Genomic DNA, 57,671 nt, shown 5'->3' on the forward strand with positions numbered 1-57,671 from the left:
AAGAGAAGCTGTCTGAAGCATTAGAAAAGTGGACTCAGGATAGAAATGAAAACAAATGCACGATAGAGTGGAAATTCACCCGGCAGCATGCTGATAAAAAATTATCAAAACATTATGTTGCATAATTAAATTGTCATTACAGTAGGTTCCGTTCAACAACCTTTCATTGTTCGTCCTTCGGACGCAACGAAAGCTTAGTTATTATATGCCGTACTATATCCTGTTATTCTCTGCAAGTTTTCTATAATGTTCTCCTAAAGCTGTCAACTTACAAGACTTACTTTCCATAGCGGCATTCCACATATGTAGTGCATTTATTGGTTTTAGCAAGTTGAGTCTATTAAACTTTTGAAGAATTGCAAAAGTCTTCGTGTTGTCGACAATTGGGTCTGGCATTCCTTCATCCCGTCCCTTCATTTCGGGTTCGTAAGTCGGGTCAAGTTTAAATTCAAAACCCGCAGTTGGAAATAAGTCTTTAATAAGTATTAGGTCATCCAATTCAATTGATGGCGCAGCTTTGCGCAATGGGATAAAGTTTCTAACGTTTGTCTTGAATATTGGCCTTTGCTCCCAAGCACCCAGTGATTGGTCAATGTGGGCATAAACGCTTCCAGGTGTAACGTCGCCCAAAATATTTGAAGCACTTCCACTCAAAGCGTCTACCAGTAGTGTTGTAAAGACTCCGCTGCCGTTCTTTTCAGATGCATATTGGTCAGCGGTAGAAGCTGTTAAAATTGTAATGCCTTCAGTAATCAATGCACTATCTTTAATATTAGGAACATTTCCTGCAATGCCTGAATGACAACTGTCTAAAATAATTACCTTGTTAGTAGCTTTAGATGCGTTTGCTAAAACTAAAATGTCATTTAAAGAAATCCCATCATCACCTCTTTTTGCATCACTACCAAGTAAGTAGCCACCAGTAATTTCAATGTGTCCGTGTCCAGCAAAATACAAAAGAGCAATTTCAGCTTTCGTTGCGAATAACTGTACGATGGCATCTTTCAGCTCTCCTCGGTCAAGTGATTCTTTTGCATTTGATGACGTCAATAATTTACAATCAAAATTTACGGAACCGTCAAAATTTCGTTCCAAAATCCCTTTTACTGAATATGCATCATTTACACAACCATAAAGGTCTCCGCCGTATGGATAGTGATTTATTCCGATTATCAATGCAATTTTCATAACAACGTATTACAGGCTATCTATAAAATTTGAAATATTGGTGTCCGACCATACCACAGTATTCACACCAACAATGTTAGTTCGGTCGTCAGTGTATGCCCATATTCCTAAAATCCTTTTTTTCTCTTCTTTTGCACACTCTATTTCCCATTTTTGTCCGATAGAATTAAGGGAATTTTTGCTTACTAAAACAATAACGCCATCAGAACGTCTAATTCTAGTTCGTACCTTCTCTTTCCATTCTGAGCTATATGGCTCTTTTACAGACATATCAATAAATTCATAGGGTGCTCTTGGATGCAATGATTGTCCTTTAAAGAAATCTCTTTGTCTTTCATCTTCAATCGCAAATGCAATAAATAAAACTTTTTCGTCTGCCATGCTATTTAGTTTTTACTTGGTTAATTTATAAATCATTTATGAATTTTTCTAAGTTATCCCAATTCCATAATATCACTCTTTTTCCCTGTAACTCTGCTGGGATTGCACCTTTTTCATTTTTCTTTATGTGCATACCTATTATTTTCACTTTCTCTTCTCTTGCACATTTCATTTCCCATTTTGCACCACCTGCTTTATGAGTGTTTTTGCTTAGTAAAGCGATTACACCGTCACACTTTTTAATTTTTGTTCTGCATTTCTTTTTCCATTCGTTTTGGTTCCACTCCTTTTTTACCGACATGTCAATAAAGTCAAATGGAGAATGTTTTTTTCTTGCTTGGTCTACTAAGTAATCACGATACTCAACGTCTTCTATTGCAAAGCTAATAAACACTCTTTTCCGGGTTTCCTTTTTTGTTTCTTCGTTGCCAAATAGCCAGTCTAAAAGTCCCATTTTATTCGTGTTTTATCTACGAATGGTTGCATGATCTTCATAGCATGACGCCTAAAGGTGTGGCGCTTGGCGAAGAAGCGGATTTCGAAGCACAAAACTGTGTGCCAGCACTGAACTTGATACGAAGCACAAAGCATCATTTAGCACTAAACCGATTTTTTGCCAAGCGTGTTACCAGCAGTTTAGATTTTAAATTCAAAACTGTGAGGTATTGTTGTTTCTGTAAAAGATATTTCTTGGTCTATGTTCGTCAAAGACTTACTAATTTTTATTTTACAAACAAATCTTTTATCCTCTTCAATCTTTAGGTCTATTACTTCAATTATTTGGCTGAGTAGTTTATAATCTATTTTAGCATCTGTTTTTAGAGCATCAATGTCTGTTACATCACCTTTTGAAATTGCTCTTTGAACAGTTTGCAGCCATTCAACTACTTGAAATTTTAAATGCTTGCTTAAATCAACTTTAATTTGAGGAATGGAAGACTTTAATACAGGAATAAGTTCATTATAACTGGTTTCCAATTCTGTTACATCATTACAAGCTAAAATATAATCTCGCTCAGTATGGAACGAATTATTTTTTTCTTTATCGGTGATATTCAAATAATCAATAGTGGTCTGAGTGTAATAATGTTCGATTTCACCATTTGGAAAAATAAAAATATTCGCAGCTTTAAAAGCTTCCAGTAAGTGTTTGGCTCTTGATAGGATATAATTTACCTCCCCATGATGTGATAAAGATAATTCAACAAATACTCTGTCCTTAAACTTTATAAGGGCAATTAGCATAGAAGTAATTACTGAATTTCTTTTGTCTGCAATTCCAATAATTGGTTTTAAGTATTCAATAATATGATTGACTTCAATATCGGTTGTAGTTTTAGTTATTAGTTCATCTGCAACGGATTTTAATTTTCTGTCTAATTCACCAATAAGATTTCCAAAGTCTGTTCCTAATCCATTTTCTTGAATGTACTTAACGCAGTTTTCGTCTTCTTGTGCAACCTCTCTTAATTTGCCTTTGAAGAAAGCATCTAAATCTGCAATAATTCTTGCTTTAATATTTAGCTTTTTACAAAGCCTGAAAAATACAGCTAATTCGTCTTTCCCACCAACATCAATTATGCTTGAACCTGATGCACTAATGTTGTAATTAAGTTTGTCAAAGAGCAAAGTAATTATTTGTTGGTCGGTATATCCTTCAACAAAAACTGGGTTTGGTGAAAAGAAAAATTGCTTATGATGCGTATTGAAACGAGGTAAAAATTTCTTTAAAATATATTCATCTTGAACATCTAAAGTATCAACAAAATTAGGTGGCTCATTATAATGACAAACAAGAATGCTTTTTAAATCGTTAATACTTCTTAAATCTAAAAAGTATGGCGAATGAGTAATAATAAAAAAAAGTTTTTTGGTTGGATTTACTTTTGGATCTCCTGCAAATTTCCTTATTTCGCTAAGTAAAAAAGATTGAAATTGTGGATGTAAATGTAGCTCTGGTTCATCAAGAATTACACAGTTTTTACTTTCGTCATATAAAAAAGTTAAGAGTGTTAATAATTCTTTCAATCCGTGGCATTCTTTTTCTTTAAGTCCATATTCTCCACCACCCGAATTGTTTTGAATTTTAGGTTTGAGATAGCCTCCTTCTTCTACTAAACGAATTGTTTTACTAAAGATATCTGATAAAAGTGCTTCAACTCTAACCCTAATATCAAGTCTTTCTTTTAAGATTACAAAAGCATCGGATGATAGCCCAAATAGTTCTCCGCTAGATTTTAATGAACTGAATTTTGATAAATCAAAACCTTTATCAAAACTACCAGCAATTGGAACTAACCCAGTAAAATTTTGATAATTTGTTTTTTCCAAACCTGACAAACGCTCGGCGTTTAATAATCTGACTTTGTAATCATTACGTACGAGTTGTTTTTTTAATTCATCAGAAAATAACGATTTTCCTGTCCCATTCGGACCCACTATTAAATTGATTTCTCCCCATTCGTTTTTTCTAAAAGTTTTTGTCTGCCAAAGTTCTGGAATTGTAATGTTTATTGGAATGCTTATCATTAGTTGTCGTGTCTATTAAATTGCTGGTAACACATTGCTTTACACAATACGCTTCATTTTTAAAATATTTATAAGTATTTATAAACGCTTAAACCGCTTCTAAGCGTCCACAAACGTTTAAACAGGATTACTCCTTCATTATTGCACTGGTCCAAAAATTCTAAAAATGGAATGATACGGGTTGATTGCCGGGTTATAGTAGTGCGGATTGAAACTGTTTCAAACCTATTCATTTTTTATTAAAAACAGGCATTTTTTTAGTATTTGGCAGGTATTGCCATGCGGATGGCGGATTTATTGCGTTCGCGGTTGAAACCAGGTTTTGATAGATTTGCTGCATGCATTGTTAGCGCGGGCTGATCCGCCGCGGCGGATACCGGCCGCATCGGGCAACTTCGGATCAGCACAAAAGTTTAATAGTTTTATAGCGTCAGGGTCTCGCCGCCACACAGTTGCCCGGCTGTGAAGACCCCGGCGCGACAACTCCTTCATCGGATGCCGACCGCACCAGACAGATTTATGCTTCCACCAAAAAACAATGATCTACTTCTTTCCCGTCTTTCTAAAGTTATATGCTTCCTGTATGAGCGGCTTCAGGTCGGCAATGCCGGTATTTTTTAAATCTGCTTTTAGTCCTACAAAATACTTTCTGTTTCTGCGAACCAGCTCAAATTTTTCAGGTTCGCTGTTTGATAAGGACTCAGCCAAAAGCTCCGGCAAGGCCATAATGGCCGCGTCTTTCTGAACCGTTATAAATCCCCTGTCTCCCACTTTAAAAGTAGGTAGCCTGAAATGTAAACTTTCAGTAACCGCCGGCAATGCCAAAGCGATTGCCCTTATTTGTTCTAATGTAACCATGACTGCCTGGGTTTCAAAATCATCAGGATAAGAACAGCAAAAACAAAAGTCAAAACAGCAAATGATTGCTCAAAGTTTGTCTTTGCGAAAAGATTACCAACCGTATTCAGAACAAATAAAGCAAGAAAAATCCATAGTATTACGTCTATTGCTTTTTTCTTAAACCGGAATTTTATATAGCTGGCTTTCATGAGCAGCACAAGTCCCAGAAATAAGTTGATCAAAATGGAGATGGCTTCAAAAACATACATTTCCTGATCATTTTCAAGTCGCCCGCCCCAGGCGATCTTATAAGGAATTGCTTTAGCGATCACAGCGATATGAAACAGAATTACCGCAACAAGCAATCCCAGCAAAATATGTATTGATGTTTTAAACTGCATTTTATTTTTTAAGCAAGTATTAGGTTTGGAGCTTGTCAGACGATTAAGGATGAGCGATGAGCCGGTTGAAGAACAAAAGATGAAGTAACAACAAAAAGATGAAAAAAGTGTGTCTGCCGGATAAATTATTTAGCGGCAAATACAGAGATTATTCGCCGAAAGTTCAAAGTGTCAGACTATGTAAATCCCATTCGCGCGTTTTCTTTACTCAATTTCCAAAAGGTGCGAAACGTTAACGATGGGCTCCAGATTGGAGGGCGCCGTTATGCTACTTTGGAACTGAATGTTTTGATAGATTGAATCGAAGAAGCTTTATTGGAAAGCTCTTCTTCTATATCAAAATCGGCTTGCATACCAAGCCAGAATTTTGCAGAATTTCCAAAATATTTACTGAATCTCAGCGCAGTACCGGCAGTAATCCGCCGGTTACCTTTTATGATTTCAGAAATACGGGTCTGAGGTACTTCAACATCTTTTGCAAGTCTGTATGCAGAAATATTCAATGGTAAAAGGAACTCTTTAAGAAGTACTTCACCCGGATGTATATTTTTAAGTTTTGCCATTTTACTTTGTTTAATGATAGTCAATTATTTCAGCTTCAAAAGCATTGCCTGAATTCCATTTAAAAATTATTCTCCACTGATCATTTACCCTAATGCTATAAAAATCTTTAAGCTTTCCGGATAATTTTTCAAGTCTGTTGGAAGGAGGAATTCTTAAGTCTGCAAGATCAGCGGAGTTATTAAGCATTCTCAATTTTCTTCTTCCCATCTGCAAAAATATTCTTTTACTATTGCACTGATCCTAAAATTTCTAAAAATGGTAATGAAACGGGCTGATGCCGGGTGTTAAAAGCTGAGGATCTTCTCCAGCAGTTCAATGGAAAGTTCATGCGTGGGATTGAATTTTTCTCCTGCCGCATATTGCAGTAAACTGGCTTTCAGTTGCCGCGCCGCAGGACGCTTACCGGTATCCGTATCCAGGTCAAGCGCGCAGATCAGGAGCTTACCCTTTCCCACACGGGTTTCAAAAATGATCCCCAGTTTATAATTCCTTTCGTAATTATCAATCACCTGCACAATAGGACGGTAATCCGCCGGTGTTTCATTCAGTACAACCGACTTCGACCGGTTAAACCGGTCGTCCCATTCATGCATTGCTGCATCGCCTGCAATACCGTACGATGCCTGCGCCGTATATCGGCCCAGCAGGTCGGCCCATTGCCAGTCGCTGTGTGCTTCCGTAGGAAAGCCGGCCAGCGCCGGGTGTTGCGGATTGCAGAGCACGCTGAGTGTGCCTGCCTGGTTAAAAAGCCGCATGTTCCAGAAAGCGGGCATATAAGTGCCGGCTATTGCGCTCCTGCCTTTGGATACAGGAGGAAACTGCCGCACACTATCGGGCCCCATAAACGCAGTTTTAATTTCATATAACCCTTCAGCGGGGGAAGAAAACAATAGCACACGCTCTCCGTTTGCCAGGTCTTTGCGGGCCGCATCATCAAAAGCATAATGCACACGCACATCAGGCGTTGCAGCAACCTGCTTTGCAGGATATACCCATATATTCCAACTGTTGGATGTGCCGCCTGCACTAACGGTAACCAGTAAGCGGGAAGGGGAATGCGCCTTCTTTAAGGAGGCCTTAATATCCCCGATGGAAGTCACTTTTCCCTGCTGCATTGTGCTGCCGGCGAAACTTCCGGAGGCTATTGCATTATTTTGTTCATCGGTTATCTTCCATTCGGCAGCAGATCGCAGCGCCGCAGGTCCGTAATTGGAAAGCATGGCTTTTGCGGTAAACAGCTCATCGCTGGTATAGATCCGCTGCGGCATGCTTAAAAGACATACTACCGGCCCGCAAAAACGACGGAACTCAGCCGGCGTTATCAATCCTTTTGAATCCCAGAATGCATCCAGCCAGCCAATGATGGCACATCCTTCGCCCGGAAAATCACGTGCTTCCACAACCTGGAAACCACCATAAGGATAGGAACGCAAACAGCCTTCTATCTCATCTTTATACAGCGACACGGCGAACTTTCCGCTTGCCTGTGCAAACGCTTTGTTCTGATCGGCCATATTATTTTTTGCGAGTGAATGCCGGAACCCTTCGTAATTATATGGTTTGAGCGTTCCCGTAAACTTTTCCAGTTGGTCAAAATCAGGATAACTGGCCCATTGACCTACTTCGTGTGCAAAGGTTGGCAATGACGACAACCTGTATTTTTCCGTCTCCGCAGTTTTGATCAGCGACCACCTGTCCCAGTCGGTACGCGGACCTTTAACGCCACGCTGCCCGATCTCCGTTCCCCTTTCCGCGAAATCGCCATTGGTAATGGTATCTCCGTTCTGACAGCGGTACAACATACGGGTGTCTGTATTCCTGCCTTTGTTAACCAATACTTCAAAGGGTCCGGGCGATTCATTGCCCATTGCCATAAACGCAAAGGAAGGATGGTTGCCATAGGTTTGAAGAATGCGCTGCAGTTCATCTGCCAGGAACTGGTCTCGGAGCGGGTGTTCGCCAAACACAGGAGCATCTATTGACCAGAAAGGAAGTTCCACCTGGAGGTAAAAACCAAGTTCATCCGCTGCCTCAAAAGCAGCTTCGGGCGGGCACCAGGAATTGAAACGCATAAAATTAAAGCCGTATGATTTACAAATGCCCAGCACACGCACCCACGAAGCTCTATCCATGGGCGGGTATCCTGTTAAAGGATAAATACATTCGTTCACCGGGCCACGCATGAGCACAGGCCGCCCATTAACAACAAACTGGCCTTTGGCAGTTGTTAACTTTCGTATGCCGTACTTCATGCTCTTTTTATCTTTGAATCTCCCCGAACTAAGGGTAACCGTCACCGTATGAAGGGCAGGTGAAAATTCATCCCATACAGGTGCAGCGGGTTTGAAGGGCAGGTCTATGATAGCTCCTGCAGCAGGTACGGTTACCTGTCTGTTCTGCAAAACAGCCTGGTGACTCTTCCCTGTGATATTTCCCAGCTTCACCTGCAGGCGGTCTGCATATACCTGTATATCGCTGATCCATATTGGGTCGGTAGCCCGCAATTCCATCCGCCCGGTAATGCCGTTCCAGTTTCCCTGTGTGTCATCTGTAATGGCAAAGCCCCAGGTGCCAATAGGAATGCTGCCGTAAGTATTGTCTATACAGATTGCTATAGTATGTGTGCCGGGGTTCAGCAGGCCGAGATCATACACATGCGGGGCGGAAAGACTGTTCCGCAAACCATAGGGAACGCCGTCTATCCACAATGATGATTCCCAATGGCATCTTTCTAAAAAAAGTGCTGTTCTTTTTCCTTTCCATGATGCGGGTACTGTTATTGTGCGGCGGTACCAGGCTTTGCCTTCGTATTTTATTGCTCTCGTTAAACGGTGCGGATCTTTCACTGTGTTTTTAATACCAAAGCCCCGCTCTTCGCAGGAGCCCGGCAATTCAATGCTGTCGGGCAGTTGCGCATCAAACCACCTTTCTTCCAAACCTTTATTATCAGCATCAAGCCTAAACTTCCATTGTCCTGCAAGGTTTTGAACCTGGCTGTGTAATGCTCCCGTCATCATTGTAACAACAATAACAAGAAAAGCGCATTTTACTTTTGTCATATAAAAGAAAAAGATTGGGAAATAAAAATCACGGGGCTCAGGTCAGTGCTATACTTTCTATTGCCTCAAAAATCCTTGATTTGGGATCTTTCATAATTTTACCTTCCACCTGGTTCCATAGTTTTCTTAATGCATTCTGCATTTGTTCCGCCTCCTGTACAGTATCAAACTCAAGCGATACCATTACGTAATTGGTATTGCCGATGGGGTGTAACACCTGGTAACGGCGAACGCCCGACTGTTTGCGGTTTAACGGATCGCTGTCGAAGGCCTTTTTCCATTGCTTAAAATCAGGCACCGGGTGTTCAATTTGAAGGATGATCATAACAAACTATTTTAAGTTTTAACCAATTCTGTATTTACTGCTTTAAAAGCATTTTGCCTTGCCTGTTCAATGGTAAGACCGATGCTGTCAGGTAGCTGGTTGTATTTATTTGAAGCTGGCTTCATGTTTTTTATTGACCTGTAATTTTTTTTGTACTTTCCCCCTAAACTTAAAGTTTATTAAACTGCATCCGCGGTTATGCAGCAAAAACTTAGCCGTTGTTCCGGTTTTCGTTATCACTTTCGGGAACCGGAGCGCCGCTTGCTGCCTGAACGGTGTTGCACCAAGCAGATTTCGCTCCTCTTATTAAAGCATTGTCATACTCCGCATTTGTATTCATAGTATAAATGGCTTTGGGAAGATCATCGAGCAGCTCACTGATCTGCGATATATCCTTTTTATTCAGTGTCTCTAACAAACAAAGTGATTTTTGCGCCCACATGCCGCTTTCATACGCTTCAACAGAATATAAAGTGTACCCGAGCATTAGTGCTATCGTTCGCCAATCCTGTATTTCTTTCAGCGGTTTTTTTGATTTTTTTTCAAGCAGCATGATCCAACTGGCCAGCGCAAAAGAAGTTGTACTGCACAAAAAATCCTCCAGCTTTTCCTTATCGCCCGAAATGCCGGCGATTGTGCGCTTGGAAGCATTGCTGAAGAGTTTATCCTCATTTATAATTTGTGCTTTAATTACAAAAACTCGTAAAGTAGCGATCAATGCTGCAATGTCTGATTTTACTTTTTGAGTAGCCTGGAAATCACTGCTGGCTAATGTACGGGACAGTGTATCCTGCTTTTTGAGCGTATACAAACTAACGCATATGGCAATGGCGGCGATAACAGCAGCAATAAAATTGGAATTGTTTATAAGCCAGTTAAGAATATCCATCATTTTAATGGTTTAAAACCCATTGAAAATATTATTCATAAACCATTGCATAGGATATAAAATGAAAGAACAAAATATTGGGGTGGTTTGCAACGGGCTACAGGATGGTTACCAAACCTGGATGCCGGCATGGTATCATTTCGAAGGTTTTACCCCTACTCCTTTCATCACCTGCTTTACAGCGCCCTGTATCCTTTCTTCCACATTGTCGGCAAAAGGACCCGGCAGTACATAGTAGATCATGCTGCTGTTGGCTTCGTATCCGCCTTCATCCAATATTCTTTTGGTGGGAATATAACACATCACTTCATTGCTGTACCCGCCTACAAATAAATTTTCATTTTTAAAGGTCTGCTTGGCCCATAAGCCGTAATCCACCACCACTTCTCCCGCCATGGCCAAAATAGTAAGGTCTTTGCCGAAACGTATACACTGAACCGGATAATTGTACTTGCTTACATCCCATCCTTTGTTATAAGCCTGCAGCATCAGCTTCGCTCTCCTTTGCACATATTCATCACCGGTTACCATATCATTTTGATACAGTTGCAAATCAAAAGGAAGGAATTCCAATTCCACGGTTTCATAACGGGTAGTGATAGGCGCACGAACCGGCTTCAATGTTCCTGTGAGCACTTTTTGTACCGATTCGGCCAGTGATTTTCCATGCTGCATAGCGTGTTCTACTGTACCCCGCGGATTGGGATTGATATCGCCGCAACAACCCTGGAAAAACAAAGCCGTAGTACCGGGATACATTTTTTCCAGTTCAATTTGCGCATAACCTGCATAATCGCCGTTCACTTCGGTGTAGTCGCCGGGTAACGTTGTATTGTGACAGGCATAACCAAACAATACAGCTTTCAGCTCACCGCCGGGTGTAGCAATTTTAAGTACGGGCACATCGTGATCCACGGGCCGGATTGTTAATTTAGGGTCGCGCCTGTTGAAGGCAAAGTCTGCTTCCCCGTGCCCGCTCCATACCTGCATGGGCGCAAGATCGGTCATCGCCATATCTACGGCCGCTATAATATCTTCCACCAGTTGCCGGGTATATTTGTATACCGTTTGCATATCATCGGGCTTGTAATAAAACATACCGGCTGCCGGCCAAACCATGGGAGCCGAATGGGTATGCGATGAATTCAATAATAATTGTGAACGCTGGATGCCGTATTTATCGCTCAGTCTTTGGGCGATATCTGCCGATATTTCGTGCGATAAGCCGAGCAGATCCGTTGTAACGATCACCACCCTGCTGGTGGGCGATTCCTCAAAAACAAGCGCCTTGGCCCAAAGATCATGCGCAATGCCGGTGGCTGGTTTTAACCTGGCGGGATTGGCGTAACCATTTAACCAGGCATCTCCCTGCGGCGTAATGGCTTTGCGGCCAATACCCACTTTCATGTCTCCGGCCCACGACCCTGCCGTTATTAATACAAGGGCCATGGTAAGTATGGGGATGAGTATTTTTTTCATGCGCGCATTTTTTATTAAATCTAATCAAAATTCCTTTTACTGTCGTTTGTCATTCCAACGAAGCTGGACTACCGGCCGGCAGGCTGGTAATGATAACAGTAGTAGAAATGTTGAGCATTTAAAACAAAGCCAAAGCAACAACCCACTGCCTGTCACCCTGACGCAGCTTGCCTACCGACAAGCAGGGAAGGGTCTGGATCGGTTCAACCATCGCAGATGGTTCGTTCCTCACCATGACAATACAGAGAGGTACAGATGTTTCGTTGCCCGCCACGGCGGGCGGGCTCACCATGACAAGCAGTGAATACGGGTCCCGCTTTTGCACTAACGTTCAACCTCGTACTATTGCCTGTCATGCTGATGCAGCTTGCCTAAAGGGCAGGCAGGGAAGCATCCACCTTCACTCCAGTCATATTACTACGATTATCATTTACGATTCAGATGGTTCGTTCCTCACCATGACAATACAGAGAGGTACAGATGCTTCCTGCGTCAGCATGATAAAACAGCAGTAAAGCCGTTGAGCATTTAAAACAAAGCCAAAGCAACAACCCACTGCCTGTCACCCTGACGCAGCTTGCCTACCGACAAGCAGGGAAGGGTCTGGATCGGTTCAACCATCGCAGATGGCTCGTTCCTCACCATGACGATACAGAGAGGTACAGATGCTTCCTGCGTCAGCATGATAAAACAGCAGTAAAGCCGTTGAGCATTTAAAACAAAGCCAAAGCAACAACCCACTGCCTGTCACCCTGACGAAGGAAGGGTCTGTAATGACTACCGACCATTCACTTTTCACCACTCACAACCCTCACCCCTTACCCAACGCCGTTGCGTTCTTTTGTATTTTACGGATAGCCGCGGCAATCTGATCCATATCCGTTTTACTGCCCAGCAACATGTTCTGGAAAAACCATACCGCCTGTTCGGTGGTCAGTATATCGTTTTGCGGGCATTGATTGCGCGCTAACCATTCCTGCATGGTTTTTTCACCGTATATTTTAAGATAGTGTTTGTTTTTGGCGAGACCGGTAACATAGCTGTCTTTGTTGATCATGCCATAACCTCCGGAGCAGGGAATACCTTCCGCGCTCAATGCTTCGAGGAATTTTGCACGGCTTAAGCCCGCGAAATGCTCTTTATTATAGCGGAACATATACAGGTGATAAGCACTTGCGGTAGTGCCTTCATACAATTTAGCCGGGGTAATGCCCGGAATATCATTCAATAATTTGCTGAGGTAATCAGCGTTTTCCGTTCTGCGTTTCGACTGATCTGCAAGACGGGTCATCTGCGCCAGCAAAATACTGCCCTGGAATTCGGTAAGCCGCATATTGGTGCCACGGGTACCCACACCGGGATTGTAGGCGGCGTGCTGACCTCCCTGCCCCTGGTTGTGAAAGGAGTAGCAGGTTTTGGCAAAGGATTCATCATTGGTAACAATAGCCCCGCCTTCGGCACAGTTTAAATTTTTCGACGACTGAAAGCTAAAACCTCCGGCTAACCCATAGGTGCCCACTTTTTTTCCGCGCCATTCTGCCAAATGTGCCTGGCAGGCATCTTCTATTACAGGAATTTTTTTGCGACCGGCAATCTCCATGATGATATCTAAATTGGCAGGCGAGCCGCCGATATGCACCGGCATGATGATCTTAGTTTGAGCGGTGATGGCGGCTTCAATTTTACCGGCATCCACCTGGAAGCTTTCTATATCGGTATCCACAAATACGGGCAGGGCGTAATTGAGCACCACCACGTTGTAGGTGGCAATAAATGTATACACGGGAATGATCACTTCATCGCCGGGACCAATATCCAGGGCGCCCAGCATGGTGTACAGGGCACTGGTGCCACTGGAAACGCCAAGGCAGTGTTTAGTTCCTAACTGTTTCGCGTATGCGCTTTCAAAGGCAGCCATCACATTGCCGTTTAACCGGCCCCATTTTTTGCTTTTCAGTACATCCATCAATCCCTTTTCCTCCGGTTGCCCGTATACCGGCCAGCCCGGGAATGTTGGAGCAAATGCTTTGGTACCGCCCAAAAGCGCGGGCTTTGCATTACCTGCATTTGCCGTTACGATATGCGGTGCTCCTATAGCCAGCCCCGCTCCTGCCATGGAAATGGTATTGATAAATTTCCGGCGGTTAAAGTTGCTTTGCATGCGTATAGATTTAAAATGTATTATTTAATAAACTGGGGGGTTGAAGCCTCACCCCAACCCCTCTCCGCCCGGAGAGGGGCTAATAGATTTACACTAGTCAGCATATCCCTATTTACCCGCCAGTAAATACCCTGCTACATCTGCCAACTCCTGCTCTGATATGCCGGCAACAGCGGGTTCCGGCATGAGGCTTTTGTTTTGCTTTTGCCTTGAGCTGATCTTATCCGTTGCAATGGTATGTTGCTGCCCGGCTACATCTTTTACAATTACGGCCTGTTTATTTTCACTGATCAAAAAGCCAAAAAAGGAACCCCCATCTTTTGTATTGATGAGCCAGGGTTCATAACCCAATAGTATAGCCGCACTGGGGTGAATGATGGCATCGAGCAAACTGGTCTTATCAAACTTTTTTCCAATGCTGGTTAATTCCGGCCCAATGCTGCTACCGGTTTGCCCAACCTTATGACAGGAAGCACAATGGCTGGCGAAAACGGATCTTCCATTTTTTTCATCGCCCTTTATGCCGGCAATATCAGTTATGGAATAATTTTTTTGCACGCCGGCCTGCTTAAAATACTTTCCTGCCTGCACCCTTACTGTTAGGTCGGGGTTTTTGAAAATGCTTTCTTCCATAGCAGGGACCAGTTCTTTTGGAAATTTATTTTCCGAAGCAAGACCAATCAATAGTTGGCCGCCTAATGAATCTTTTGCCATTTGCTCCAGCCGCCCTTTTCTTGCGCCTAATGAAAGGTGTTCATCCTGCACAGCCAGCAATCTTGCTTTCATGGCAGCCAATTTCCGTTCATAACCGGTATTGATGTTCAATTTCTTCCAGTCTAACAACGCATACCAATCGTTGCCCTGGCGGAAGGAAAGCCAGTAGGAAGCCTGTTCGGCCACATCGGGTAACTTATTTTTGCTTAGCGCCAGCATGGTTTCAGCCGCCCCTTTATCTTTTATAAACGCAATGGCGGTAACAGCAGCCCTTCTTTCCTTAGCATCAAGCGCTGCATCACCGGCACGCAGCAAAAGATCGGGCAAAGCCACTGCCGGGTGTAAACGCCAGGCAAACATGCTCATTTTTTTATCCCACTCAGCAGGCGTTTTATCATTTGCCAGCAATTGTTTTATTTCGGGATATATTTCTGCTTCATGCCCGGCCATTGCTGCGGCCACAGCATTCAGGTACCACCGGTCTTCGCCGTCAAACTGCCCGGCCAGCTCCATTAATACGGGTTTGGTTTTTTCAAAAGGCAGATCCCGCAGCGCAATGGCAATTTCCCTGCGCACAAATGCCGAAGGATCTTTTTGCAATTGCACGGCATAGGGCATTATATCGGGAACGGCTACACGCAAAGCACGGAAAGCCGTAGTCCTGGTCATTTCATTATCGCTTTTTAATAGTGCTGCGGTTGCCGCTACGCCTTTTTGTCCCAATTGTGCCAACAACCATATCGCCCTTGCCTGTATATATGGATTTTCATCTTTTAATAATTGACTAACAGGTTCAACAACCCCTTCGCCCTGCTGCTTCAATTGCTGAAACCCAAGGTGGCGGACATTGATAGCCGGATTGCGGAGTGCTGCTATTTGTCCTTCGGTTGTACCAAGATCAATTTTCGGGGAACGGAGTGTTTTGTTTTTAGGCGTTACGCGATAAATTCTTCCGAAACCTTTTTTATCCTGCATCTGGTGTCCGCCCACAACCGGGTCGTACCAATCCGCTATATATATCGCACCATCTGTTCCTATAGCCACATCGCTGGGACGAAACCATTTTTCTTTATGCGTATTGGCGGCACTGTCGTTCCATACATACAATGCATTATCCCCGCTTAAAGAGGTGATGAAGTTCTTTCTTTCGCCGGGCACCAGCCCCGATTTTTCCTGGTGCGGATGATAACCGAATATGACATTCCTTCCTGCATCGGCGCTTAATAACAGTCCGCGGTATTTTTCTCCCAGCGCATCGCCTTCATTTAATACCACACCTGTAGGCGCTCCTGCCCCGCTCCGGTCGCCCACGGGCATTACGCCGGGATCTTCCTGGTGCCAGTGTGCTGTAAATATCTCCTGGTCGGGCCGCTGATCGGCCTGCCAGGTTCTTGTTCCGTCTGTACTGAAGTAGCCGGCATTTCCGCCTTCTGCCAGCCACGATACACGGCAGGCCGCCACTTCATCATCATTATCGTTCTGCCAGAAATTGCCATACGAATCGGCAGTGAGTTCATACGCATTCCTGAAATTATGCCCCATTACTTTTAATCCTGTACCATCCGGATGAATACGCAGGGCCAATCCCCCAACCCATACTTTTCCGTCATCACTTTTTAAATTGCCTTCATTTTTGGTATTATACGGCGTTCCGCCTGTATATATACTGCCCGAACGCAGGCTCCACCCACTTTTATCGGTTACCATATGCGGACCTGCATTGCCTGTATTAAAATACCAGTTGCCATCGGCGCCGGCCAATACCGCATGCAGCGAATGATCGTGATCCTTTCCGCCAAAACCAGTCAGAAAAATTTCTTTTTTATCGGGCTTGTCATCACCATCTTCATCGGTATATATAATAATACTGGGAGCACATGAAACGACCACCTTGTTTCCCATTACGGCTATGCCTAAGGGTGATACAAGGCTGGTATCCTGCACAAATAATTTTGAAGAATCGGCAACACCATCGTTATCGGTATCTTCCAGTATCATTACCCTGTCGCCTTTAGGATGATGAAAGAATGCAGTGGAATCGTTATTGAAATTGCGGTAGTTCACTGCTTCGGTTACCCACACTCTGCCCCGCGCATCTATATCCATATTGGTGGGATTATAGAACATGGGCGTTTCAGCCCATAACGTAACTTCCAGGTCATCGGGAAGATAAAAAGGCAGATCAGTTCTGGCTTTTGGGTTTGATGGCTGGCAGGCTGCAAAAAAAAGGATACAAAAAGCAATGCCTGTAAAAGCGCCGGTTGATTTCATCCGTATATTTTAAGTATTAAACAATTGGCGCAGGTAGGCAAGATTGTGACGGTAACTTTCAACTGTATCGCCGCCTTTGGGTATAGCGCCTTCTATCTGCATCCACCTGCTACCCTTATATCCTGTTTGATAAATGGCTTCGCTTACGCCTTTCCAGTTTACCGTTCCTTTATCTAATAAAAATCCGTTTTCTTTCATATGCAGTTCGCATACCCTGTCTTTTCCCAGCTTTTTAAATTCAGCAATCGGGTCATGACCTGCATCAGCCGTATTGCGAAAGTCGAAATACACTTTTAAATTTTTTGATCCTACCGCATCAATGATCTCCATATGCTCCTTTGCATCCAGGTAAGATTCAATACCCAGCACAATACCGTTGGCTTCCGCATAGGGCATTAAGTCCCGTAGATGTTTAATGGCCGCTGCTTTCCTGGCGTCATCATTGCGCAGGTCGCTGGCATTAAAAAAGGCCAGCAGCAAAACCTTTACCTTAAGATTTTTGGCCGCATCAATGGAACCCTTTACCCATTCCTGTACCCGGTCATCGGAATGAAATGGCACCCGGTTATATATACCCATTGCCAAACTCGAAATAGCAATTCCGGTTTGAGCCGAAGTTTTAAGATAAGCATCCTGAATTTCTTTTTGCCTGATGTGCAGGTTGTTTTCCACACTGCCCATATCTACCATAATGCCATCCAATCCAATAGTTTTAGCTACCTCAAAAGCGCCAATGTCGCTCCCTTTGCCTATAGACCAGTCGCAGGCTCCGATTTTAAAACGGCCCGCACCATCAGCCGCCATCAACGCTTTAAAAACACCCGTTTGCAGCAATGAAGTAAGCACCAAAGATTTTTTTAACAGCAATCGCCTTGTTATCATACCTGTTTTTTAGAAAACTAAATATATCGAATTTTTAGACGTTTTGTAAACTTGCATAAATTTAGATAATGGCTACTGAAATAAAATGTCCCAATTGCGGTCATCAATTTCCCATGGAAGATGCGGTTTCTGAAGATTATAAAAGGGAATTACGTGAAAAGATGGCTACTTATATAAAACAAAAAGATGAAGAACTGCTTAAAAAGCAGGAAGCCTTTTTGCGCAAAGAACAAATGCTGTTGCAACAGGTGCAGCAGAAAGAAGCGGAATATGCCGGTAAGTTAGCCGATGAAAAAGTGAAGATGCAAAAATCGCTTGAGGAGAACATACGGAAAAGCATAAGCGCAGATTTTGAGAACCAATTACAAATGCTGCAACAAAACAACAGGGATAATGAAACAAAGCTGCAGGAAGCCCGCAATAAAGAACTGGAATACCTTAAAAAAGAACAGGCCCTGAAAACGAGAGAGCAGGAAATGGAGATTAGTATTCAACAAACACTATTGACGGAAAGAGAAAAAATTTCAGCAGAAGTAAGAAAACTGGAAGAACAAAAGGGAAGCGCCAAAGAAACCGAATACCAGCTAAGGATGAAGGAGATGGAGAAACAATTAGAAGACCAGAAAAAGCTGGTGGATGAAATGAAACGCAAAGCGGAACAGGGCTCCATGCAAATGCAGGGTGAAGTACAGGAACTGTTGCTGGAAAACCTGCTGAGAGGCAGCTTTCCATTTGATGTTATAATGGAGGTTGGTAAGGGCGCGAGGGGTGCAGATTGCATTCAAACCATACGCAACCAGTTTGGACAGGAATGCGGTAAGATCATTTATGAAAGCAAAAGAGCACAGCACTTTGCAAACGACTGGATTGAAAAGCTGAAAGCGGAAATGCGCACACAGGGCGCCGAGGTAGCCGTAATTGTTACCCAGGCCATGCCAAAGGATATGGAACAGTTTGGAGAAAAAAATGGTGTGTGGATCTGCAGTTTTGCTGAAGTGAGGGCTCTGGCTCATATTTTGCGGGATGGTATCATTAAAATATATAACGCCACACGGTCGCAGGAAAACAAGGGCGATAAAATGCATTTGCTCTATGATTATTTGACCGGGCAGGAATTCGCTGAACAATGGAAAGCCATAAGGGAAGGATTTCTCTCTATGCGGATGTCCATTCAAAAAGAAAGAGATGCCATGGAGAAATTATGGAAGGCCAGGGAGAAACACCTGGAGAAAGTATTATTAAATGCCGCACATATACGCGGCTCTATTGAAGGTATTGCGGGACAGGACTCCATTGACCTCAATTTGCTGGAAGAGGAGGAAAAGGATAATTTATTGGGGGGCTAAGACGTTATATATTGTCCCCAAGCAAATGGAATGATTACCTGGATAGTAACAATCATATTAGTTATTGCAGTAATCTGGCGACTCACACGGTCTGCCAGGCATACCCTTACCGATTCAACCGATCAGCAGGGGCATGATAAAATTGCACAGGAGGAAGCGCATATTAAATGCCCTTTGGTATATAATGGCAACGAACTTGAATTTCCGGATGAAGTATTGAATGCCGTACTTACCAAACATTTTTCCTATTATAACCGCCTTTTAGACATTGACCGCGAAAAGTTCATCAGCCGGCTCAGAAAATTCATTAATACTAAAATATTCATTATACATGATAAAAAAGGGTACCGGGAGATGCCCATCCTGATCAGCGCGGCTGCCATTCAGCTTACTTTTGGTTTAAGAAAATACCTGCTGTCTCACTTCAATATCATACAGATCTTTCCTGAAGCCTTTGTTGGACTGGAACCATTCAGGATACTGATCGGTAACGTAACAGGCAATACCATTAATATTGCGTGGAAACAATTCCTGGAAGGATACAAAAATAAATACGACCTGCAAAATGTTGGGTTACATGAAATGGCGCATGCGCTGTATTACCAGAACTTTGAAACAGCAATAAGCATTGATAAGGAATTTAAAGATTCTTTCCGCAAGTTCAATTCCATTGGTGATAAAATTTATCATGTAGAAAAAATCCTCACAATTGGTTTGTATTCCGAATATGCGATCAAAGATTTCCAGGAATTCTGGGCGGAAAGCATAGAGATCTATTTTAAAAGCCCCGATCGTTTGCAATTGCACTATCCCGAGTTGTATAAGGTGTTGTGCGATCTGCTCAACCAGGATCCATTGAATTATCCCAATCATTTATTTGAGAAGGGATAGGATCAGGTTTCCTTTTTCTTCGACCCCGTTGGGGTCGCAATGCATTTCTATTATTAGGATTATAAACCTTAGACCCTTTCAGGGTCACATACAAATTCCCGCTGCCAATTTCTATGGAGGGATTTCCCTCATCCCAAATGGGTGCAAGGTTTATAATATATACAGACAGAGCATCTGCGACCCCAACGGGGTTGAACAATTCAATGTCATGCCACATGTATTTCAATCAAACCAGCCAATAGTATTTTAATTAATGCTGTATTCCATCCCAATGGAATGCAAAGTTTATAAATATACACAAACAGAAAAACTGCGACCCCAACGGGGTCGAACACTTCAATGTCATGTTATATGCATTTCAATACAGCCAGTCAAACAAATGCTGCTCTTCGTGCGGTATTTCAAATTTCTTCAGAAATGTGATGTACTCTTCTTTAAATGTTTGCTTCCGGTGATGCTCCTTCTGATTCATAATATACCGGATAACATTATCAAGATGTGAATGACTGTATGAAAAAGCCCCAAAGCCTCCCTGCCAGTTGAATTTGGATTTTGTAAATCCATTTTCATTAATAAATTCATTCGTGGACTTCTTTACCTCCCTTACCAGGTCAGATAAACAACAGATGGGTTTCATACTTATCAAAATATGAATATGATCGGGTATACCATTAATAGCCAGCAATTTCTGGTCCTTATTACGAATGATGCCTGTAGTATACCGGTACAACCGTTCTTCCCATAATGATTGTATTAATGCCTGCCGGTGTTTTACAGCAAATACAACCTGGATGTACATTTGCGAAAATGTTCCTGCCATATAGTGTGTTTTAGGTTAACAACCACACTAAGGTAAAAAATATGAACTAATCTTTTTATACACTCTATGGATTTCTCTTTCTATTGTGTGTCTATCTTCCTGCTGTCTCTATGTGTTCGTTTTTATTTCTTAACACATAGGATCATAGGTCATATAGGTTCACATCGTTTTCCTTCTCCTGCTGTGTTCCTGTTTGATTCGCGCCGGGGTCTTCATCAAGAGCTATTGTGGGCTAGCCATGAGACCCCGGCGATGAACTTCAACCGTTATAACACTTCTCATACATCCTTGTAATGTAACGGTATAAAATGTTTGTGATAGTTTAATTCATAAAATGCGGCACTGCCGTATTCATAGTCCGCATATTTGCCTACTAATTGCCATTTCCTGCTTACCGGATTATAATGGATATAGTCTGTTTTCTGATGTAAAAATTTATCCGATAAAATAGGCTTAGCATCAAAACTATCTTTAAACACTTTATGCAATTCCCCTTTCTTGTTCTCCCTCTCGGTAACAGATTCAGATAGCAGTCTTAGTATGATATTTTCCTCTTCTTCTTCAAGCCTTCTAATCATTTCATATGCCATAAACCGTTTCCCGTCAAATATTATTTTATTGAGATTAAAGCCGGCTTCTTTAAAGTATAGTATACCGTGCATATGGTTGGGCATAATTACATAGGCTATTATTTCACTATTACATTTATTTTTTTAATATAGAAAACCAATCATACACCAAATCACAGGAGTTGGTAATTTCAAATAAATGTAACCCGTTATAGCTTGTGAATGTACAGAAGTAAGTATTGTATACATCGGAGTGTTTATAGCGAACAGCCATCGTTAGTGCTTTTCTATATCTATCACCGGCTTACGTTCTGTAATTTTTTGCCAGCAGGTTAATAAAAACCAACAGCAAAAAGGTAATCACGGCGGGAAGCAATATAAACAACAATCCCAATCCGGGCATATTCTTTCCTGTTTGAGGGTTATAATTAAAGCAGGAAAATAAATTACTTTTCCCCGGTAGGCGGTATGAAGGTGAAAATTCACCCTCACTGCTTTTGATTAACAATTCCAGGTCTTTGCTGTTTCGCATTCCGATCAGCTTTTTAGTAATAATGCCTTCTGTATTTACACCCACTGCAATCGCATCGTGTTCAAATTGTTGACGCTTGGCATCCCATACGGGATCAAAGCCGATTGAGTTGTTCAAACTATCGATGGCACCTGTAACTGCAAAAGTCCATTGAGGATTTGTTTTCAGATCAAATATTTGGGCAAGCATCGCCATATCTTTAAGACTGTCGCGCACATCGAAGCTGATAACCAGTACATTAAAATTCTTTTTCCCTATCAGTTGCAGATTCTCTTTGAGTTGCAGAAGAAACGGGCTGCAAACACCTGTACACCTTGTAAATACCAGTGCTATTATCAATGGTTTCGTTTGAGCCAGTTGGAGGATCGTGGTACTTCTTTGCTCATCCATAACCAGCTTTGCGTCATACACCTTCTGATATATCTGGCGTTCTTCTTTCCAACCGTTTTGTGTTACCTGTCCCATAACATCAACGGCGGAAAATACCAGTGCTATGAGGAAGATGAAAATATAATTTTTATACATCTTTTACTGATATTTAAGAAAAAGAAAAGGATAGCAGTTAAATATATAGTCGCAAATATGGCTCCTGCATAGGCCAACATTTGAGCAAATGGAAATTCTGCCGGATAGTTGCTATACCTGCGGGGAATGGATTCGGCACCACCGATATAGAAAACAGCAAGAAAGCCGGCTCCGCCAAGAATAAGCAAACCCAGTTTAGCTTTTGTAAATCTTTCCCTGATGTTATTGCTGGCAAATTGCATGGCAAACCAATGAAAAAATGCCAGGCTAAACAGTACATTTCCCATCGCGTTATAGGTATGGAAATGAGCAGGAACCCAAAGTGTATTGTGCAGTACAAAATTATTAGAAATGGTAGCATCAATCAGCGCTCCTAATCCACCTATTACCCATCCGGCTACACCAATAAAAAACAGCAGGTTGGTCAATGACCATTTTATCCTGGTACGGTAAACGGCTATAATCACACTAAAAACAGTAACACCTGCTGCGGGAAGACTGGCAAGATAAGAAGCAAGTTGCCCCACAATTTGAAGTCCTTCAGGCTGAACAAAATCCATGTATAAATGATGAAAGAAGGCCGTAAGTATAAATATCAGGGAGAGGTTCCAGGCCACCGCAATATACCAGGTAGTTTTCCACTTTGGTCTTCCGCTTACTTCTGAAAATAATTCATACAAAACAGCTAATCCCAGATAAAGCATTTCATTTGCAATGGTATGACCAAAGAAATAAGTGAGGTTCTTCATTAAAAGTGCATCATTTACAAAACTGCCGCTTGAAAATAATTCCATAAAGTATAAAACAAGCAGCACCACGGCTGCCAGCAAACTGGCGATGATCCCCACCAGCGTTATCATAGATATCAGAACAAACGGCGGCGTTTCAACTTTAGGATTTTTGCGGAAATGCTGCCAGGCAAAAACCTGGGAAATGGAATACCGTTTGAGAAGTTGCATCACCATACCAAGACTCCATATCAGCCAGCCCACACCCATCACCGTTAACGAGCACAAAAACATTGGGGTAGCCCAGGAGGCCCACATAACTTTAAAAGGAAGTGGATAAAGAAATGTCCACCCAGCGTGAAAATTTCCTATAAATGTAGAAACCCAAAGCAGGGTTAATCCAACTACGGTAAAGATAAGTCCGGCAATATTTGGCCACAGGCTCACTGTAACGTATCGCTGCATCAGGAAATTGACGCCCGCCATTCCAGCAACAAACCAAATACCGATCATTGTTAATCCATGGGTAGTCATATTACCGTAGAAGGTAACGGGTGAATGGTGAATAATTTCAGCCTGATTCAGTCGCATAAGTATTCCCAATACAATACTGACTACAAACAGCACCAGTACCACCACAATCCAGAGTGCAGTAATCTTTTTAGCCTTTATTGTTTCCATGTTAATTTCTATTTATTTAATAGTAATGGATGCTCTCATACCATGATGAGCCATACCGCAATATTCCAAACACAGGATATGGTATATCCCCGGTTCCGTAAATTTCCATCTCAAGCGATTTACATATCCCGGCATAGCCTGGGTTTGAGCGATAAGTCTGCCGGAAGCATTATAAATAGCAAAGCCGTGGTTCACATCCAGGCTTGTTACCCGAAACTCTATCAGTTCATTTTTCGGTAACGCTATTGAACTTACCCCTTTGGGACTATCAGGGTCAATTGAGTTATTTGAAAGGATAAAAGCAAACTGCATACTGGCCACATGAATAACATGAGAAGGCACCTCATCCGCAAAAAAATAATAGGGAGATTTTGAAATCGTAACCCAGGCAGAAAAGCCCAGTAATACAAACAAAATCAGTATAAACCAAAATCGTTTTTTTAAAGCGTTCCGAATCCCTTCTGCAGAGAATATTTTTCCTTTTGATGTCGTAAAAACATAAACAAATACCAGTACGGTCAGTCCGGTTAATATGAGAAAAAGTATTAAGATGGATGTTTGCATGATCAAAAGATTTTATGCCTTTTTAACTATTTTATTTAACCAATCGAGCCGATCGCTCAACCAAAGCGGCAAAAGAATTCAACTCATCCGGTACGGGCATGCCCGAATAATACAAGTACGGAAAACTTTTCTCAAACGGGGGCCCGTTCATTTCGGGTACAGTCCATTTTATGTTATATCATTTTCAACAATGAAACGAACTACACGAAGAATCATTGACTGTTCTGGTGATCTCTTACCGATAGGAAAGTAATTGTATAATGAATAAGCGTCCCAGTTTCACAAGTTACATCTACTCATTTCCTGCCATTTTCCGTCTTATGCAAATAACATCGGTTGATACTTTACCTATTTACGACAAAAATGTCGTAAATAAAATCAATTTTTTTATCCGGTCAAAAACAATAGCCCATTCTTACATCCAACCGCAAGGTCATATATCGTGGTGGTTTCCAGTGTTCGCCTTAATTCATTTTTTATTTTAACGAAGCTCGTGTGCATCGGACAGGGCCGGTCATTGCTGCATATTCCGAAACCTAAACTGCATTCATTGTAAACGGAAGCGCCGTCAATTGCCAAAACAATATCACTCACTTTTATTCTCTTCAGTTTTTTACTTTCAATTTGAAATCCACCATTCGGACCTGTGTGAGAATGTACAATATCGTATTTTACCAGTGACCCCAGTATTTTTCCAGTAAAGGCTTCAGGTGACCCACAGTTGTCAACCACATCATTTATTTTAACGCGCTTACCTTCCAAAGACTGAGTGGCAATATAAATGATTGCCTTAATGCCATATTTGCATGCTTTTGAAAACAAAATTCTATGTTTGAATTGAAAAGTTAGGAAAAATTTTAATTCCGGACAAAATTATCGTAAACTATTTTACCGGAATAAGGACCCGCATCACATTCTATCGTGATTGATCTTTTAAAGTTGCAGTCAACAGTAAAAAAAACAGAGGGATGGGGTATAGTGTCTGTTATTCTGTATGCATCCTACTCCACATACTTCTCTATCTGCCCGTATAATTTCTTTTTTTCGGAAGGACGGTAGGCGTCAAATTCAACGATATAGCCGGAGCGGCTTATCACTACATACAATGGAAGGGCATACCCCCTGCCCTGCCAGAAGATACGGGATAAATCTTTCAATAATTTTTCATTGGCCCTGATATGGCTGCCGCGAAGATTAAAATATTTGATCAGCTCTTTCCATTCTGTTTCGTGTAATTGTTTGTCAACAGAAATAAAAAGATGTTCTACACCCTTTGATTTTAGAAACCTGTCCAGGTCGTTTTCATGATCAAACTGGTCTTTACAGGTAATGCACCAGCTTGCCCAAAATTCAATAAAAACAACCTTGCCCAAAAAAGGGGTCATCAGTTGCTTAAAAGAATCTATAGCGGCATAGCCCGGTATCAGTTTTTGTTCCGTTGTAAAATCGCCCTTTACTTTAGCGTAATAGGCATCCGCTTTCTTTATTAACGGATCAAGATAAGCGGTGTAATAGCTTTGCGGATAGCGCCTTTTATAATCGGCCGAAAATTTCAGCAGTTCTGTATAGTTCTTTTCCCTGCTCATCTCCGTAAATAATATTTCTGCCTCCATATATTCGGCCACATCAGGCGAAAGATTGCTTTGTATGGTTTGAAAGGTTTCTCTCATTCCGGAAGCCCATCCTGGAGCGGTTACCGCTTTACTATTGTTTCTGATCCATTGAATATACCCGTTTATATAATTGCCCGCATACAAATTAAAGCCGCCATTATATCCGAAGGTTTGCAGCGCCGCCACATTGTTAACCGGGTATTGCTTGTACAACTTCTCCCATAACACGGCAAAATCGGCAGGAAATAAAGGTTTAAACTGGGGATGATCTTTCGGAAGCTGGGTTAATGCAAATTTCCCGGATATAACCTCCGAAGTAATGGAAGCATGATAATAATCTAAGTTCATTTGCATGAAATCCATGAAGGCCTTATCTATCTTCTTTTCACTATACAGAATCCTGAAAATATTCAGCCGCACTTTTTTATCCGCTTCCATATGCTTTTCAAGCAAAGCCGCTGTGCTGTCTTTTTTATAACGGGCAACCATGTTCCCCGGGTAAGGAAGCTCCATGGAGGTAAACATTTCCTGCCCGGCATTATTATTGCCTTCAATGCGCAGTGGTTTTTCGGTGTTACTTTCATCAATATATAGCCGAAGATCATCGCCCGGCTGCACAAATAAACGAATGCTGAAATCCATTACCCGGATATCCACAAAACCGGTTTGTGTTTGCGTTAGCGTAATATTATAATTGCCGTTATGTAAAGTATCTTCCTTAACTGCCCCCCAAAAAACAGTATGATTTACCGGAAGGGTAAAAGCAATAACAGTCTTCCTTCCATTTTTTACTTCCAGGGCAATAGTAGCGGCAACTTCTCTGGCAACTACCGGGGCTAATACACATAAGAACAGGAACAGAAAGAAGAAACGCTTCATTACAAACAAATATTACAGGGTTGACCGTAACCCGGAAGATACATTAATCTTCCAGAATTACCTGAGTAGCTAATATATCTTCCATAGTGTCGTGCCGCCTTACCAGCCGGGCTTTATTATTTTTCACCAGTACTTCCGCCGGCTTAAACCGCGAATTATAATTAGAGGCCATTTCAAAACCATAAGCGCCCGCATTATAAAATACCAGGTAGTCATCTTCCCGTATCTCCGCAATCATACGGTCTTCCGCAAAAGTATCCGTTTCACATATATTACCCACTACATGGTAAGGTTGCAGCGCGCCAGCGGTATTGGATATATTTTCTATATGGTGGTAAGAACCGTAAAACATCGGGCGGATCAAATGATTAAGCCCGCTGTTCACCCCCGCAAAACAGGTATCTCCTGATTGTTTTAATACATTTACCTGCACTATAAAATAGCCCGCTTCACTCACTAAAAATTTGCCCGGCTCAAACCATACCTGCAGCCTGCGGCCATATATTTTTGCAATAGTTTCAAATTCCGCTTTTACTCTTTTACCCAGCAGCTCAATATCGGTTCCTTCTTCTCCCGGCGTATAAGGCACTTTAAATCCGCCACCCAAATCAATTACCTCCAGTTCAGGAAAATGCTTAATAAGGTCAAACAATACTTCTATGCCTTTGGCAAAAACCTCCACATCTTTAATTTCGCTGCCGGTATGGATATGCAGGGTACGGATATGCAGGTTCTTTTCCTTCATAATATCCAGCACCTTATCCATATCCTCAACCGGTATACCAAACTTGCTTTTATTATGCCCTGTGGATATTTTAAGATTGCCCCCGGCCATAATATTGGGCCGCAAGCGGATGCCCACCGGGTAACTATGCCCGTATTGCTCCCCAAACTTCCGGAGGTTCGACAGGCTGTCTATATTAACATGCACCCCCAGCAACACCGCGGCTTCAATTTCACTAAAGGCTATATTATTAGAAGTGTACAAAACCTTCGCGGGTTCAAAACCGGCCATCAAGGCCAGTTTTACTTCATTAATAGAGCTGCAGTCGGCATTGCAGCCTATGCTTTTGATGTGTTTGAGCACATTAATATTGGTAAGAGCCTTGCAGGCATAGAAAAAGGTAGCATCCGTTTCCTTAAAAGCTGCCTGCAAACGCCGGTATTGCTCCGTCATTCTTTCGGCGTGATATATATATAAAGGCGTACCAAATTGGCCTGCTATTTCCAATAGTTGCTGATGCGATAAAACCTGCGGCATAATAAGGGTGAAAAATATTTTTGCCCGCGAAATTACAGCAATAGCGCTAAAGCGGGAAATAGATTTGAAATCTAAAATTTGAAATTTAAAGCTCAGCCAATCCCCGCTCAACCACACCAGTTCCGGCTACAAGCGCTAAACTGTATTCGCATCTCAAATTTAAAATCTCAAATCTCAAATCCAACACCCCAACTCCTTTCAAAAACCGCCTGCGGCGCCAACCGGTTGATCCCCTCCTTGTCTGGTAACTGCTGGTTGCTGGTTACCGGATCTGCAATACCACACCAGGGTTCTATACAAACAAAATCCGCATCTTTTGCCGCCCATATACCCAGGTAGGGGAATCCTGCAAAATCAAACGCTATACCTTTATTATGCCTGTTGCTGAGCAAACGCACTTTACGCGACCGGAGGTTTTTAAAAACAAGCGCGTCCCTGTAAAACAATTCCTTACGCAGCGGAAGCTTTTGGGTATTTACCAGCAATGGCGCTGAATCGTTTTCAATCAATCCGTTGGCCGAAATGGGCCATCTGCCGGCAAGTTCAGGTTCATTAAACTCCAGATAATAGTCATTGTAATCCGTTCCCTCAACAAAAGGCACGCTAAAAGCCGGGTGACCGCCTACGGAGAAATACATATTGCCGCTACCGGTATTTGTTACCCTGTACATAACCGTTAGCCCGTTTTGCTGCAAACGGTATATCATATCCAACTTAAATTCAAAAGGAAACTGCTGCAGGGTTCCGGCATCGCTTTCCAGGGTAAAACACAATTCGGATGCAGTGGCTGCGCTCAGGGTAAACTGCCTGTCCCTGGCAAAACCGTGCCTGCTCAAATGGTACAACTTATTATTATAATAGTAGGTATCGTTTTTCAGGGCGCCCACTATAGGAAACAAAACCGGGGAATGCTTCGCCCAAAAAGCCGGGTTGCCGCTCCATATATATTCTATAGCGTCCTTTTTATGGTACAGGCTCACCAATTCAGCGCCTTTTTCCTTAACCGTAATACGCAGCATATCATTCTGGAGAATAAACATATCAGTCATTATTTTTATCACAATATATAAAACAGCCGGCGGCACCGGAACCTAAAGTTCCGCAGTTTCCCCATTGCCACAGGCGAAAAAACATATTTTTATTTTGCCGGCTCCTCCGCACTATACGGCTGATGTTGCGACGCTCCGTTCGGGGTTTGTATCGCTGCGCAGCAGCACCCGTTTTCAAAAAATCATTATCAAAATACCAAAAATCCGGTAAAGCGGATTATTGTCGCAGCAGGTTAACGGCATCAGGACCTTCGCAAAACAGCAGATCAATAATGCTGAGGTTAGGAACAAAGCCCAGCCGATCTTCAAAAACCTGTTGATATACCGGGCAGTCGCCGGCAAAGGAAGTAAAGTTTTTGGGCAGTACCCGGTAGCGCATGTCGGGGTACGCTTCGGGGGAATAATCTTTTTTCCAGCTTTCCGTAAAATCAACTTTCACTTCCACCCCCAGCTTTTTAATCGTCCATTGCAAAAGTGCAAAATTCCAGTCCCACAACCAGTCGTACTTCGTATAATAAAAACCTGCCATCTCATCTTTATAGTATTCAAACCAGGGAGAGCGGTTGTATGCCGAAACCACCGACCGCCAATGGAGCATTTGCCAGCGATGGCTGTTGTCAATTCTTACCTCCCGTATCAGCTTGTCCGAATGCCTGCCACCTTCCACCGGAATGCTCAGATTAATCAATCCATTGGCTCCGGCAATAATACAGCGGTTACGAAAACTGGTTTTTTGCCATCGTTCATATTGCTCAATTTTAAAATGCATGAATTGTATTGAATTTTTATATTCAATAATTGATGCAAAATATTGTAAACCAATTATTAATGTCATTATAATAAATTTTAAACATGATTTTGAGCCAGAAATTGAAAAAGGCTGAAAAAGGGTTGTATTTAGCGCTATTTTATTGATACTTTAATATTAGTTATTAGCATTCAATAATATGATATACAATTATTTATAACAATAATATTTAACTAAAAATATTAGATAATAAAAAAATACATATTTGACAAAATTTCAGGTCGTAAAACTAATATTTTTAGCCGGTCATTTGGGATTGTTTAACGCTATTTTTTATACAACTTGTGTACAACCGCTTATCTTGCACCCTATTATTATATATGAATAAAAAATTAAGATCACCCCTTACATGCCTGGTACTGGCAGTAGTACTCATCTCCTGCCGGCAACTTACAGCCCCGGAATATATTGATGTAGCTGATGTGCAGGTTAGTGGAAAAAGCTTAACCAATACCACCCTCTCTGCCAACGTGCGGTTGTATAATCCCAATAAATCCAACCTCGTTTTCAAATCGGGGAACCTGGATATTTTTGTAGATAACCGGCTGCTCGGCCATACGGAACTCGACTCCACCATTTACATCAGCAAGCTGGATACTTTTCAAATTCCGGTTGACGTGCAGGTAGACATCAATAATGTAATAGGCAACGCGTTGTCGCTGGCCATGAAAGATTCTGTTTTGCTGCGTATAGAAGGAAAAATAAGAATAGGAAAATCGGGGGTTTTTATAACCCGGCCGGTACGCTACGAACAGAAAGAAAGATTGAACTTGTTTTGAAGAAGTGCGGAAAGAAAAAGAAAAGCTCCCGAATCATTAGGATAGAGGATCAGGAGCTTTCATAGGATGTTTGTTCAAGGGATAACTGGATTTGGTTTTTACATCGGATCCTGAACTTTTTGGTTTTTCATGGTGGACGTTTGGATTTTTGGTTTTTACATCGGACGATTGGATCTTTTGGTTTTTACATTGGATCTGGATGGTTTTTCATAGCATAAGTTGTTTCTATTTCATTGATAAGGTTTATAAGCGTTTAATGGGGTTAGCTATATTTAAATTTATCAGATCAGCTATATAACGCAGTACTGCATATAAATTGCATTCTGCGCTGCCTTTTTTGAATAACCGGAATAAATTGCTTAAAATACTAAGTATATCTACGTAACACTATATCTTTCAAACGTTTGCACTACTATAAAAGCAGGTGTGCGTTCCCGGTATCTTTTCTTTCCCGAATTTGAAATAACCATAGCACTCTACTGCTAATCATTAACATATGTCAACAGCAGCCGGCCGCTATGGGGCCGTTTAAAAAGCAATATTTTGCCACGAAGTTTAAGAACGAAGAAAATAAAACCTAAAGACCAGGGCTTTGAGTATTTGAGTCTTAGTGGTATATCTGCTATATCAGCTCTTTTAGGACAGACGCATGTCATATGTATTCTTCCGGGACCCTGTCTCCCAAAATACTAACGATCTAACTGTTCTTCAGCGGATTTCTGCGACGGTTCCATATATAGTTCCGGATATTAACCCAAAAGGCCAGGAACATATATATAATAATGGGCGACCCCATGGTAAGAAGGGAAATATAAATAAAGTGCTTGCGGATGGTGGTATTGGCTATTCCTATTTTTTCACCAATATAGGAGCAAACCCCAAACACCTGCCATTCAATAAAGTGCTTGAACTTATTCATACTGCTAAATTATAAAAAATAAATAACGGTAATGCAAATGCCTTGTTATGAAACTGACCTTTTTTCGATAATTTTGCCCAACTTTTTGATAGTCATTCATATACTTCCTTGTATATTTTATGCAGACTACAAACACGTCAACCATCTAAAAAATAGCTACATATGATTTTTGATCTCGATCTTATTAAAAAAACCTATGCTGGTATGCCCGTTAAAATTGAAGCGGCGCGCAAACTTACCGGAACACCCCTTACACTGGCAGAAAAAATATTATACGCCCATCTTTATGAGCCACCTGTTCGTGCATATACAAGAGGAAAAGATTATGTTGATTTTGCACCCGACCGGGTAGCCATGCAGGACGCCACTGCGCAAATGGCCCTGCTGCAGTTTATGACCTGCGGCAGAAGCACCGTTGCAGTTCCCTCTACCGTTCATTGCGACCACCTGATACAGGCCAAAGTGGGCGCCGTACAGGATTTAAAAACCGCGGTGGATGTAAACAAAGAAGTATACGATTTTCTTGCCTCCACTTCCAATAAATATGGCATTGGCTTCTGGAAAGCCGGTGCAGGTATCATTCACCAGGTAGTACTCGAAAATTATGCCTTTCCGGGTGGTATGATGATCGGAACCGATTCGCATACACCTAATGCCGGCGGGTTGGGCATGGTAGCCATTGGCGTTGGCGGCGCCGATGCGGTGGATGTGATGGCCGGACTGGCATGGGAACTGAAAATGCCTAAGCTCATTGGCATAAAGCTCACAGGGAAATTAAGCGGATGGGCTTCTCCAAAAGATGTTATACTGAAGGTAGCGGGCATTCTTACCGTAAAAGGCGGTACAGGTGCTATTGTGGAATATTTTGGCGAAGGCGCAGAAAGCCTTAGCGCTACCGGCAAAGGCACTATATGTAATATGGGCGCCGAAATTGGCGCTACCTGTTCTGTTTTTACCTACGATGAAAAAATGGCTGCCTACCTTAAAGCCACAGAACGCGAAGAAGTGGCGGCGCTGGCAGATGGCATTAAAGAACATTTGCGTCCCGACCCGGAAGTGTATGCCAACCCGGAAAAATATTACGACCAGTTGCTCGAAATCAATCTTGATGAACTGGAGCCTTATGTAAACGGTCCTTTTACACCCGACCTGGCATGGCCCATCAGTAAATTTGGCGAAGCGGTAAAAGCCAACCAGTGGCCCGAAAAATTAGAAGTGGCGCTCATTGGTTCCTGCACCAACTCTTCTTATGAAGACATCAGCCGTTCCGCTTCCCTTGCCCAGCAGGCCATTGATAAAAAATTAAAAACAAAGGCCGAATTTACCATTACACCGGGTAGTGAAATGGTTCGTTACACCATTGAAAAAGATGGTTTCTTAGCTACCTTCGACCAGATTGGCGGCGTAGTGCTGGCCAATGCCTGCGGTCCATGCATCGGGCAATGGGCAAGGCATATTGACGACCCTAACCGCAAAAACTCCATCATCACTTCCTTTAACCGCAACTTTGCCAAACGCAACGATGGATTGTCCAGTACACACGCTTTTGTTGCCTCTCCTGAAATTGTTACGGCATTTGCCATTGCGGGCAATCTTACTTTTAACCCGTTAAAAGATACACTCAAAAATGAAAATGGCGAAGAAGTAATGCTTGATGAACCCACAGGATTAGAACTGCCCCCCAAAGGTTTTTCTGTAGACGATCCCGGTTATGAAGCGCCTGCCAAAGACGGCAGCAAGGTGGAGGTAGTGGTAAAACCCGATTCACAGCGCCTGCAGTTGCTTGCCCCTTTTGCGGCATGGGAAGGAGCAGACCTGAAAGGGTTAAAACTACTCATTAAAGCTAAAGGCAAATGTACCACCGACCATATTTCAATGGCAGGGCCCTGGTTAAAATTCAGGGGACATTTAGATAATATCAGCAACAACATGCTCATAGGCGCTATTAATTTTTATAACGAAAAAACAGATACGGTAAAAAACCAGTTAACCGGCCAATACGGGCCTGTTCCCGCCACAGCAAGGGCGTATAAAGCAGCAGGCATTGGAAGTGTAGTAGTGGGTGATGAAAACTATGGTGAAGGGTCAAGCAGGGAACATGCGGCTATGGAACCGCGTCACTTGGGCGTTCGCGCTATCATAGTAAGAAGCTTCGCCCGTATTCATGAAACCAACCTGAAAAAGCAGGGCATGCTGGCGCTTACCTTTGCCAATAAAGAAGACTATGATAAGATACAGGAAGATGACGCCATTGATATTACCGGTTTAACCAGCTTTGCTGCAGGCAAACCACTTACCCTGGTGCTGCACCATGCCAACGGCACTACCGATAACATAACGGTTAACCATACCTACAACGAACCGCAGATACAGTGGTTTAAAGAAGGCGGCGCGCTGAACGTGATCAGGAAACAGTTTGCTAAATAAAGCAGGAATTCCTGTATGCTATATATTTGACCTTTAGCCCAACAGCTAAAGGTCTTTTTTTGTCCGCCGGAAATCCGAAAACCGGAATCTACCCGCCAATGTATAAGTAGCAGTAAACACCATGCACTAAAAAAGCATCGCTTTCATACAGGTCTTCAGCTAAAAACTGAAGGCCTTTTTCATACAGATACCTGGGTGTCAGCCATCAGCCATCGGCTATCAGATAGTAAATACTCATAATAGGATGAATACTCCTTTTCTGCTCATAGCTGGCTGCCTTCCTCAGATTCCGGATTCCCGGCTTCGAATTTCTCCATTTGTGGTTTACTGTTTGCGGTTTATGGTTGCATTCGCTTCGGGTTTGAAATTTGTAGTTTTAATTTTATCCCCCACGGCGAACAGGCCTGCCTGCCCTTTAGGCAAGTTTGATTCCTGTGATTTGTTTCCATGTGCTTCCTTCCGGATTCAGGACAAAACACTTACCACTTATTACTTACTACTTACCACCTCCCCCTCACTTCCCTCCTATTTTTTTTATATATTCTTTAAGCACGTTTTCGTTCCAGCCACTGAAGCGGCCGCGCTGCACTACCAGCGTATTATCTTCCGGATGATTAAGCATGTAATGAAATACAAACTTTCCTTTTGGATTTCGCCAGCCCATCATTTGTCCGAACCGCAGGTCATTAAACACCAGGGTATCGCTCCATAACTCTGCTGTATAAAATTGCTGTGAGAAACGGATAAGGCGCTGCACTTCTTCATGATCGGCAACTGGCTGTAATAAGGAGTCGTTACGATGAAAATACGAAAAATCTATTTGCTTTTTAGTGTCTAATACCGAACGAAATCCCACATGGTAGCCGGTATCATTGCCCGCCACCACATACCAAAGCAGGTTGGTAAAAGGCGCCGGCGTGGTAAAATACCGGGTATAGGCAATATGCTGTTGCCGCAAAATATCTTTCACATCGTTGTTGATCTTTATTTTATTTACCGTGCACCAGCCAAGGTAAAGGAAAGGAAGAAACACCCCGAAGCGCCACCAAAACCTGCGGCGCGGATGATAACTGTGCAGGCTGAATAACATTACAATAGCGATGCCTGTCCAAATTGAGAACAGCGGATCGGCAACATAGATGGCATTAAATGAAAACCGGTGATGATTAAAAGGCTCCAGCCAGCCTACGCCATAATTATTAAAACCATCAAGCAACAAATGCAATAAAACTTCTGTAAGAAAAAAAATCAACCATTTACTGAAGCGGATATGCTGCGGACGGTGTATTTTTTCCGCCACCAGTGCCAATACCGGCGATATAAGTAGCGCAAACAATACAGAGTGTGTAAAACCCCTGTGCGCAAGCAGGTTTTCATCTGTACTTAACCAAAAAGCGCCTACAAAATCTATATCGGGAACGCTTTGGGCCAGTGCTCCCCATAACATCGCTTTTTTACCGAATCCCCTTCCAAAAAAAGCCTCACCCACACAGGCGCCCAATGCTATATGCGTAACAGAATCCATTTCAGGTTATGCCCGGTTTATAATTACAAATACACTATTCATTGCAAATGTATTACTTACCGTTCTGTTTTCGGCAGGGGCAGAATGCATGTTACAAGGAATGACCCTTACAACCTGCAACCTGATACCTGTAACCTACTACCCCCCTCAGTTATGCGCAATAAACACGGGGAGCTTTAATTCTTTTATCAGCACATCGGCCATGCTTGGCCTGAACCACCGCGATACCATACCCCTCCGGTAAGCGCCCAGCACTATAAGCGGTGACAGCTTTTCCGCTTTCAAAAAATTAACGATCTCCGCTTCGGGTATACCCTTCATTACTTTATACGCCGCTTTGGGAAAATGTCTTTTCATGAATTCCCTCATCAATGCATTGTCGGGTAAATGCAGCGACTGGTTTACAGGCTTTACCGACAGCACTTTGGTAGGATGCGCTTTTAAGGCGGGCAGCATATAACTGAACATTTTAATGGCGTGAACAGAAGAAGGCTCACCATCGAATAATAAAACGAGTTTACTAAAAGGCTTATACCGGGCAGGCACTACCAGCACCGGGCATTGAACCTCCGATAAAATATCCCTGACAAACCGGGTGGGGGCCTGTTCGTTACGATTGGTAAACGTTTCAGTGCCGCTGATTACTATCATATCGGCATAAATGCTTTCCTGCAATAGTCCCTGGCTGGCAATGTCTTTATTGCGGCGAACGGCGTATTGTAATCCCGCCTTCCCGCATGCCGCTTCAAAACCGGCCACCGCTTCATCCCTCGTTTTGGCATCTGCCGCAAGGAGCGCTTCCTGCTTTTCAGGAGAAATCCCTCCTTCTTCACCTATCAGATCGTATACTTTATAACTCTGGTAATACGGATCATCCAGGAAAACGCCCACTAAGTGTGCATTGTTTTCTTTAGCGATCTGAATGGCATAATCCCGTGTGCTTTTGGAAAATTTTAATCCGTCAAACGCTGCAATTATTTTTTTCATGCTGGGGTATTGATATGAATATTATGATAGCAATGCAAAAGATTGAAAACAACACCTGATCACATATAGTTGTGCCTGTCCTTCACGAGTACAATTTGCTGACCACCCAGCACATCATCATCCACCACTTCAACATCACCGCCATTGTTCAGCACTTTTTCTATAAGGTCATCAATGACAAGCTTTACACATGAAAATTTATTAAACCGGCTTCCGGGGGCCAGTTCATCTGTTTCCCGCATTTCGGGGTTGTGCATTAAGTTTTTTCCAACAACCAGCAGCCGGCCCCTGTGCTGTGAAAGGCTTTGCTGTACCGCCGTTATGCCATTCACTAATTTCCCTTCCGTTGCGGCTTTTTCTAACTGATGATACAAATGCTTTATTTTTATCTTATCCCAGTCTGTAATATAAGGATGAAGAATATTAAACAATGCCGTTTCAGTAGCTTTGCCATGGCTGCCTTCAATACATTCTACTATACTTTTGCTGTTTGCCGTTAAAGATTTAAAATGCGCCAGCACATTTTTATTACCCACTACCAGCACAGGCATTGGCATGGCCGATAACATAATGGAAAGCCCTTCATCGGTATGCTGCAGAAATTGCTTTACAAAAAAAGCGTTGTCATCTGCAACCCTTTCTCCTGTTGCCGCTTGCTTAAAGCCGGGCATATTTCCCGCGCCGTTGGATTTTATTTTATTAAGCCCGGCAATATTGCCTTCGTATAAGGTACTCCATTTTTCACCCAGCACCAGCACAAAATAGGCAGGTATATTTTTTCTGGCGTAAACGATGTCTCTTATTACAAAAGATTCATTAACAGTAATGGTTTCATTTACCGGCATATTCAAATACATTACCTTTTCAAATACAGGTGAAACGTAAATGGCAATGCTTTTTTTAAACGTGCTGAAATTAAGGCTTTTGATAACCGTTTTCAATTTCAGCATCACCAGATCCGCCAGGTCTTCATCGTACCCGGTTCCCATCTCCCACTCCACCTTCTTCATCGCCTTCTGGAGTTTTTGCAGTAAATCGGCCTTGCGCTGTATAACAGGCTCAAAGGGCATAATAATGGAAACTGCCGGCCAATGCCGCTTTTTTTCCTCTACCGCAGGAGTGGATGTAGAAATTTTAGTTTGCATAATGAAGGCTTTGTCTCAAACATACGCTTTCATACACACGCTAACAATGATGCTGATCACCAGTCGCTATGAGCTTACTCAATCAAATATCCGGGCAAAATGATTTTCAAGATGATTACGCATGGCGTTGCGGAACAATTCGGGCGTACCTTTTTCCAGTATATCCACCAGCCCTTTGTGGGAAACAAATGTTTTGAGATGTAATTGCTTTTTCAGCAGCCCGCTTTTGTGAACATAATCAAAAACCGGCAGCAGCATTTTCTGGAATTTCTTCAAAGTTTCATTACCGGTAATTTCATATAATTTTCCATGAAAAGCGATCTCATGCTGTATATTAAATAAGTGATGATCGGTTACCTGCGGCTCCCTGCTCACAATTTTCTTCAATTCCCTGATATCATCAGCACTGATACGCTGAAAAAGAAAATCCGCCATACCAATTTCAAGCACCAGCCGTATTTCAAATATCCCCTTCAGGGTTTCCTGGTCCAGCACGTGCGGGTTCATGCTTTTACTCATAATGCCAAAAAGGTCCGGACTGGTAATAACCGCTCCTTTCTTCTTTTTGGATTCTATTAATCCCATCATACGCAATCGCAGCAATGCCTCTCTTATTACAGTACGGCTAACACCCAATGTTTCCGCCAGTTCAAGCTCCTTTGGTATAGAGTCGCCGACTTTCAGCTTTCTTTGCTGCAATAATTCAACAAGATTAGCTTCTACCCTGTCTACCAAAGTGCTGGTATCCAATAATTTAAAGCTTTCTTTTACAGCGGTTTCACTCATAATATGTATAACTTAATAGTAAAACAAATGTATTCGTTAATTGCACTCCATCGTACATAATTCTTTTCATCCCGCATAAATAATATCAAAAAAAAGCGCTAAAAACTTTGGTTCTTTAATAAAACTGAGTATTTTTATTATGTCATACATAATACAAATGTAATAAATTTTAAAAACTGCTGTATGAGAATGTTTAATTTAAAATCTTGTTTACTGATAACCTGTATATGCTTCGCTTTGCTGGGCTGGGCACAGGGCAGGAAAATTTCGGGGAAAGTTACTTCAAAAGATGGAGAACCGCTTTCGGGCGTTAGTATTACGGTGAAGGGCAAAACTACAGGAGCTTTCACCAATGCGGATGGCAATTTTACACTGGATGCTGCCGAAGGCGATGTGCTGGTTATTAGCTCAGTTGGCTATAACAACGCTGAGTTCACCATTAGCGCCAAGGCTACTGCCACAATCATTTTAACAGCCGCCGAATCGTCAAAGCTGGATGAAGTGGTGGTAGTGGGTTATGGTACCGCTAAACGATCCAAGCTTACTTCTTCCATATCCAAGCTCGACAACAAAGTATTGGAAACAGGGCTGCGTTCCAACCCTGCACAGGCGTTGGCCGGAACGATTCCCGGTTTGCGGGTTTCAACAGGCACGGGCCGCCCCGGTTCTTTGCCTTCCATTATTTTAAGAGGCGGAACCAATTTTGACGGATCGGGCAGCCCTTTAATATTAATGGATGGACAGGTAAGGGAATCGCTTAGCGATATTAACCCTGAAGATATTGCCAGTATGGAAGTTTTAAAAGATGCTTCCGCAACAGCTATCTACGGTGCAAGGGCAAGCAATGGGGTAATTCTCATTACTTCTAAAAGAGGAAAGGCTGGCCAGTCTTCCATAACCCTGAATGTGAAAAGAGGAACCAGTTACCTGAATGTTCCTTACAATTTTTTAAATGCCGAAGATTATATTAAATGGACCCGTATGGGTGTGGTGCAGGCCATTATCAATAACACATTTGGTACCGTTGCTTCCAATTCGGCTCTTTCAGCCGTAGGACCAAGGTCAACCGGTAATGTTTATAAAGATTCAGCAACAGGGCCTGTTCTGGATGGTAATTACGATAACAGGGCAATATGGAGTGTAATGCGTTTAAATGATTTGAACCGTGAACTATTAAACCAGCCCGGCTGGAAAACCATGAAAGACGCGGTGCTTACCAATGATCAAGGAAACTACGACCCTAACGGAACTTATGCCGATCTTATTTATAAAGATTTTAACTATGGCGATTACGGCTTATATAATAAAGCTACGGTACAGGAATATAATGTAGGTATGAGCGGCGGTAACGACCGGGGTAGCTATTTTGCCAACGTGGGCTATTATGATGAAGGCGGTTTATCACTTAAAACATTTTATAAGCGTTTAACCTTTACACTAAATGGGGATTATAAAATAAAAGACTGGTTAAAGTCTGAAAGCAGCCTGCAGTTTAATAAAGCCAACTGGAGAGACCAGTCTTTACAAAACGGCGAAGGGAATTATTGGGGCCGGATGCTTTCTGCTCCGCCTACTATGCGGGGAACCAATGCAAATGGAGAACTTATCTTAGGCCGCGATGCAAGCGATGGTAATCCCATTATTAACATTGATAAATATAAACGCAGTAACCAAACGGATAAATTCACTTTAGGACAATCATTCCGGGTGGATATATTAAAAGACCTCTATGTAAAACTGGGCGCCATCTGGATGTATGATGAAGGTATTGCGGAATCTTTCAACCAGGATTTTCGCACGGGCAGGTTGAGCAAAACCGATCCGAACCTGGGATGGAACAGAACGAGAATAAGTGAAGCTTCCTTCGGCAGAACCATCCGGCAAACCTACAATGCTATTGTTAATTATCATACCGGTTTCCTGGGCAGGAATAATATTGATGCTATGGCTGGTTTTGAATATTATGACGCTTATGCCAAAGGTGTTTACGCAGCCGGGGCCCAGGCGCCTACCGATGATTTCCAGGATCTGCAATACACCTTAAATAATGCAACCACCCAAACCCGCACTACCGACTCTTATCATTCCAGAGACCGGATCATGTCGGGCTTTGGACGCCTGTTGTATGATTGGGATGGTAAATACCTTGCCAGCTTTACCGTAAGACGGGATGGTGTTTCCCGGTTGACGCGTGACAACCAATATGGAACATTTCCTGCCGCATCAGTAGGCTGGATGATGCACAGGGAGAATTTTATGTCATCAGCAAGAAACTGGTTATCCTACTTAAAACTCAGGGCAAGTTGGGGTAAAAATGGCAACATCGGTATTGGAACCAGCAATGCTGTCGGGGCTTATGAAGTACAGGGTTCTTATGGCTCACAGCAACCTTATAATGGTAGTATCGGTTTCCTGCAAACTGGTATAGCTAATCCATTATTACGCTGGGAAAAGACAAATACAACCGAATTAGGTGCCGATATGGGATTTCTTAATAACAGGTTAAATGCTTCAATAGCTTATTACAACAGGATTACAGAAGATAAACTCGCGTTTATAGACCTGCCTACTTCTTCGGGTGTATCCAGTGTCAGAACCAATAATGGAAGCATGCGCAACAGGGGATTTGAAGCAGAAGCAAGCTATAAAATCATACAGGGAAAAAATTTGACCTGGCAGGTAAACGCTAATGCCGCCTGGAATAAAAACACCCTCCTGAAGCTTCCTTTTAATGGTAATGATAAAAACAGGCAGGGTGGTACTCAGATTTATGATCCTGCAACCGGGCAATTAATATGGGTTGGCGGTTTCCAGGAAGGACAGGAATGGGGCGAGCTATTTGGTTTTGTTGCTGAAGGTATAATACGTACTCAAAAAGACCTGGAAGACTATAACAAATTTGACGAAGCGGCAAAAGCAGCTTATCAGAATGGTGGTGCAGGCAGAGGTGTAGCCAGCAGGAAATTAATTGATCAGTATAACTTAAATGCAGGCAGATTGCCCAATAACCCGCTTTATATAGCCACACAATTAGGCGATGTAATGTGGAAGGACATAGATAAAAATGATACAATTGATTATCGCGACAGGGTTTCGCTGGGCCGCACCCTACCACGCTGGACAGGTGGGTTCAGTACTACGGTATCATGGAAAGGGCTTAGCCTCTTTGCCCGTTTGGATTTTGCATTCGGTCATATCCAGCAGGATTTTCAGCAGATGTGGTCTTTGGCAAGCGCCCAGGGTGAGTTTAATGCAACGGATATTGTGAAAGATACCTGGACTCCCGACAATCCCAATGCAAAATATCCAAGGTATTCATGGGCCGACCAGTTGAACACCAAGAATTTTGACAGGCCCAGCAGTATGTTCTTTGTAAACTCCGGCTACCTGGCATTCAGGGAAGTTTCATTAAGCTATGCTTTGCCAACTGACTTATTAAAGCAGGCAAAGATCAGCGGACTGCGGCTAACCGTTACCGGCCAAAACCTGGGCTATTTAACTAACAGCCTGATTAATTTGCCGGAGCGTACCGGCCTTCAGAGCAGCGCTTATACCATCCCAACACAATTGGTTTTTGGTGCTAATCTAACCTTTTAATCAATTTAATGAAGTTCATTATGAAGAAGCTTAAATATATATTCCTTATGGCAATGATTGCGATTGCCGCCTCATCATGCCGCAAAACATTAGAGCTTGTGCCGGAAGATTATTACGGCGATGGAAATTTTTGGAAAACCGAAGCCCAGGTAACCAATTTTATGGTGGGACTGCACAAACAATTCCGCGATAACCAGTTTATGTTCTTACGGCTGGGTGAAATGCGGGGCGGCGGTTTCAGTAATGTAGACCGGCAAAATACATCACTGAATGAATTGACCATCATTAACCAGGCAATAGAAGAAACTTCTTCCGGTGTAATCAGTTGGGCCGGCTTTTATAACCCCATACTACAGCTTAACCTCTTTGTTCAGAAAGTAGAAGCGATTGATTTTTTAGCCGCAGATAAGAAGAGCTATTTACTGGGGCAGGCTTATGCCATGAGGGCTTATTACTATTTTCAGTTGCTTCGCACTTATGGAGGTGTGCCTTTGGTGCTGGAGCCTGAGGTATTAACCGGTGCAACAGATGTAGTGGCGCTGCGCAAACCAAGAGCCACTGAAGCGGAAGTTTTAGCCGCTATTAAAGCAGATGTAAATAAATCACTGACAAGCTTTGGCAATACACCCGCACCTGCTGATAAAAGCCAATGGAACCCCCAGGCTGCTTTGATGTTAAAGGGTGAAGTGTGGCTGTGGTCTGCTAAATTGTATAATACAACAGCCGATCTGGCAGAAGCTAAAGCGGCGTTAAATGCTATAACAGGTACATCATTGCAAACAAATTTTACAGATGCATTCAGCTACGGGAAAAAGAATAACAGTGAAATTATTTTAGCTATCCGTTTCCGCATAGGCGAAGCAACCATGAGTAATTATTCCACCTTTCTCTATTCATCATTCAATTTTTCCGGGCTGCACTACAAAGATTCTACCGGTAGTGGCACTACATTGGATGACCCCTTAACGCTGGGAACGGGTGGCGGTATTCAACGCTACGCTTACACATTTGAATTGTTCCAGTCTTATGATGTAGCCGATAAGAGGAGGAATGCCACTTTTTATGATTATTATAAAGTAGACAAGAGTACTACTCCGCCCGTTGTAACCGTAAGAAACACCGCCCTCGTAAAGTTTATGGGAATGATTGATGCTAATGTAAGGAACTATGCAGACGACTGGCCGGTATATCGTGAAGCCGACAGGTTATTGATGCTGGCAGAGATCACTAATGCCGAAGGCGCCGATCCGTCCGAATATATAAAAGCAATCCGCGACCGGGCCTTTGCCAATGCCGATCCTACGCCTTTTGTAAACGGAACACCGGATGAAAACGAACTGGCCATTTTTGCCGAACGCAGTAAAGAATTTGTGTATGAAGGCAAACGCTGGTATGATATTCGCCGGATGAAGTTTGCAGGAGAACCCCTTGTTTTTATAAGTGCCAGTCACCCTTATGGGGTATTAGATAAAGGCACACAGGGTTATAAAATATTGTGGCCGGTAGAAACTGCTATCTGGACTAATGATCCGCTGGTTGATCAAACACCGGGCTATACTACTTCTAAACCAAAATGATGTACATGATTTTCGGATTTAACTAACTTTAATCCGCTGAATATGTATTGTTCCTGTAGCCGTCTTAATGTATAACCGGGAATATTCCTGCTCCCGGTTTTTTAAAAAATCATATTTTCAATTTCCAAATAAAGCATATGAGATCAGAACATTTAAAAGGATTAATAGCAGCGCCCTTTACTCCTATGCATAAAGATAGCTCTTTGAATACCTCCCTCATACCGCAGTATTATGAAATGCTGAAAGCAAACGGTGTTACCGGCGCTTTTATCTGCGGCTCTACCGGCGAAGGCGTTGCTATGACGATGGCAGAAAAGAAGGCGGTGGCCAAAGCCTGGGCCGATGCCACTAAAGCGGACGATGATTTTAAAGTAATGCTGTTTCTGGGTGGTACCAGTATTGCCGATTGTAAAGAACTGGCCCTCCATGCAAAGCAAAGTGGTTTATACGCTATATCTTTTACAGCGCCATTTTATTTTAAACCTGCCAATGCCGCCATGCTGGCCGCCGCCTGTGCGGAAGTGGCAGGAGCCGTACCCGGTATGCCTTTTTACTATTATCATATCCCTGTGCTAACAGGGGTTAATATAGCCATGTACGATTTGCTGGAAGAAATAGATGGTAAGATACCCAACTTTGCAGGGATCAAATACACCCACGAAGACTTCATGGATTTTCTTTCGTGTATGCGTTTTCAAAACGGGAAGTATGATATGTTGTGGGGACGCGATGAAAATATGCTTTCGGCACTGGTGCTGGGTACCAAAGGCGCGGTAGGAAGCACATTTAACTATGCAGCGCCGTTATATTATAACCTGATTGATGCGTTTAACAACAATGATCTTGAAAAGGCCCGGACCTTACAGCAACAATCTATTGACATGATCCGCCTTTTGGGTAAATACGGCGGTATTGCTACCGGAAAGGCCTACATGAAGTTGATTAATATGGATTGCGGCGAATTCAGGCTTCCGGTAAAAAATATGACGACCGCGGAATTTGAATTATTTAAAAAGGATGTGGCCGCCATTGGGTTTGATCGCTTTGCATCGGTTGGCACGGCGGCTCATAAAGCGTAACGATCGATGATCAGACTCTCTTTATTTATTTTCTTAAGCAGTATGACGATGCCGCTAAATTCCTGTAAAAACCAGGAACAAGAATATAGTTTGACCTGGCGTATTGCAGGCGAACTGCCTCCCCTTCCGGGACACGAAAAACCGATCGGGGTTGCAGGGTCTGTGGCAGGCGTTGCAAACGATGTATTATTGATCGCCGGCGGGGCTAATTTCCCGGACAGCTTTCCCTGGACGGGCGGAAAGAAAAAATATTACGCTGAAGGTTTTGTGATGAAAAGAATACAGAAAGATTCACTATCACTCTATAAAACATTTTCTTTGCCTTATGCCCTGGCCTACCCGGCCTGCATCTCCACTCCCGTTGGAATTGTATGCGCTGGTGGCGAAAATGGGAAAGGTGTCAGCTCCAAAGCAATCCTGCTGCAATGGAATGATCATAGCAATAGTGTGATCATCAAAAAATTACCTGACCTTCCTCTCCCCGTTACCAACGCAGGTATTGCCATGCACGGTAATATAATATACCTTGCAGGTGGAGAAAACAGCGACAGTGCTTCGAGTGGTTTTTACAGCCTGGATATTACAGATGCAGCCGCCCAATGGAATACTTTACCCAACCTGCCCCATGCCGTTTCCCATGCTGTAGTTGTTGCGCAATCTGCTGCCGGTAACCCTTTGGTGTATGTATTGGGTGGCAGAAAGAAAAACAGCAATGGCATCAGCGATATCTATGCATCCGCTCATGCATTTGATCTTAAAAAAAAGGAATGGAAGGAAATTAAATCATTACCCTACAGCCTGTGCGCCGGAACGGGTATAGCTACTGGTAAAAATGAAATATTGCTGTTTGGCGGAGATAAGGGAGAAACTTTTCATGAAACAGAATTATTAATAGCCGCCATCAATGCAACCACCGATACAGTAAAAAAACAGCATCTGATCCGGCAAAAAGATCAATTGCAATCTGCACACCCAGGGTTTAGTAAGGAAGTACTGGTATACAATACCACAACAAACAATTGGACAAATACCGCTCCGCTCCCTTTTAAAGCGCCTGTTACTACTACCGCCATTTTATGGGATAACGAGGTGGTAATACCCAATGGAGAAATAAGAGCCGGGGTACGCACACCTGAAATATGGATGGGGAGAATACAGTAGGTTGCAGGGTACAGGTTTCAGGTTACACGGGGGACCAGAAACGGCTAAATGTTTGAGCGCAGGAATAAAAAAACGATGTATACCTATGTGCCGCTATGTGCCTATGATTCTATGTGGTAAAAAATAAAGAACGGAGCACGAAGTATACTGCACTCAGCAAGGTTTTTCTTTGCGTGCTTTGTGAATGCTTTGCGCGTTTTGCGGTAAAAAAATGTATAACATGCAAATGAAACATTCAAAAAACTATCCCTGGATTGTGGTTGGACTCTTGTGGGTGGTTGCGCTGCTCAATTATATGGACAGGCAGATGCTCAGCACCATGCAGCCTTCGATGATGATTGATATCGTGGAATTAAGAGAGGCAAGGGATTTTGGAAGGCTGATGGCTATCTTCCTCTGGATATATGGATTCATGAGCCCGGTGGCAGGAATGATAGCCGACCGGATCAACCGTAAATGGCTGATCGTGATAAGTCTTTTTGTCTGGAGCGGAGTAACGTATATGATGGGCTATTGCGAAAATTTTAATCAGTTGTACTGGCTCAGGGCAATTATGGGCGTAAGCGAAGCATTGTATATCCCTGCAGGACTTTCACTGATTGCCGACTATCATACTTCAAAAACGAGGTCACTGGCAATTGGCATTCATATGACCGGTTTATACATGGGGCAGGCATTGGGTGGCTTTGGCGCTACCGTTGCATCCAACTATTCATGGCAATCGGCTTTTCATTATTTTGGAATCATTGGAATTATGTATTCCCTCCTATTGATTCTTTTTTTACATGAGAAAAAATCGCCGGAACAAACACTTGCAACAACACATAACATCATAAAAGAAAAAGCGTCTTTGTTTAAAGGATTAGGATTGCTTTTTTCCAATATTGCCTTTTGGATCATTCTCTTCTATTTCGCGGTACCCAGCCTTCCGGGATGGGGTGTTAAAAACTGGCTGCCTACTTTGTTCGCCAAAAACCTGGGCATTAACATGTCTGTGGCCGGGCCACTTTCAACCATCACTATAGCTGCCTCTTCTTTCCTCGGTGTAATCTTCGGGGGAATATTATCTGACCGATGGGTTCAAAAAAATATCAGGGGCAGAATTTATACCAGCGCCATAGGTCTGGCTTTAACGATCCCTTCCTTATTATTGGTTGGTTATGGCCATTCCATGTTTCATGTAATTGGTGCCGCTTTTTGCTTTGGCTTTGGCTTCGGCATGTTCGATGCCAATAATATGCCTATTCTTTGCCAGTTCGTTTCGTCTAAATACAGGGCAACGGCGTATGGGCTAATGAACATGACGGGAGTATTTGCCGGCGCATTGGTAACAGACTGGCTGGGAAAATCAACCGATGCCGGAAACCTGGGAAAAAGCTTTGCCATGCTTTCGGCTATTGTTCTGGTGGCGCTGATTATCCAGGTGTCTTTTCTGCGGCCAAAAGCAAATGATTTTGATGAGTTTTCAAAAAACAAATGATTTTCCGATACTTTGATTCATACGCCACGAATGCACGAATTCGTACAGTTTTACCGAAAACCCTATTAAAAATTTGTGCATTCGTGGCATAAAACACGATAAGATTTCTATGCATTATACGCTAAACGATTTAAAGGATCTTAAAGAATTTTACAGTAATCAACTGCTCAATGATACCGTTCCGTTTTGGTTCCCCCGTTCCTTTGATAAGGAGCATGGTGGTTTTTTACTGATGCGGAATGCGGATGGCAGTTTAATTGATGATGATAAAGCAGTGTGGATACAGGGAAGAGCAACCTGGCTGCTTTCTACTTTATACAATACAGTCGGAAAAAAACAGGAATGGTTAGCCGGCGCGAAATTGGGATATGATTTCTTGAATGCACATTGTTTTGATACTGATACCTGCCCGAACCAACCGGGGCGGGTCAGCCCGAACCAACAGGGGCGGGGGCAAATGTTTTTTCATGTAACCCGCGATGGCCGGCCGATTCGTAAAAGGAGGTATTTTTTTTCTGAAACTTTTTATGTAATTGCAGCGGCAGCCTATGCACAAGCGAGCGGAAGTGAAGAAGCAGCCCAAAGAGCCAGGGAAGTATTTGGAGATTGCATTGCGTATGCTAATGGTGAAAAAAAGCTGGAACCCAAGTTTACGGGTACCCGGCCATCCAAAGGTATTGGCGTGCCCATGATCATGATGAATACCGCGCAACAGTTGAGAGAAACGATTGGTGACGATCGTTGTGATGAATTGATTTCAAAATGGATTGAAGAAATAGAAAGAGATTTTATAAAAGATGATATCAGGTGTGTGATGGAACAGGTAGCGCCCGATGGCAGCGTCATTGATCATATTGACGGCAGAACACTCAACCCCGGTCATGCCATTGAAGGCGCCTGGTTTATTTTGCACGAAGCAAAACACCGCAACAACGATCCGCATTTGATTGAGAGGGGTTGTAAAATGCTTGATTACATGTGGGAACGGGGATGGGATGCTACATATGGCGGTATACTTTACTTCCGTGATGTATACCACAAACCCGTTCAGGAATACTGGCAGGATATGAAATTCTGGTGGCCGCATAACGAAACCATTATTGCTACTTTGCTGGCTTACCTGTTAACAGGTAATGAAAAATATGCCGGATGGCATAAGCTCGTGCACGATTATGCCTATCAGCACTTTCATGATAAAGAAAACGGGGAATGGTTCGGTTATCTGCACCGCGATGGAAGCATTGCACAAACCGCTAAAGGAAATTTGTTCAAAGGCCCGTTTCATTTACCCAGACAGGAGTGGTATTGCGCAAAACTACTGGAAGATCATTTGGCAATTAATGACCAGAAATAAAAGTAAATTCGGAATTATTACCTGCATCAACTTTTAAATTGAACGTGTTATGAAAAAAACAGCAGCAACAACTATCGCATTATTTGTATTTATTACCACAGCATTGGCCCAGGTAAAAAACATTCCTGTTTTTGTATCAGGTACGGAAGGACATAAAAGCTACCGCATTCCTGCTATCATTGGATTACCCAACGGCAGTTTACTGGCCTTTTGTGAAGGCCGTGTGCATGGTTCAGACGACTTTGGTGATATCAATATTGTTGTAAAACGCAGCAACGATAAAGGAAAAACATGGAGTGCATTGCAAACGGTTGTTGATGCGGATACCCTGCAGGCAGGTAATCCCGCGCCGGTTGTAGACCTCACCGATCCTGCCTATCCCCAGGGAAGAATTTTTTTATTTTACAACACAGGCAATAATCATGAAGGAGAAGTAAGAAAGGGAAAGGGACTGAGGGAAGTTTGGTATAAAACGTCAACCGACAATGGAATTACATGGAATGAACCAGTGAATATTACTGCACAAACACATCGCCCCAAACAACCACAGGTAAATACAGCATACAATTTTCCGGAAGACTGGCGCAGCTATGCCAATACGCCCGGTCATGCCATGCAATTTGGTACAGGTAAATACAAAGGCCGCATTTTTATAGCAGCCAACCATTCTGCCGGCAGCCCGCAACCGCAGTTTGCCGATTACCAGGCCCATGGTTTTTATACAGACGATCATGGCAAAACTTTTCACCTGGGTGAAACCGTTAAACTTCCGGGAAGCAATGAATCTATGGCAACGGAACTTTCGGGCAGCAAGCTGATGATGAACAGCCGCAACCAGAAAGGAGATATCCGGGCAAGGATTGTTTCACTAAGCAGCGATGGTGGTTCCACCTGGGATACTACCTATTTTGATAAGAATCTTCCTGATCCTGTTAACCAGGGCAGTATTTTAACTATCGGTAAGAAAAAGGAGAAAAACATTATTGCCTTTTGCAATGCTGCCGATACTAAGCAAAGAGATAACCTTACCCTGCGCATAAGTTATGATGACGGTAAAACATGGAAAAAAAATATTGTAATTGCTAAAAGTGAAAATGATCAAAAGGATTATGCCGCCTATTCCGATATCGTAAACATAACGAAGAACGAAATAGGCATACTCTATGAGAAAGATGGTTATTCAACAATTGTTTTTACCGTGGTGAAATGGAGGTGATAAAATAATGCTCAAATATTTGTGATGCTCAAAAAAAACAGGTTGGCAGGAAAAACATTTTCATTTATTGGAATCGTAATTTTTGTAGCGCTGCTGTGTTACCAAACAGGGAATACCATCCCGCTACCACCGCAGTCATTTCCCGAAACAACTATTGCCATACCACTGGCAGGAAATGGATACATTACTCAAATGGCATCGGGAGGTTCTGCCGAAATTACCAAAAACGGGTTGAGCAAATGGGCTGACACCGGGAGCGTAATCAGCATTTTTTTCAGGCTGGAAAAAACAGGCCATTTGCAGGTGGCCCTCAAAGCCAAAGCCATTTCTGGCAACAGCGCCATAAAAGTTTCGCTTAACGGAACAGATTTTAGTGTGCGCCTTACCGGTAGTGAAAATAAAACCTGGTTTGCAGGAACAGTAGCCATTTCAAAACCCGGTTATATAAAGGTTGATTTGCAGGGCATAAGCAAAACAGGAACATACTTTGCCGATGTTTCCGATATCCTCATCGGCGGTTCCGCAACAACCGGTGGCGTTGTTTTTGCCAATGATCCTGAAAATTTTTACTGGTCAAGAAGAGGACCCTCCTGCCATTTGAATTATACGATCCCCCATGGCGATAAGGAATATTTTTACAGCGAGTTAACCGTTCCCGAAGGAGAAGATAAAATGAGTACCTATTTTATGGCGAATGGTTTTGGAGAAGGGTATATGGGTATACAGGTAAACTCCCCAACAGAAAGAAGGGTTCTTTTTTCTGTTTGGGATGCTGATTCAGGCAAAACAATACTTGTGAGGAAAGGAGAACATGTGATTGCTCAGGGCTTTGGTGGTGAAGGTACAGGCGGACAAAGTTACCTGGTCTTTAACTGGAAAGCCGGCACTACCTATAAATTTTTAACCCACGGAAAACCGGACGGGGAAGGTAATACCATTTACACATCCTGGTTTTTTGCACCGGAGGCCGGCAACTGGAAATTGGTAGCCTCCTGGAAAAGACCCAACACCCATACCTTCCTTACCCGGTTTCATGGTTTCCTTGAAAATTTCAATCCCAATGAAGGTTACCGGGAAAGAAAAGCGTACTGGAGCAATCAATGGATACGGTTAGCAAACGGAACCTGGACGGAAGTAACAGCCTTTACATTTTCCGTTGACGCCACGGGCAAAAATAAACAGCGGCAGGATTATGCAGGCGGAGTAGAAAATGGAAAATTCTTTTTGCGAATGGGTGGCTTTTTTAATGATAAGGTTTCACCCGGCTCCGGTTTTACAAAACCCGCTACCCGGCAACAACCCGCCATTGACCTGGATGCATTACCCTAAGATTTAGCATCATTATCAATCTGTATTATTCAATGTCCTGTTCAAACTATTTTATCAAAAACCGATACCTGTTAACGGGGCAACGCGCATCTTGCGCAACCGTTTGCACATATATCTGATAGTTTATTATCTTAATTTCATATTTAAAATCATCTTAAAACAGCAGCTATATGAACAGGAAAGAATTTGTAAAAAATGCGGGACTGGTAGCCGCCTCCCTTACCGTATTACCAACCGCTACTCTATTTGCCGGCAGAAAAAGCGCTGACCCAAAAGTAAAAATGGCAATCATTGGAGTAGGATTAAGGGGGCAAAACCATCTTGACCTGCTGTTAAGAAGGAATGATGTGGACCTGGTTGCTATTTGCGACATAGATGAGCGCATGCTGAAGCCGGCAAAGGAAATGATTACCAAAGCCGGCAAAAAAATGCCCGTTATTTATACCGGCGATAATTATGCCTGGAAAAAGATGCTGGAAAAAGAAAAGGTAGACGGCATTGTAATTGCAACGCCATGGGAATGGCACAAGCCTATGATCATTGGTTCATTGGAAGCCGGTGTTAAATATGTGGGTACGGAAGTTGTGCTGGGTATTACATTACAGGATCACTGGGACGTGGTAAAAGCCGCCGAAAAATATAATGCAAACGTTATGATGATGGAAAACGTTTGCTATCGCCGCGATGTAATGGCTGTATTAAATATGGTACGCCAGGGGTTACTGGGCGAAATGATTCACCTGCAGGGCGGATACCAGCACGATTTACGTGAAGTAAAATTCAACGATGGCGTTCATGCTTACGGGCATGGCGTTGAATTTGGTGAAAAAGCTTTTTCTGAAGCGCACTGGAGAACGGAGCATGGCGTTCACCGCAACGGCGACCTGTACCCCACGCATGGCATTGGCCCCATAGCCCATTACATTAACATCAACAGGGGGAACCGGTTTACTACTTTAAGCTCCTTCTCTTCCAAGGCAAGGGGTTTACATAACTATATTGTAAAGAACGGCGGCGAAAACCATCCCAATGCAAAAGTAAAGTTCAAATTAGGCGATGTGGTTACCACGCATATTGGCTGTGCCAATGGTGAAACCATTTTGCTGCAGCTGGATACCAATTTGCCAAGACCCTACTCGCTTGGCTTTAGGGTGCAGGGTACACAGGGACTATGGATGGATGTAAACAATGGCATGTATATAGAAGGTAAATCGGCCAAGCCCCACGCATGGGATGACGCCAAAGCCTGGTTAGATAAATATGACCATCCTTTATGGGCCAGGTGGAGTAAAGAAACCGCAGACGCCGGACATGGCGGTATGGATTTTTTTGTAATTCATGCGCTGGTAGAATCCATTAAACGAAAAACCCCAACCCCTATGGATGTGTACGATGCCGCCGCGTGGAGTGCTATTACACCGCTAAGCGAAAGCTCTATTGAGCTGGGAAATCAAACCGTAGAATTCCCCGACTTTACAGGCGGTCAATGGATGTACAGAAAGCCGGTATTTGCGCTAAATGACGCTTATTAATAATTACAAAACCGGTAAGGCTTGCGTTAGGGCAAACCCTACCGGTTTTATTAACTCCTTAGCCAGCAGAACCCCCATATCTTCTTCAAAAATGTATGTGCAAATGAAAATCATACTATCCATACCCCTTATTTGCTTTGTACTGGCAACAGCCGGTTGCGCCCCAAAAATATCCAATACCGCAACAGGTAAAACCAACGCTACCCTGCGCATCATGGCATATAACGTGCACCACTGCAACCCGCCCTCCAAACCGGGGTTTATTGACGTGGATGCGGTAGCGAAAGTTATTCAGCAACAAAACCCCGACCTCGTTGCACTACAGGAAATTGATGTGAACATTAACCGTTCGGGCAAAATTGATGAAGCCGCGCTTTTAGCGGAAAAACTCAATATGCATGTTTTTTTTGGCAAGGCTATAGATCATGACGGGGGCGATTATGGTGTGGCTATACTATCAAAATACCCTTTGTCGGAGGAAAAAGTCCATCGCCTCCCCACGGTTGCCGAAACCAAAGGCGAACCCAGGGTACTGGCTACAGCATTGGTAACCTTACCCGGCGGTATTAAAATTCAATTTGGAACCACCCACTTAGATGCTTTACGTACCGACACGAACCGCGTTATACAGGTAAAAGAAATTAACCGTTTAGCCATATCTGCTCCACACCCGTTTATTGTAGCAGGCGATTTTAATGACGTACCCGGCTCAAATGCCATTCATTTATTAGATCAGCAATTTACACGCACCTGCGATGATTGCGGCTTTACCATCCCGGTTATTAACCCCGATAAAACTATTGACTTTATAGCCTTTAGCAAAAACAGTACGTTAACCGCAGTTTCTCATGAAGTAATACCCGAACGCTACGCTTCCGATCATTTGCCGGTGGTGGCAGTTGTGGAATGGAGTCAATAAAATTTGAAAGCGCAAGCGGCTGTCCTGGTTACTTTCTCCAACCAGCCGGCGGCACTTATTATATATACTAAAAATATAAGTCAGCAGAATTATCTTTAGCTTTGCTACAAATCTGTTAAACCAATTAACTGCTGTGATTATTTCCAGGGATATAGCTGAGGAAGTACAATACTGGTACGAATCGTTTCGCATTCATCTTATGAATATGGGGCTTAAACTGGGATATAAACAGGATGAAATAAACGATCTTATTAATCAGTTTTTTTTGGACCTGCTTGAAAAAAATATTAATCCTTCATCCATCATTAATCCACAGGCTTATTTAGCTGTAGCGTTTAAAAGAAAACTTATTGACCACTATCGTAAAACCGGGAAAAACCGGTTTATTCCTACGGAAAATATTATTGATGAGCCGGTCATACCCTCTGTGCAGGAAACACTCGAACTGGCACAGGCTAATACGGAGTTAATAGACAAAATAAGAGCAGCCTATCACAAACTCCCGGCCCGCTGCCGTAAGGTTATTGATCTTAAATTTTATAAAGGATTAAGCACGGAACAAATTATGGCGCAAACAGGTCTTTCCCGAAGAACTGTCTACAACAACCTGTTTGAAGGCGTTAAAATACTTCGTGCTGAATTGAACAAAGCTTCCCCATCTGTACGGCTGTCAGCCCTGCTTAGCCTGCTTCCTTTGCTGGCCGGCAATAGTATTTACAATTATATTTAAAAAAAGTTGGTAAACTTTTAGGGGCACTCCGTCTATCCTTAAAAAGATACGCATGTCATCGCATCCCTCAGTAGAAGAACTTGTTATTAATGATTCTTTTTACAACTACTGTTTCCTGAAAAACAAGGAGGATATACGCTATTGGGAAGATTATATACTTAACCATCCCGGTGAAGCCGAGAAAATAATGGAAGCCAGGGAGTTGATTTTCGGATTAAGTGCTGTAACCAATCAGGAGCATTCCCCCAATAACCACCTAACGCAATCTCATCAGTATATGAGCCCCTTATTACGGGGCAAACGGCTGCTTAAACAACTCCGCTATTATGCAGCGGCGGCAGCGGCAGTTACTGCAATTATTTTGAGTGCGATATTCTGGAAGCAAAACAATACTTCCCGGAGCATAATGGCAGGTGCAACGGCAAACAACAGTAATAACAAACCTGCTACCCTGCTGGAGTTTACATCTGCAAAAGGAGAACGAAAACTTGTAACACTGCCGGATGGCACCCTGCTGCACCTGAATGCCGGCTCCACTTTGCGCATTGATCCTGAATTTGCCCAAAAAAACCGGAACGTATTCTTAAGCGGAGAGGCTTTGTTTGATGTTCAGCACAATGAATCGCTCCCTTTTATTGTACATGTTGATAGCTACGATGTTAAAGTATTAGGTACATTATTTAATGTTAAAGCTTATGCGGGCGATATTACCAATGAGGTTTCGCTGCTGCGTGGTAAAGTGGAAGTGCTTAACAGGAACAACTCAAAAACAACCGTACTCTCTCCCAATCATAAACTACTTATTCATTATGCAGGCGCGGTGGCAAAAGAACCCGCTCAAATGTTGCACGCAGTGGCCAATGAAACAAAAGTCCTGCCTTTGTCATATAATAAAGATAGCCTGGTAATTGAAACAGCCTGGTCCCAAAACCGGCTGGAGATCGTAAACGAAAATTTTGAAGCATTAAAAGAAAAGTTAGAACGATGGTATAATGTGGAAATACACATTACAGATGCGGAAGTAGGCCGGTACAGCTTTACCGCCACTTTTGAAAAAGAAAGCATTGAACAGGTGCTAAAAGCGCTGCAGTATTCTTATCATTTCACTTATAAAACCGAAGGAGGGCAAATAACGATTTCCAGATAAAAAAGGAGAAATGGGTACGAGCCATTTCTCCCCGATTGCAAAATGGGGGCCGGATATTCTGAAAACAGTCCTGCCTCCTCATTTTATAACAAAAAAACCAGAACAAAAGTATGAAAAAAAGATCCCGTTTCATTAACCATCCTTCCATGAGAAGATGGCTCAAAACAATTGTGCTTATGAAGCTAACTGTTTTAATGATTTTGATTATGACCCTGCATGCTTCGGCCAGGACCTTTTCGCAGGAGACGATATCGGTGGATTTCAAAAAAACAAAGCTTAGCCAGGCGCTGAAAATTATTGAAAGAAAATCGGACTACCGGTTTGCTTTCAGCAACCAGGTATTGTCGGATGACCTTACCGTTACGCTAAAAGCAAAAGACATCCCGGTTGAAGCCATCCTTAAGCTGATATTTTCCAGAACAGGCTTAACCTATAGCCGCATAAATGATAACCTGATTGCAATAAAAGGAGATGATCTTGCTCAGGGCATTATTAGTGTAAAAGGAAGGGTTACAGACAATGATGGTAACCCATTATTTAATGTAAGCGTTTCCGCAGGCACTGGCATTGGCACTACTACCGATGAAAACGGAGATTATAGCATAACTGTTGATGAAAACGCGACCCTCAGTTTCAGTTATGTTGGTTTTGTAACGCAAAGCGTGCAGGTAAACAAACGTAATGTAATTAACGTGATTTTACTCGTCAATTCAGCCCAGCTTACAGATGTGGTGGTGGTAGGCTATGGTACGCAAAGCAGACGTAAACTAACCAGTGCAGTAGCAACTGTTTCCGGTGAAGAATTAAATAAACGGGTAGCTACCAATCCGGCAGCATTACTACAGGGGCAATTGCCCGGCTTACAGGTAATACAGGGTTCCGGCGAACCGGGAAATGAAGGAGTGAGCCTCCGGATCAGGGGGGTATCTACTTTTAGCGGAGCGGGTAATGATCCATTGATAATTGTTGATGGGTTACCGGGAAGCTTAACGGTATTGAACCCGAATGATATTGAATCCATCAGCCTGCTGAAAGATGCGGCTTCAGCGGCAATCTATGGTTCAAGAGGTGCAAACGGTGTAATTGTAATAAAAACAAAAAAAGGAAAGAGCGGGGGATTCTCTCTCCAGTACAATTATAACCTGGGAATATCCAATCCTACGAGCATTCCAAAAACCATACACAATTCGGCTGAATATATGGAGCTGTCAAATGAAGCCAATACTAATTCCGGCCGGCAGTCCATTTACACCCAGGCGCAGATTGATTTATATAAAAATGCTACGGACAGGGTTAAATATCCAAACCATAACTGGCTGGATGATTTGTTTCAACCGGCGCATACCCAAAATCACTATTTAAATCTTAGCGGCGGTAAAGACAATACTAACTATAACCTGGGTATTGGCTATACCCATCAGCCTGGTACAATGATTGGATTTAGCTACAAGAAATACACGATGGATCTTGGCTTATCATCCAAAGTACACAAAAGAGTAACTATTGGCACCAATGTGCAGATGCGGTACGGTAACAGGCTTAATCCCCCGCAGGGAGCCGGAGACATGTTTTTATCTACCCTGGCGCAATCGCCATTGTATCCGCCACAATCCGCCGATGGCAAATGGATAAAAAAAGCATACTCTAACGAGTCAGGAAATAAAAATACGGTAGCCATTGTTGGGGAAGATGTAAGAACAAGAACGGATGACTATTATTTGCAAGGTAATCTTTCCCTTGACGTTGAAGTTTTAAAATCACTGAAATGGGAAACAAAGGCCGGAGCGAATTACGGAACCAGTAAATACAATGATTTCAGACCGGTAGTGCAAACCTACTATTACAATGATATGACTTCTGCCGGGCTGTTAGATGTAGGTACACCCGGACTTACTGTTGGCAGAAGCGATAATATTTACACGGTATATTACAGCCAGCTAAACTTTAGAAAATCGCTCGGTGATCATACTGTTTCTGCAATTGGAGGATTTCAGCAGGAGCATAATGAAGGCAGCAATATTGATGCATGGAGG

The 57,671-nt window shown here is 42.8% G+C and carries 47 protein-coding genes (1 of these 47 running past the window's edge); 17 read left to right on the top strand and 30 right to left on the bottom strand.

Annotation, left to right across the window (positions count from 1 at the left end):
• Nucleotides 1-213: 213 nt before the first annotated feature.
• From VL121_RS07335 to VL121_RS07405, 15 genes are all read right to left on the bottom strand, one after another.
• Complete coding sequence (locus VL121_RS07335) at nt 214-1,188, bottom strand: caspase family protein (protein ID WP_325403717.1); 975 nt, start codon at nt 1,186-1,188, stop codon at nt 214-216.
• A gap of 9 nt (nt 1,189-1,197) precedes the next feature.
• Entirely contained in the window at nt 1,198-1,569 is a 372-nt protein-coding gene (locus VL121_RS07340) for a TIR domain-containing protein (protein ID WP_325403719.1), read from the bottom strand.
• A gap of 25 nt (nt 1,570-1,594) precedes the next feature.
• Nucleotides 1,595-2,023: a TIR domain-containing protein gene (locus VL121_RS07345; protein ID WP_325403721.1), complete on the bottom strand. Its 429-nt coding sequence runs from the start codon at nt 2,021-2,023 to the stop codon at nt 1,595-1,597.
• 182 nt (nt 2,024-2,205) lie between these two features.
• Entirely contained in the window at nt 2,206-4,098 is a 1,893-nt protein-coding gene (locus VL121_RS07350) for an ATP-dependent nuclease (protein ID WP_325403723.1), read from the bottom strand.
• A gap of 543 nt (nt 4,099-4,641) precedes the next feature.
• A complete protein-coding gene (locus tag VL121_RS07355; protein WP_152269617.1) occupies nt 4,642-4,956 on the bottom strand; it encodes an MmcQ/YjbR family DNA-binding protein in 315 nt (104 codons plus the stop codon).
• Nucleotides 4,944-5,339 carry a hypothetical protein gene (locus VL121_RS07360; RefSeq protein ID WP_325403726.1) on the bottom strand — a complete coding sequence of 132 codons (396 nt, stop codon included), beginning with the start codon at nt 5,337-5,339 and terminating at the stop codon, nt 4,944-4,946. The genes VL121_RS07355 and VL121_RS07360 overlap by 13 nt, the downstream gene beginning before the upstream one ends.
• A 263-nt stretch (nt 5,340-5,602) precedes the next feature.
• On the bottom strand, nt 5,603-5,902 hold the full coding sequence (locus VL121_RS07365) for a HigA family addiction module antitoxin (protein ID WP_325403728.1): 300 nt from the start codon (nt 5,900-5,902) through the stop codon (nt 5,603-5,605).
• 10 nt (nt 5,903-5,912) lie between these two features.
• Nucleotides 5,913-6,110, bottom strand: a complete 198-nt coding sequence (locus VL121_RS07370; protein ID WP_325403730.1) for a type II toxin-antitoxin system RelE/ParE family toxin — start codon at nt 6,108-6,110, stop codon at nt 5,913-5,915.
• A 77-nt stretch (nt 6,111-6,187) separates the two neighbouring features.
• Nucleotides 6,188-8,962, bottom strand: a complete 2,775-nt coding sequence (locus VL121_RS07375; RefSeq protein WP_325403732.1) for a sugar-binding domain-containing protein — start codon at nt 8,960-8,962, stop codon at nt 6,188-6,190.
• A gap of 37 nt (nt 8,963-8,999) precedes the next feature.
• Nucleotides 9,000-9,287 (bottom strand): DEAD/DEAH box helicase family protein, encoded by a 288-nt coding sequence (locus tag VL121_RS07380; protein WP_152269622.1) that lies wholly within the window; start codon nt 9,285-9,287, stop codon nt 9,000-9,002.
• Between the two features lie 211 nt (nt 9,288-9,498).
• The gene (locus tag VL121_RS07385) at nt 9,499-10,179 is read right to left on the bottom strand and encodes a hypothetical protein (RefSeq protein WP_325403735.1); all 681 of its coding nucleotides are present in this window, start codon (nt 10,177-10,179) and stop codon (nt 9,499-9,501) included.
• 132 nt (nt 10,180-10,311) lie between these two features.
• Nucleotides 10,312-11,655 carry a neutral/alkaline non-lysosomal ceramidase N-terminal domain-containing protein gene (locus tag VL121_RS07390; RefSeq protein WP_325403737.1) on the bottom strand — a complete coding sequence of 448 codons (1,344 nt, stop codon included), beginning with the start codon at nt 11,653-11,655 and terminating at the stop codon, nt 10,312-10,314.
• Nucleotides 11,656-12,466: 811 nt separating this feature from the next.
• Nucleotides 12,467-13,816, bottom strand: a complete 1,350-nt coding sequence (locus VL121_RS07395) for a DegT/DnrJ/EryC1/StrS family aminotransferase (RefSeq protein ID WP_325403739.1) — start codon at nt 13,814-13,816, stop codon at nt 12,467-12,469.
• Between the two features lie 108 nt (nt 13,817-13,924).
• Nucleotides 13,925-16,801: a PVC-type heme-binding CxxCH protein gene (locus VL121_RS07400; RefSeq protein WP_325403741.1), complete on the bottom strand. Its 2,877-nt coding sequence runs from the start codon at nt 16,799-16,801 to the stop codon at nt 13,925-13,927.
• A 9-nt stretch (nt 16,802-16,810) separates the two neighbouring features.
• Nucleotides 16,811-17,683: a sugar phosphate isomerase/epimerase family protein gene (locus VL121_RS07405; protein WP_325403743.1), complete on the bottom strand. Its 873-nt coding sequence runs from the start codon at nt 17,681-17,683 to the stop codon at nt 16,811-16,813.
• Nucleotides 17,684-17,751: 68 nt separating this feature from the next.
• Here VL121_RS07405 and VL121_RS07410 point away from each other — a divergent pair, with 68 nt between their 5' ends.
• Nucleotides 17,752-19,029 carry a DUF2130 domain-containing protein gene (locus VL121_RS07410; RefSeq protein ID WP_325403745.1) on the top strand — a complete coding sequence of 426 codons (1,278 nt, stop codon included), beginning with the start codon at nt 17,752-17,754 and terminating at the stop codon, nt 19,027-19,029.
• Nucleotides 19,030-19,059: 30 nt separating this feature from the next.
• The gene (locus tag VL121_RS07415) at nt 19,060-19,920 is read left to right on the top strand and encodes a zinc-dependent peptidase (protein WP_325403747.1); all 861 of its coding nucleotides are present in this window, start codon (nt 19,060-19,062) and stop codon (nt 19,918-19,920) included.
• Nucleotides 19,921-20,278: 358 nt separating this feature from the next.
• Here VL121_RS07415 and tnpA read toward each other — a convergent pair whose 3' ends face one another.
• The 10 genes from tnpA to VL121_RS07465 all read right to left on the bottom strand — a co-directional run bounded on the left by tnpA (nt 20,279) and on the right by VL121_RS07465 (nt 29,976).
• On the bottom strand, nt 20,279-20,740 hold the full coding sequence (tnpA, locus tag VL121_RS07420) for an IS200/IS605 family transposase (protein ID WP_325403749.1): 462 nt from the start codon (nt 20,738-20,740) through the stop codon (nt 20,279-20,281).
• Between the two features lie 278 nt (nt 20,741-21,018).
• Nucleotides 21,019-21,402 carry a hypothetical protein gene (locus VL121_RS07425; protein ID WP_325403751.1) on the bottom strand — a complete coding sequence of 128 codons (384 nt, stop codon included), beginning with the start codon at nt 21,400-21,402 and terminating at the stop codon, nt 21,019-21,021.
• Between the two features lie 211 nt (nt 21,403-21,613).
• Nucleotides 21,614-22,366, bottom strand: a complete 753-nt coding sequence (locus VL121_RS07430; protein WP_325403753.1) for a thioredoxin domain-containing protein — start codon at nt 22,364-22,366, stop codon at nt 21,614-21,616.
• Entirely contained in the window at nt 22,333-23,775 is a 1,443-nt protein-coding gene (locus VL121_RS07435) for a cbb3-type cytochrome c oxidase subunit I (RefSeq protein WP_325403755.1), read from the bottom strand. Before VL121_RS07435 ends, VL121_RS07430 begins: the two co-directional genes overlap by 34 nt.
• A gap of 12 nt (nt 23,776-23,787) precedes the next feature.
• Nucleotides 23,788-24,339 (bottom strand): cupredoxin domain-containing protein, encoded by a 552-nt coding sequence (locus VL121_RS07440; protein ID WP_325403757.1) that lies wholly within the window; start codon nt 24,337-24,339, stop codon nt 23,788-23,790.
• 387 nt (nt 24,340-24,726) lie between these two features.
• Complete coding sequence (locus VL121_RS07445) at nt 24,727-25,161, bottom strand: RrF2 family transcriptional regulator (protein ID WP_325403759.1); 435 nt, start codon at nt 25,159-25,161, stop codon at nt 24,727-24,729.
• A 179-nt stretch (nt 25,162-25,340) separates the two neighbouring features.
• On the bottom strand, nt 25,341-26,831 hold the full coding sequence (locus VL121_RS07450; protein ID WP_325403761.1) for a TlpA family protein disulfide reductase: 1,491 nt from the start codon (nt 26,829-26,831) through the stop codon (nt 25,341-25,343).
• Between the two features lie 43 nt (nt 26,832-26,874).
• Nucleotides 26,875-28,092: a diaminopimelate decarboxylase gene (lysA, locus tag VL121_RS07455; RefSeq protein ID WP_325403763.1), complete on the bottom strand. Its 1,218-nt coding sequence runs from the start codon at nt 28,090-28,092 to the stop codon at nt 26,875-26,877.
• A gap of 167 nt (nt 28,093-28,259) precedes the next feature.
• Nucleotides 28,260-29,132, bottom strand: coding sequence for an aldose 1-epimerase family protein (locus VL121_RS07460; protein ID WP_325403765.1), 873 nt, complete (start codon nt 29,130-29,132; stop codon nt 28,260-28,262).
• A 226-nt stretch (nt 29,133-29,358) separates the two neighbouring features.
• Nucleotides 29,359-29,976: a WbqC family protein gene (locus VL121_RS07465; RefSeq protein ID WP_325403767.1), complete on the bottom strand. Its 618-nt coding sequence runs from the start codon at nt 29,974-29,976 to the stop codon at nt 29,359-29,361.
• Nucleotides 29,977-30,269: 293 nt separating this feature from the next.
• Between VL121_RS07465 and VL121_RS07470 the strand changes: the two genes are divergently transcribed.
• Nucleotides 30,270-30,728 (top strand): LEA/WHy family protein, encoded by a 459-nt coding sequence (locus tag VL121_RS07470; RefSeq protein ID WP_325403769.1) that lies wholly within the window; start codon nt 30,270-30,272, stop codon nt 30,726-30,728.
• Nucleotides 30,729-31,425: 697 nt separating this feature from the next.
• On the opposite strand, the gene VL121_RS07475 is transcribed toward VL121_RS07470, so the two are convergent.
• On the bottom strand, nt 31,426-31,647 hold the full coding sequence (locus tag VL121_RS07475; RefSeq protein ID WP_325403771.1) for a PspC family transcriptional regulator: 222 nt from the start codon (nt 31,645-31,647) through the stop codon (nt 31,426-31,428).
• A 162-nt stretch (nt 31,648-31,809) separates the two neighbouring features.
• Here VL121_RS07475 and VL121_RS07480 point away from each other — a divergent pair, with 162 nt between their 5' ends.
• Nucleotides 31,810-34,074 (top strand): aconitate hydratase, encoded by a 2,265-nt coding sequence (locus VL121_RS07480; RefSeq protein ID WP_325403773.1) that lies wholly within the window; start codon nt 31,810-31,812, stop codon nt 34,072-34,074.
• A gap of 514 nt (nt 34,075-34,588) precedes the next feature.
• Here VL121_RS07480 and VL121_RS07485 read toward each other — a convergent pair.
• The 4 genes from VL121_RS07485 to VL121_RS07500 all read right to left on the bottom strand — a co-directional run bounded on the left by VL121_RS07485 (nt 34,589) and on the right by VL121_RS07500 (nt 38,517).
• On the bottom strand, nt 34,589-35,599 hold the full coding sequence (locus VL121_RS07485; RefSeq protein ID WP_325403775.1) for a metal-dependent hydrolase: 1,011 nt from the start codon (nt 35,597-35,599) through the stop codon (nt 34,589-34,591).
• Between the two features lie 147 nt (nt 35,600-35,746).
• Nucleotides 35,747-36,586, bottom strand: a complete 840-nt coding sequence (locus VL121_RS07490; protein ID WP_325403777.1) for a universal stress protein — start codon at nt 36,584-36,586, stop codon at nt 35,747-35,749.
• A 59-nt stretch (nt 36,587-36,645) separates the two neighbouring features.
• Entirely contained in the window at nt 36,646-37,731 is a 1,086-nt protein-coding gene (locus VL121_RS07495; protein WP_325403778.1) for a baeRF3 domain-containing protein, read from the bottom strand.
• 78 nt (nt 37,732-37,809) lie between these two features.
• Nucleotides 37,810-38,517, bottom strand: coding sequence for a FadR/GntR family transcriptional regulator (locus VL121_RS07500; RefSeq protein WP_325403780.1), 708 nt, complete (start codon nt 38,515-38,517; stop codon nt 37,810-37,812).
• A gap of 183 nt (nt 38,518-38,700) precedes the next feature.
• Here VL121_RS07500 and VL121_RS07505 point away from each other — a divergent pair, with 183 nt between their 5' ends.
• The 13 genes from VL121_RS07505 to VL121_RS07565 all read left to right on the top strand — a co-directional run.
• Nucleotides 38,701-42,114 carry a SusC/RagA family TonB-linked outer membrane protein gene (locus VL121_RS07505; protein WP_325403782.1) on the top strand — a complete coding sequence of 1,138 codons (3,414 nt, stop codon included), beginning with the start codon at nt 38,701-38,703 and terminating at the stop codon, nt 42,112-42,114.
• A gap of 20 nt (nt 42,115-42,134) precedes the next feature.
• A complete protein-coding gene (locus tag VL121_RS07510; RefSeq protein WP_325403784.1) occupies nt 42,135-43,691 on the top strand; it encodes a RagB/SusD family nutrient uptake outer membrane protein in 1,557 nt (518 codons plus the stop codon).
• A 137-nt stretch (nt 43,692-43,828) separates the two neighbouring features.
• Complete coding sequence (locus VL121_RS07515) at nt 43,829-44,770, top strand: dihydrodipicolinate synthase family protein (protein WP_325403785.1); 942 nt, start codon at nt 43,829-43,831, stop codon at nt 44,768-44,770.
• A 6-nt stretch (nt 44,771-44,776) separates the two neighbouring features.
• Nucleotides 44,777-45,931, top strand: coding sequence for a tRNA wybutosine-synthesizing protein 4 beta-propeller domain-containing protein (locus VL121_RS07520; protein ID WP_325403787.1), 1,155 nt, complete (start codon nt 44,777-44,779; stop codon nt 45,929-45,931).
• A 226-nt stretch (nt 45,932-46,157) separates the two neighbouring features.
• On the top strand, nt 46,158-47,411 hold the full coding sequence (locus VL121_RS07525; protein ID WP_325403789.1) for an MFS transporter: 1,254 nt from the start codon (nt 46,158-46,160) through the stop codon (nt 47,409-47,411).
• A gap of 109 nt (nt 47,412-47,520) precedes the next feature.
• Nucleotides 47,521-48,765, top strand: coding sequence for an AGE family epimerase/isomerase (locus tag VL121_RS07530; RefSeq protein WP_325403791.1), 1,245 nt, complete (start codon nt 47,521-47,523; stop codon nt 48,763-48,765).
• Between the two features lie 49 nt (nt 48,766-48,814).
• Nucleotides 48,815-49,981 (top strand): sialidase family protein, encoded by a 1,167-nt coding sequence (locus tag VL121_RS07535; RefSeq protein ID WP_325403793.1) that lies wholly within the window; start codon nt 48,815-48,817, stop codon nt 49,979-49,981.
• Between the two features lie 24 nt (nt 49,982-50,005).
• Complete coding sequence (locus tag VL121_RS07540) at nt 50,006-51,310, top strand: DUF3472 domain-containing protein (protein WP_325403795.1); 1,305 nt, start codon at nt 50,006-50,008, stop codon at nt 51,308-51,310.
• A 170-nt stretch (nt 51,311-51,480) separates the two neighbouring features.
• Nucleotides 51,481-52,842, top strand: coding sequence for a Gfo/Idh/MocA family protein (locus VL121_RS07545; protein ID WP_325403797.1), 1,362 nt, complete (start codon nt 51,481-51,483; stop codon nt 52,840-52,842).
• A 103-nt stretch (nt 52,843-52,945) separates the two neighbouring features.
• Nucleotides 52,946-53,761 (top strand): endonuclease/exonuclease/phosphatase family protein, encoded by an 816-nt coding sequence (locus tag VL121_RS07550; RefSeq protein ID WP_325403799.1) that lies wholly within the window; start codon nt 52,946-52,948, stop codon nt 53,759-53,761.
• Nucleotides 53,762-53,894: 133 nt separating this feature from the next.
• Nucleotides 53,895-54,491 (top strand): RNA polymerase sigma factor, encoded by a 597-nt coding sequence (locus VL121_RS07555; RefSeq protein WP_325403801.1) that lies wholly within the window; start codon nt 53,895-53,897, stop codon nt 54,489-54,491.
• 52 nt (nt 54,492-54,543) lie between these two features.
• Nucleotides 54,544-55,638: a FecR family protein gene (locus VL121_RS07560; protein WP_325403803.1), complete on the top strand. Its 1,095-nt coding sequence runs from the start codon at nt 54,544-54,546 to the stop codon at nt 55,636-55,638.
• A gap of 110 nt (nt 55,639-55,748) precedes the next feature.
• Nucleotides 55,749-57,671 carry the 5' portion of a SusC/RagA family TonB-linked outer membrane protein gene (locus VL121_RS07565; protein ID WP_325403805.1) on the top strand. It continues 1,401 nt past the right edge of the window, so the window shows 1,923 of its 3,324 coding nt (coding positions 1-1,923); the start codon lies at nt 55,749-55,751; its stop codon lies off the right edge, out of view.

The sequence above is a fragment of the Agriterribacter sp. genome (assembly GCF_035497235.1).
In the GTDB taxonomy this organism is placed as follows: Bacteria; Bacteroidota; Bacteroidia; order Chitinophagales; family Chitinophagaceae; genus Agriterribacter.

Bases quoted from the DNA above. Each gene is read 5' to 3' on its own strand.
- VL121_RS07335 (WP_325403717.1), bottom strand. From the start codon at position 1,188: ATGAAAATTGCATTGATAATCGGAATAAATCACTATCCATACGGCGGA.
- VL121_RS07340 (WP_325403719.1), bottom strand. From the start codon at position 1,569: ATGGCAGACGAAAAAGTTTTATTTATTGCATTTGCGATTGAAGATGAA.
- VL121_RS07345 (WP_325403721.1), bottom strand. From the start codon at position 2,023: ATGGGACTTTTAGACTGGCTATTTGGCAACGAAGAAACAAAAAAGGAA.
- VL121_RS07350 (WP_325403723.1), bottom strand. From the start codon at position 4,098: ATGATAAGCATTCCAATAAACATTACAATTCCAGAACTTTGGCAGACA.
- VL121_RS07355 (WP_152269617.1), bottom strand. From the start codon at position 4,956: ATGGTTACATTAGAACAAATAAGGGCAATCGCTTTGGCATTGCCGGCG.
- VL121_RS07360 (WP_325403726.1), bottom strand. From the start codon at position 5,339: ATGCAGTTTAAAACATCAATACATATTTTGCTGGGATTGCTTGTTGCG.
- VL121_RS07365 (WP_325403728.1), bottom strand. From the start codon at position 5,902: ATGGCAAAACTTAAAAATATACATCCGGGTGAAGTACTTCTTAAAGAG.
- VL121_RS07370 (WP_325403730.1), bottom strand. From the start codon at position 6,110: ATGGGAAGAAGAAAATTGAGAATGCTTAATAACTCCGCTGATCTTGCA.
- VL121_RS07375 (WP_325403732.1), bottom strand. From the start codon at position 8,962: ATGACAAAAGTAAAATGCGCTTTTCTTGTTATTGTTGTTACAATGATG.
- VL121_RS07380 (WP_152269622.1), bottom strand. From the start codon at position 9,287: ATGATCATCCTTCAAATTGAACACCCGGTGCCTGATTTTAAGCAATGG.
- VL121_RS07385 (WP_325403735.1), bottom strand. From the start codon at position 10,179: ATGATGGATATTCTTAACTGGCTTATAAACAATTCCAATTTTATTGCT.
- VL121_RS07390 (WP_325403737.1), bottom strand. From the start codon at position 11,655: ATGAAAAAAATACTCATCCCCATACTTACCATGGCCCTTGTATTAATA.
- VL121_RS07395 (WP_325403739.1), bottom strand. From the start codon at position 13,816: ATGCAAAGCAACTTTAACCGCCGGAAATTTATCAATACCATTTCCATG.
- VL121_RS07400 (WP_325403741.1), bottom strand. From the start codon at position 16,801: ATGAAATCAACCGGCGCTTTTACAGGCATTGCTTTTTGTATCCTTTTT.
- VL121_RS07405 (WP_325403743.1), bottom strand. From the start codon at position 17,683: ATGATAACAAGGCGATTGCTGTTAAAAAAATCTTTGGTGCTTACTTCA.
- VL121_RS07410 (WP_325403745.1), top strand. From the start codon at position 17,752: ATGGCTACTGAAATAAAATGTCCCAATTGCGGTCATCAATTTCCCATG.
- VL121_RS07415 (WP_325403747.1), top strand. From the start codon at position 19,060: ATGATTACCTGGATAGTAACAATCATATTAGTTATTGCAGTAATCTGG.
- tnpA (WP_325403749.1), bottom strand. From the start codon at position 20,740: ATGGCAGGAACATTTTCGCAAATGTACATCCAGGTTGTATTTGCTGTA.
- VL121_RS07425 (WP_325403751.1), bottom strand. From the start codon at position 21,402: ATGCACGGTATACTATACTTTAAAGAAGCCGGCTTTAATCTCAATAAA.
- VL121_RS07430 (WP_325403753.1), bottom strand. From the start codon at position 22,366: ATGTATAAAAATTATATTTTCATCTTCCTCATAGCACTGGTATTTTCC.
- VL121_RS07435 (WP_325403755.1), bottom strand. From the start codon at position 23,775: ATGGAAACAATAAAGGCTAAAAAGATTACTGCACTCTGGATTGTGGTG.
- VL121_RS07440 (WP_325403757.1), bottom strand. From the start codon at position 24,339: ATGCAAACATCCATCTTAATACTTTTTCTCATATTAACCGGACTGACC.
- VL121_RS07450 (WP_325403761.1), bottom strand. From the start codon at position 26,831: ATGAAGCGTTTCTTCTTTCTGTTCCTGTTCTTATGTGTATTAGCCCCG.
- lysA (WP_325403763.1), bottom strand. From the start codon at position 28,092: ATGCCGCAGGTTTTATCGCATCAGCAACTATTGGAAATAGCAGGCCAA.
- VL121_RS07460 (WP_325403765.1), bottom strand. From the start codon at position 29,132: ATGTTTATTCTCCAGAATGATATGCTGCGTATTACGGTTAAGGAAAAA.
- VL121_RS07465 (WP_325403767.1), bottom strand. From the start codon at position 29,976: ATGACATTAATAATTGGTTTACAATATTTTGCATCAATTATTGAATAT.
- VL121_RS07470 (WP_325403769.1), top strand. From the start codon at position 30,270: ATGAATAAAAAATTAAGATCACCCCTTACATGCCTGGTACTGGCAGTA.
- VL121_RS07475 (WP_325403771.1), bottom strand. From the start codon at position 31,647: ATGAATAAGTTCAAGCACTTTATTGAATGGCAGGTGTTTGGGGTTTGC.
- VL121_RS07480 (WP_325403773.1), top strand. From the start codon at position 31,810: ATGATTTTTGATCTCGATCTTATTAAAAAAACCTATGCTGGTATGCCC.
- VL121_RS07485 (WP_325403775.1), bottom strand. From the start codon at position 35,599: ATGGATTCTGTTACGCATATAGCATTGGGCGCCTGTGTGGGTGAGGCT.
- VL121_RS07490 (WP_325403777.1), bottom strand. From the start codon at position 36,586: ATGAAAAAAATAATTGCAGCGTTTGACGGATTAAAATTTTCCAAAAGC.
- VL121_RS07495 (WP_325403778.1), bottom strand. From the start codon at position 37,731: ATGCAAACTAAAATTTCTACATCCACTCCTGCGGTAGAGGAAAAAAAG.
- VL121_RS07500 (WP_325403780.1), bottom strand. From the start codon at position 38,517: ATGAGTGAAACCGCTGTAAAAGAAAGCTTTAAATTATTGGATACCAGC.
- VL121_RS07505 (WP_325403782.1), top strand. From the start codon at position 38,701: ATGAGAATGTTTAATTTAAAATCTTGTTTACTGATAACCTGTATATGC.
- VL121_RS07510 (WP_325403784.1), top strand. From the start codon at position 42,135: ATGAAGAAGCTTAAATATATATTCCTTATGGCAATGATTGCGATTGCC.
- VL121_RS07515 (WP_325403785.1), top strand. From the start codon at position 43,829: ATGAGATCAGAACATTTAAAAGGATTAATAGCAGCGCCCTTTACTCCT.
- VL121_RS07520 (WP_325403787.1), top strand. From the start codon at position 44,777: ATGATCAGACTCTCTTTATTTATTTTCTTAAGCAGTATGACGATGCCG.
- VL121_RS07525 (WP_325403789.1), top strand. From the start codon at position 46,158: ATGAAACATTCAAAAAACTATCCCTGGATTGTGGTTGGACTCTTGTGG.
- VL121_RS07530 (WP_325403791.1), top strand. From the start codon at position 47,521: ATGCATTATACGCTAAACGATTTAAAGGATCTTAAAGAATTTTACAGT.
- VL121_RS07535 (WP_325403793.1), top strand. From the start codon at position 48,815: ATGAAAAAAACAGCAGCAACAACTATCGCATTATTTGTATTTATTACC.
- VL121_RS07540 (WP_325403795.1), top strand. From the start codon at position 50,006: ATGCTCAAAAAAAACAGGTTGGCAGGAAAAACATTTTCATTTATTGGA.
- VL121_RS07545 (WP_325403797.1), top strand. From the start codon at position 51,481: ATGAACAGGAAAGAATTTGTAAAAAATGCGGGACTGGTAGCCGCCTCC.
- VL121_RS07550 (WP_325403799.1), top strand. From the start codon at position 52,946: ATGAAAATCATACTATCCATACCCCTTATTTGCTTTGTACTGGCAACA.
- VL121_RS07560 (WP_325403803.1), top strand. From the start codon at position 54,544: ATGTCATCGCATCCCTCAGTAGAAGAACTTGTTATTAATGATTCTTTT.